Source organism: Acidobacteriota bacterium (genome assembly GCA_009861545.1).
Taxonomy (GTDB): domain Bacteria; phylum Acidobacteriota; class Vicinamibacteria; order Vicinamibacterales; family UBA8438; genus WTFV01.
This window is the reverse complement of the sequence record VXME01000105.1, coordinates 1-57,215: the sequence shown is the minus strand read 5'-3', so window position 1 is coordinate 57,215 and position 57,215 is coordinate 1. Positions and strand designations below refer to the sequence as shown.

53 protein-coding genes and 1 pseudogene (1 of these 54 running past the window's edge) are annotated in these 57,215 nt (G+C 69.3%); 27 read left to right on the top strand and 27 right to left on the bottom strand.

The window, feature by feature from the left end; translation table 11 throughout:
* From F4X11_17355 to F4X11_17340, 4 genes are all read right to left on the bottom strand, one after another.
* On the bottom strand, positions 1–246 hold the start of the coding sequence (locus F4X11_17355; protein MYN66771.1) for a hypothetical protein. Its footprint begins 975 nt before the window's first position; the window shows 246 of its 1,221 coding nt (coding positions 1–246); its start codon is at positions 244–246; its stop codon lies beyond the left edge, outside the window.
* Positions 247–260: 14 nt separating this feature from the next.
* Entirely contained in the window at positions 261–1,418 is a 1,158-nt protein-coding gene (locus tag F4X11_17350) for a hypothetical protein (GenBank protein ID MYN66770.1), read from the bottom strand.
* Between the two features lie 82 nt (positions 1,419–1,500).
* Positions 1,501–3,504, bottom strand: coding sequence for a hypothetical protein (locus tag F4X11_17345; GenBank protein ID MYN66769.1), 2,004 nt, complete (start codon positions 3,502–3,504; stop codon positions 1,501–1,503).
* A gap of 38 nt (positions 3,505–3,542) precedes the next feature.
* Positions 3,543–4,529 (bottom strand): alpha/beta hydrolase, encoded by a 987-nt coding sequence (locus tag F4X11_17340; protein MYN66768.1) that lies wholly within the window; start codon positions 4,527–4,529, stop codon positions 3,543–3,545.
* A gap of 92 nt (positions 4,530–4,621) precedes the next feature.
* On the opposite strand from F4X11_17340, the gene F4X11_17335 reads away from it, so the two are divergent.
* From F4X11_17335 to F4X11_17320, 4 genes are read left to right on the top strand one after another with little or no spacing between them, the layout of a single operon-like run.
* Positions 4,622–5,914, top strand: a complete 1,293-nt coding sequence (locus F4X11_17335) for a molybdopterin-dependent oxidoreductase (GenBank protein ID MYN66767.1) — start codon at positions 4,622–4,624, stop codon at positions 5,912–5,914.
* Entirely contained in the window at positions 5,901–6,482 is a 582-nt protein-coding gene (locus F4X11_17330; GenBank protein ID MYN66766.1) for a cytochrome c, read from the top strand. Before F4X11_17335 ends, F4X11_17330 begins: the two co-directional genes overlap by 14 nt.
* A gap of 34 nt (positions 6,483–6,516) precedes the next feature.
* Positions 6,517–8,379, top strand: a complete 1,863-nt coding sequence (locus F4X11_17325) for a PQQ-dependent dehydrogenase, methanol/ethanol family (protein MYN66765.1) — start codon at positions 6,517–6,519, stop codon at positions 8,377–8,379.
* Complete coding sequence (locus tag F4X11_17320; GenBank protein MYN66764.1) at positions 8,309–9,769, top strand: lactonase family protein; 1,461 nt, start codon at positions 8,309–8,311, stop codon at positions 9,767–9,769. Before F4X11_17325 ends, F4X11_17320 begins: the two co-directional genes overlap by 71 nt.
* 2 nt (positions 9,770–9,771) lie before the next feature.
* On the opposite strand, the gene F4X11_17315 is transcribed toward F4X11_17320, so the two are convergent.
* Positions 9,772–12,033 carry a carbohydrate binding family 9 domain-containing protein gene (locus F4X11_17315; protein ID MYN66763.1) on the bottom strand — a complete coding sequence of 754 codons (2,262 nt, stop codon included), beginning with the start codon at positions 12,031–12,033 and terminating at the stop codon, positions 9,772–9,774.
* Between the two features lie 298 nt (positions 12,034–12,331).
* Between F4X11_17315 and F4X11_17310 the strand changes: the two genes are divergently transcribed.
* The 8 genes from F4X11_17310 (at position 12,332) to hflX (ending at position 20,321) form a co-directional block, all read left to right on the top strand.
* Entirely contained in the window at positions 12,332–14,287 is a 1,956-nt protein-coding gene (locus tag F4X11_17310; GenBank protein ID MYN66762.1) for a ketoacyl-ACP synthase III, read from the top strand.
* A 159-nt stretch (positions 14,288–14,446) separates the two neighbouring features.
* The gene (locus tag F4X11_17305) at positions 14,447–15,187 is read left to right on the top strand and encodes a beta-ketoacyl-ACP reductase (GenBank protein MYN66761.1); all 741 of its coding nucleotides are present in this window, start codon (positions 14,447–14,449) and stop codon (positions 15,185–15,187) included.
* 14 nt (positions 15,188–15,201) lie between these two features.
* Positions 15,202–15,561 carry a helix-turn-helix transcriptional regulator gene (locus F4X11_17300; protein ID MYN66760.1) on the top strand — a complete coding sequence of 120 codons (360 nt, stop codon included), beginning with the start codon at positions 15,202–15,204 and terminating at the stop codon, positions 15,559–15,561.
* Between the two features lie 77 nt (positions 15,562–15,638).
* On the top strand, positions 15,639–16,172 hold the full coding sequence (locus tag F4X11_17295; GenBank protein MYN66759.1) for a hypothetical protein: 534 nt from the start codon (positions 15,639–15,641) through the stop codon (positions 16,170–16,172).
* A 6-nt stretch (positions 16,173–16,178) separates the two neighbouring features.
* Entirely contained in the window at positions 16,179–17,261 is a 1,083-nt protein-coding gene (locus F4X11_17290) for an alpha/beta fold hydrolase (GenBank protein MYN66758.1), read from the top strand.
* A 44-nt stretch (positions 17,262–17,305) separates the two neighbouring features.
* Positions 17,306–17,908, top strand: a complete 603-nt coding sequence (locus F4X11_17285; GenBank protein MYN66757.1) for a hypothetical protein — start codon at positions 17,306–17,308, stop codon at positions 17,906–17,908.
* Between the two features lie 75 nt (positions 17,909–17,983).
* Positions 17,984–18,673, top strand: coding sequence for a MaoC family dehydratase (locus tag F4X11_17280; GenBank protein ID MYN66756.1), 690 nt, complete (start codon positions 17,984–17,986; stop codon positions 18,671–18,673).
* Positions 18,603–20,321 (top strand): GTPase HflX, encoded by a 1,719-nt coding sequence (hflX, locus tag F4X11_17275; GenBank protein MYN66755.1) that lies wholly within the window; start codon positions 18,603–18,605, stop codon positions 20,319–20,321. The genes F4X11_17280 and hflX overlap by 71 nt, the downstream gene beginning before the upstream one ends.
* 44 nt (positions 20,322–20,365) lie before the next feature.
* Here hflX and F4X11_17270 read toward each other — a convergent pair whose 3' ends face one another.
* Both F4X11_17270 and F4X11_17265 read right to left on the bottom strand, forming a co-directional pair.
* Positions 20,366–21,514 (bottom strand): PepSY domain-containing protein, encoded by a 1,149-nt coding sequence (locus F4X11_17270; GenBank protein ID MYN66754.1) that lies wholly within the window; start codon positions 21,512–21,514, stop codon positions 20,366–20,368.
* A 48-nt stretch (positions 21,515–21,562) separates the two neighbouring features.
* Positions 21,563–21,874, bottom strand: a complete 312-nt coding sequence (locus F4X11_17265) for a hypothetical protein (GenBank protein ID MYN66753.1) — start codon at positions 21,872–21,874, stop codon at positions 21,563–21,565.
* A 142-nt stretch (positions 21,875–22,016) separates the two neighbouring features.
* Here F4X11_17265 and F4X11_17260 point away from each other — a divergent pair, with 142 nt between their 5' ends.
* The 9 genes from F4X11_17260 to F4X11_17220 all read left to right on the top strand — a co-directional run bounded on the left by F4X11_17260 (position 22,017) and on the right by F4X11_17220 (position 32,507).
* Positions 22,017–23,231, top strand: coding sequence for a hypothetical protein (locus F4X11_17260; protein MYN66752.1), 1,215 nt, complete (start codon positions 22,017–22,019; stop codon positions 23,229–23,231).
* 133 nt (positions 23,232–23,364) lie between these two features.
* Positions 23,365–25,884 (top strand): DUF1592 domain-containing protein, encoded by a 2,520-nt coding sequence (locus F4X11_17255; protein MYN66751.1) that lies wholly within the window; start codon positions 23,365–23,367, stop codon positions 25,882–25,884.
* Positions 25,885–25,938: 54 nt separating this feature from the next.
* Entirely contained in the window at positions 25,939–27,297 is a 1,359-nt protein-coding gene (locus F4X11_17250; protein MYN66750.1) for a DUF1552 domain-containing protein, read from the top strand.
* An 84-nt stretch (positions 27,298–27,381) separates the two neighbouring features.
* Positions 27,382–28,881, top strand: coding sequence for a hypothetical protein (locus tag F4X11_17245; protein ID MYN66749.1), 1,500 nt, complete (start codon positions 27,382–27,384; stop codon positions 28,879–28,881).
* Positions 28,881–30,659, top strand: coding sequence for a PQQ-binding-like beta-propeller repeat protein (locus tag F4X11_17240; GenBank protein ID MYN66748.1), 1,779 nt, complete (start codon positions 28,881–28,883; stop codon positions 30,657–30,659). The genes F4X11_17245 and F4X11_17240 overlap by 1 nt, the downstream gene beginning before the upstream one ends.
* A 59-nt stretch (positions 30,660–30,718) precedes the next feature.
* Entirely contained in the window at positions 30,719–31,033 is a 315-nt protein-coding gene (locus F4X11_17235) for a hypothetical protein (protein ID MYN66747.1), read from the top strand.
* Positions 31,034–31,042: 9 nt separating this feature from the next.
* Positions 31,043–31,678 (top strand): DUF3667 domain-containing protein, encoded by a 636-nt coding sequence (locus tag F4X11_17230; GenBank protein ID MYN66746.1) that lies wholly within the window; start codon positions 31,043–31,045, stop codon positions 31,676–31,678.
* A gap of 123 nt (positions 31,679–31,801) precedes the next feature.
* Positions 31,802–32,107 (top strand): type II toxin-antitoxin system prevent-host-death family antitoxin, encoded by a 306-nt coding sequence (locus tag F4X11_17225; GenBank protein MYN66745.1) that lies wholly within the window; start codon positions 31,802–31,804, stop codon positions 32,105–32,107.
* 7 nt (positions 32,108–32,114) lie between these two features.
* Complete coding sequence (locus F4X11_17220) at positions 32,115–32,507, top strand: type II toxin-antitoxin system VapC family toxin (GenBank protein ID MYN66744.1); 393 nt, start codon at positions 32,115–32,117, stop codon at positions 32,505–32,507.
* Positions 32,508–32,521: 14 nt separating this feature from the next.
* Here F4X11_17220 and larA read toward each other — a convergent pair whose 3' ends face one another.
* Positions 32,522–33,790 carry a nickel-dependent lactate racemase gene (gene larA / locus F4X11_17215; protein ID MYN66743.1) on the bottom strand — a complete coding sequence of 423 codons (1,269 nt, stop codon included), beginning with the start codon at positions 33,788–33,790 and terminating at the stop codon, positions 32,522–32,524.
* On the opposite strand from larA, the gene F4X11_17210 reads away from it, so the two are divergent.
* On the top strand, positions 33,789–35,018 hold the full coding sequence (locus tag F4X11_17210) for an ATP-binding protein (GenBank protein ID MYN66742.1): 1,230 nt from the start codon (positions 33,789–33,791) through the stop codon (positions 35,016–35,018). The two genes, larA and F4X11_17210, sit on opposite strands and share 2 nt — an antisense overlap.
* 393 nt (positions 35,019–35,411) lie before the next feature.
* Here the strand turns inward: F4X11_17210 and F4X11_17205 are convergent, their stop codons facing one another.
* The 8 genes from F4X11_17205 to F4X11_17170 all read right to left on the bottom strand — a co-directional run bounded on the left by F4X11_17205 (position 35,412) and on the right by F4X11_17170 (position 44,253).
* Complete coding sequence (locus F4X11_17205; GenBank protein ID MYN66741.1) at positions 35,412–35,717, bottom strand: hypothetical protein; 306 nt, start codon at positions 35,715–35,717, stop codon at positions 35,412–35,414.
* A gap of 99 nt (positions 35,718–35,816) precedes the next feature.
* The gene (locus F4X11_17200) at positions 35,817–36,878 is read right to left on the bottom strand and encodes a hypothetical protein (GenBank protein ID MYN66740.1); all 1,062 of its coding nucleotides are present in this window, start codon (positions 36,876–36,878) and stop codon (positions 35,817–35,819) included.
* Between the two features lie 111 nt (positions 36,879–36,989).
* Positions 36,990–39,098: a 3-hydroxyacyl-CoA dehydrogenase gene (locus tag F4X11_17195; protein ID MYN66739.1), complete on the bottom strand. Its 2,109-nt coding sequence runs from the start codon at positions 39,096–39,098 to the stop codon at positions 36,990–36,992.
* 174 nt (positions 39,099–39,272) lie between these two features.
* Positions 39,273–40,832, bottom strand: coding sequence for a hypothetical protein (locus F4X11_17190; GenBank protein MYN66738.1), 1,560 nt, complete (start codon positions 40,830–40,832; stop codon positions 39,273–39,275).
* Between the two features lie 144 nt (positions 40,833–40,976).
* Positions 40,977–41,201, bottom strand: a complete 225-nt coding sequence (locus F4X11_17185; GenBank protein ID MYN66737.1) for a hypothetical protein — start codon at positions 41,199–41,201, stop codon at positions 40,977–40,979.
* Positions 41,202–41,222: 21 nt separating this feature from the next.
* Positions 41,223–41,510: a hypothetical protein gene (locus F4X11_17180; protein MYN66736.1), complete on the bottom strand. Its 288-nt coding sequence runs from the start codon at positions 41,508–41,510 to the stop codon at positions 41,223–41,225.
* Positions 41,511–41,642: 132 nt separating this feature from the next.
* Positions 41,643–42,521 carry a nucleotidyltransferase domain-containing protein gene (locus F4X11_17175; protein ID MYN66735.1) on the bottom strand — a complete coding sequence of 293 codons (879 nt, stop codon included), beginning with the start codon at positions 42,519–42,521 and terminating at the stop codon, positions 41,643–41,645.
* 88 nt (positions 42,522–42,609) lie between these two features.
* On the bottom strand, positions 42,610–44,253 hold the full coding sequence (locus F4X11_17170; protein MYN66734.1) for a TlpA family protein disulfide reductase: 1,644 nt from the start codon (positions 44,251–44,253) through the stop codon (positions 42,610–42,612).
* A gap of 250 nt (positions 44,254–44,503) precedes the next feature.
* On the opposite strand from F4X11_17170, the gene F4X11_17165 reads away from it, so the two are divergent.
* The 4 genes from F4X11_17165 (at position 44,504) to F4X11_17150 (ending at position 48,405) form a co-directional block, all read left to right on the top strand.
* On the top strand, positions 44,504–45,781 hold the full coding sequence (locus tag F4X11_17165; protein ID MYN66733.1) for a hypothetical protein: 1,278 nt from the start codon (positions 44,504–44,506) through the stop codon (positions 45,779–45,781).
* Between the two features lie 307 nt (positions 45,782–46,088).
* Positions 46,089–47,177 (top strand): prolipoprotein diacylglyceryl transferase, encoded by a 1,089-nt coding sequence (locus F4X11_17160; protein ID MYN66732.1) that lies wholly within the window; start codon positions 46,089–46,091, stop codon positions 47,175–47,177.
* On the top strand, positions 47,174–47,908 hold the full coding sequence (locus tag F4X11_17155; GenBank protein MYN66731.1) for a hypothetical protein: 735 nt from the start codon (positions 47,174–47,176) through the stop codon (positions 47,906–47,908). Before F4X11_17160 ends, F4X11_17155 begins: the two co-directional genes overlap by 4 nt.
* Positions 47,909–48,018: 110 nt before the next feature.
* A complete protein-coding gene (locus tag F4X11_17150; protein ID MYN66730.1) occupies positions 48,019–48,405 on the top strand; it encodes a hypothetical protein in 387 nt (128 codons plus the stop codon).
* A 70-nt stretch (positions 48,406–48,475) separates the two neighbouring features.
* On the opposite strand, the gene F4X11_17145 is transcribed toward F4X11_17150, so the two are convergent.
* The 4 genes from F4X11_17145 to F4X11_17130 all read right to left on the bottom strand — a co-directional run bounded on the left by F4X11_17145 (position 48,476) and on the right by F4X11_17130 (position 50,772).
* The gene (locus F4X11_17145; protein MYN66729.1) at positions 48,476–48,676 is read right to left on the bottom strand and encodes a hypothetical protein; all 201 of its coding nucleotides are present in this window, start codon (positions 48,674–48,676) and stop codon (positions 48,476–48,478) included.
* Between the two features lie 21 nt (positions 48,677–48,697).
* Entirely contained in the window at positions 48,698–48,928 is a 231-nt protein-coding gene (locus tag F4X11_17140) for a dihydrofolate reductase family protein (protein ID MYN66728.1), read from the bottom strand.
* 4 nt (positions 48,929–48,932) lie between these two features.
* Entirely contained in the window at positions 48,933–49,499 is a 567-nt protein-coding gene (locus F4X11_17135) for a Uma2 family endonuclease (GenBank protein MYN66727.1), read from the bottom strand.
* A 121-nt stretch (positions 49,500–49,620) separates the two neighbouring features.
* Positions 49,621–50,772 carry a M20/M25/M40 family metallo-hydrolase gene (locus F4X11_17130; GenBank protein ID MYN66726.1) on the bottom strand — a complete coding sequence of 384 codons (1,152 nt, stop codon included), beginning with the start codon at positions 50,770–50,772 and terminating at the stop codon, positions 49,621–49,623.
* A 213-nt stretch (positions 50,773–50,985) separates the two neighbouring features.
* On the opposite strand from F4X11_17130, the gene F4X11_17125 reads away from it, so the two are divergent.
* Positions 50,986–51,516 (top strand): hypothetical protein, encoded by a 531-nt coding sequence (locus F4X11_17125; GenBank protein ID MYN66725.1) that lies wholly within the window; start codon positions 50,986–50,988, stop codon positions 51,514–51,516.
* Between the two features lie 8 nt (positions 51,517–51,524).
* Here F4X11_17125 and nthB (F4X11_17120) read toward each other — a convergent pair whose 3' ends face one another.
* The 7 genes and pseudogenes from nthB (F4X11_17120) to F4X11_17090 all read right to left on the bottom strand — a co-directional run.
* Complete coding sequence (gene nthB / locus F4X11_17120) at positions 51,525–52,193, bottom strand: nitrile hydratase subunit beta (GenBank protein ID MYN66724.1); 669 nt, start codon at positions 52,191–52,193, stop codon at positions 51,525–51,527.
* Between the two features lie 31 nt (positions 52,194–52,224).
* Positions 52,225–52,644 carry a nitrile hydratase accessory protein gene (locus tag F4X11_17115; GenBank protein MYN66723.1) on the bottom strand — a complete coding sequence of 140 codons (420 nt, stop codon included), beginning with the start codon at positions 52,642–52,644 and terminating at the stop codon, positions 52,225–52,227.
* On the bottom strand, positions 52,607–53,260 hold the full coding sequence (gene nthB, locus F4X11_17110; protein MYN66722.1) for a nitrile hydratase subunit beta: 654 nt from the start codon (positions 53,258–53,260) through the stop codon (positions 52,607–52,609). The genes F4X11_17115 and nthB (F4X11_17110) overlap by 38 nt, the downstream gene beginning before the upstream one ends.
* Positions 53,261–53,309: 49 nt before the next feature.
* On the bottom strand, positions 53,310–53,978 hold the full coding sequence (gene nthA / locus F4X11_17105) for a nitrile hydratase subunit alpha (protein MYN66721.1): 669 nt from the start codon (positions 53,976–53,978) through the stop codon (positions 53,310–53,312).
* Positions 53,979–54,519: 541 nt separating this feature from the next.
* Positions 54,520–54,924: pseudogene (locus F4X11_17100) on the bottom strand ((2Fe-2S) ferredoxin domain-containing protein).
* Positions 54,925–54,940: 16 nt separating this feature from the next.
* Positions 54,941–55,984, bottom strand: coding sequence for a PQQ-binding-like beta-propeller repeat protein (locus F4X11_17095; GenBank protein ID MYN66720.1), 1,044 nt, complete (start codon positions 55,982–55,984; stop codon positions 54,941–54,943).
* The coding region (locus F4X11_17090; protein ID MYN66719.1) for a GTP-binding protein at positions 55,972–57,215 on the bottom strand (1,244 nt) is incomplete at its 5' end. The genes F4X11_17095 and F4X11_17090, both read right to left, overlap by 13 nt.

The following is a 57,215-nucleotide window of genomic DNA, read 5'->3' as shown; positions in this document are numbered from 1 at the left end:
CGCGACGTGGACGCGCAGGATCGCCTGCCACGCGTCACGCGACGGCGCCGCGCGTTCCAATTGCTCCAGGTCCGCGGCCGGCAGCCCAGCAACGTCGACGGCCCGCTGGCCGGAGGGCGAGGTGGCCAATCGGATGCGCGGCCCGCCCGGAACGGATTCCGGCGCCGGGCCGCCCGTTTGCAGGCACCCCGGCGCGAGCGCGAGGGCCCCCGCCACCAGGGCGGCGGCCCTCGCCGCATGTCTCATCGGATGCAGGCGCCCTACGGCAGCGCGGCCGCTTCGAGGTTCAGACCGCCTCCCGCGGCGTCGACGAGCAGCATCGCCCGCGAGGCGTCCAGCCGATCGAGCTGCTGCACGCCCTGCAGCGACGCGATGGTCTCGAACGGCACGCCGGCCGTATCCGGAATCAGCTCCGTGATGGCGTCCGCGGCGCCGAACGGCGCCGTCGGCACCTTCATCACGCCGCGCTGGTTGTTCGACAGCAGGATGTAGTCCTGCCCGTCCTTCTCGTAGACGATCATGTCGATCGGCCGGTTGCGGTTCCCGAACTCGGCGATCGTCGTCCCCTGGATCTTGCTGCCCGGCTCGAGCGCCGCGATCGGGAACTTGACGAGGGGCGTGCACAGGTAGCTGGCGACGATCGACGGCTCGCCGTCGATCTCGTACGGGACGAACGTGAACACGGGCGAGAACGTCTCGAGCTGCCCGTGGGACCCGTGGTAGACCTCCACGCTCGTCCCCGCGTCCGCCACCCGGAACGGGTACGGGATGACGCGCATCTTGGACGCGAACTCCTCGTTCGACAGGCCCGAGACGAACAGGTTGCCGTCGATGTAGGCCATGTGGGTGATGGTCTGCACGCCGATCAGCCCGGCGGGATCGACCTGGTCCGGGTAGTTCGCGATCGGGATCGACCGCCCGTCCACGAGCACCAGCGGCGTCTCGGCCGGCGGCGGATTGGGCACCCCGATCCGCGTGTAGCCCACCTCGTCGAACGAAATGACCTCGATCTCGCCCGCGCCATCCACGCGCAGGAGAACCGGCACGGCGTCGGCGCCGAGCCCGCGCATCACCGAGAGCCAGGTATTGCGCGTCCGCGGATCGACCACCATGTCGGTGATCAGCAGGTTGCCGGCGTCAATGCCGAGCAGCCCGGCGACCTTGCGATCGATCGCGGGCACGTCCTGCGTCCCGGGCGCCCCGCCGGCCATCTGCTCGCCAAGCTGCAGGGCCGTGATGGACACCTCCTGGGCGTCGGCCGCGAAGATCACGCCCTCGGGCCCGAACGCCAGCTTGTTGATGTGCCGGAACTCGGGCGTGACGCCGGTCGTTGCCTCGGAGTTGGCCGCCGACCGAACGCCGGCGGCCGCCAGACTCAAGCCGACGACGAGCAGCAGGCCGTAACGGAATGCAGACATGCCGTGGTCTCCTTTCAGCGCATCATGCCGGTTGTTGCCCAGTCCCGGGCACGGCCGGTGAACTGTGCGTACTGCGTCCTCTTCACGGTGCAGCGACGGCCGCCCTCCACGCCGCGGCGGCAGACGCCTTGAGCGTCTCGGCGTCGGCGGCCAGCAGGTACCCCTCGGCGACCAGCGCGTCGGCCGCCTCGCCGTAGCGCTTCACGTACTCCGCCTCGCCGCCGGGATAGCGCTCCTCCAGGGAGAGGCGCGAATCGACCGACCGCGTTCGCTCATCCCGCGTCCGGGGGAATGGAATCGTGGAGCCGTTCACGCCGCACAGGTCGCCCTCGGCGAAGCCCGCGGCGCGAACCGCCTTGCCCATCGTGGAGAGCGGGGCCGCGACCTCCGGCACGATGACCCCCGCCACGACGTTACCGTCGGCGTCGAGGCTCGGCACGAACAGCGGGTACCGCTCGACGCTCTCCTTCGGCGGCCAGACCGAGAAGTCGCGCACGCCGAGCGTGCTGATCGCGTCGTTGTAGGGACGGTCCGGGATGGTCGGATACTGCCCGCCCTGCCGTTCGACCGTCACCGCGGTGCCGTCGGCCACCGAGGGCGCGCGCGTCGCCGGCGGCTCGACGCCGTCCCGCACCCACCGCACCGTCGCGTCGAACGCGGCCCGGTAGTACGGCCACGGCAGCACCGGGTTGGCGGGGTCGCGGCACCCGGCGTCGCCCTGCAGGTGCGCGGTCCCGAGCATCCAGTAGCGCACGTTCGGCGGCAGCTCCAGTGCTCGGCCTCTCGTGTCGGTGACGATGAGCGAGGCATGGGCGCCGTAGTACTCGGAGTCGGCGTCCACCTGGATGATGCGGGGGCAGGTGCCCGAGGCGGTGCAGGCGGCCAGCAGCCCGTCGGTCCGGCCCGTCAGCGGATCGGTCGTCGTCGCGAAGGTGAACGGGAACTCGTCCATCGGGTAGTTGTGGTCTTCGTGCTGGCGCGTGTAGCGGCCCGTCTGCGCGAAACGGGCGTTGACCCACGTGAGGCGGGCGCCCGCCACGTACGGCGTCATGCCGTCGAAGACACGCCGCCCCGCCGGGTCCTCGTTGAAGCCCTGGTAGAGGAAGTCCCTGATCATCCGGCCGCTCTGCGAGGAGCCGACGGCCACCGCGTGGTCGAGCACCGGCATGCCGTCCACGAAGAGCGGGTTGGGCGTGCCCCGATCGTCGGCGGGACGGTGGCGCGCGAACGACACGAGATCGCGCATGGCGCTGAAGCCCAGGCCGTGGACGATCGGATCCCGGGCCTCGTACACGAACTCGTAGATGGTTCCCGCGTCGGTGCCCGCGGGCGGCGTGACCGCGACCGTCGTGTCGTCGACGTAGCGCCACGCGTCGGCGGGAACCGACTGGCGCGGATCGTCCTGGAGCTGGCGGTGCGTGAGGGTCGCGGCGCTCTCGTCGAGCGTCGCCGCTGGGTAGGTCAGCCGCCCGAACGCGGCGCTGTCCGGGTCCTGCCACTCTTCCATCGAGACACCGGTAATCGTCCGGCCGTCGTCGGTGGCGAGCGGGAAGGTCGCCAGCACCGGACGCGGGTCGCCGCCGCCGGGCGCGCCGTGCAGCCAGCCGCTCGAGACGTACGTGTAGCCCTGGTTCATGAGGAACGCGCTGCCGGCGTTCCCGGCCGCGTAGCCCCGCCCCGCCTCGTGGAAGTAGCCGAAGACGATGTTGCGGCCGCGGTTGTTCACCTCGTACACGAGGACGCCGTTGCCCCGGGTGATGTCGACCGGCTTGAGGATGTCGACCTCGAAGGTGTACTCGACCAGCCCCTCCGCGTTGCGCGGGGCGTTCTCGAGATCCACGATCCCGGGCTCGCCGGGGGCGCCCGGGTTGGCGACGGCGGTGGCCGTGCCGAGCAGAATCTCGTACTGGCCGACGGCGCCGAACGACCGGCCGCCGAAGGCCGGCTCGCGGCTCGTGATGTCGAGCCGGGTGACGCGCGAATGCGCGAACTGGGGCGACGCGGATTCCTGCGCCTCGCCGACGCCCTGAAACCCGCTCAGCCCGATCCCGAGTACGACCGTCAACAAATGGTGTGGGAACCGCATCGTTCACCTCCAGCCGCAATGCCGTTCGTGCCCTGCGTTCATCGAACATCCGGTCGATGCGCCCGGAGGAAGGACCGTATCTGGCGCACCGCCAGCGGAATCCGTTCCACGGGCTGTTTCCACGGGAACATGCTCACCTCGGACTGCGGCGCGAGCATCGCGGCCTCGATGGCGACATCGTACGGATGCGCCGGGATGTCGTCCGGCAGGATCAGAATCGGCGTCTGCAGCTCGCGCACGAAGTCTCGCGTCACGGTGAAGACGAAGTCCGCATTGTCGAGGTACATCGTGGTCAGGAACCGGTCGACCATGTCCATCGTGATCTCGGGCCGGCGCTCGACCAGATCCGGGCCCCAACTCCCCATGTTGTTGTCGTAGAACAGCGTGGGGTGCTCCGCGCTCCACGCGCTCGGCTGCGTCAGCACGGCGGCGACGACGCGATCCGGAGCCCGCCGCAGCAGGTTCCAGATGAAGGGGCCGCCGATGCAGAAGCCGAGCACCATGAACTTGTCGATGCCCAGGTGATCCATCACGCCGAGGTGGTCGTCGGTATGCGAATCCCAGGGCCTGTCGATCTCCAGCGGACCGGAAGACCGGCCGCGATTGCTGTTGCGCAGGTCCGCCGCGATGACGCGGTTCTCGGCCCCGAACTCCTCCAGCGGGTTGAAGGGATGCGTGGCCAGACCGGCAATCGACGAGTTGAGTCCCCCGCCGGCGATGACCAGCAGCGGGAAGCCGGAGCCGGCCTCCTCGTAACGAATGCGCACGGGACCGTTCTCGTAGAACGACATGGCCGCTCCGTCCTGGGCGCTCTGCCCGGCGAACGCCCGCGTGGCGGCCAGGACCGTCGCCGCCGCGCCCGTCTTGAGTATCGTGCGTCTGGTCGAATCCACCATTGGTGTCCCCCTCGCAGCCATCCCTCCCTCGTTCACGATGCGGCGGGCCGCCTCGTCGGCCCTGCAGCGACCCAAGCCTATCACCGCACGGGGCATGGCACCATCGCCCGGCTCCGGGTCTTGTTTCATGCAGCGATCCGGCAGGCCTGGATCGGCGACAGCCGGCCCGTCTTCGGCGAGAAGCAGCCGGCATTGGCGTATACTGCCGGCTGCGGCACCCGATGCACGGAGAACCTCAGGCTGCGAAGGAGAGACCCATGGCTGCGAAACGACCTGATCGACGGGAATTCCTGCGAGGCGGCGCCGCGTTGGCGGGTGGCCTGACCGTGGGCGCGGTGAAGCCGGCCTTTGGCCAGGCGCCGGAGCCGGAAAGGTACATCCGGGGCGACGCGGACATGAACATGGTCGCCTATGGCGAGCGCTCCCGCTTCGAGACCTCGGTTCGCATACCGCACCCGCCGGGCGGCAGGCACTCGCCCGATGCGTTCGGGCTCGTGTTCCACGTGGCGGCACCGCTCCAGGATTCGGTGGGCGTGATCACGCCGTCCTCGCTCCACTTCGTGGGGACCACCCGCGGCTCCCTCATGCCCGAGATCGATCCCAAAGAGCATCGCCTGATGATCCACGGCATGGTGGAGCGTCCGCTGATCTTCACCATGGACGACCTGAGGCGCCTCCCGTCGGTGACCCGCCTGCACTTCGTCGAGTGCGCCGGGAACCGGGCGAGAAACACGCACAAGACCGTGCAGGAATCGCACGGGATGACCAGTTGCGCCGAGTGGACCGGCGTGCTCCTGTCCACGCTGCTCAAGGAAGCCGGCGTGAAGGACGGGGCCTCCTGGGTCGTCGCGGAAGGAACGGAGAACGTGAAGGGCGCGTCGAGCTTCCCGCTGGCCAAGGCCATGGACGACTGCATCGTCGCCTACGGCATGAACGGCGAGGCGGTGCGTCCGCAGAACGGATACCCGTTGCGTCTGCTGATCCCCGGCTTCGAGGGCATCTTCAACACGAAGTACCTCCGGCGCATCAAGGTGGTCGACCGCTACTACATGAACTACAACGATTACGGGCACCTGCGCCGCGATTCCGTGCGGGCGGCGCTGGGCTACCAGATCGGACCCAAGTCGGTCATCACGCGTCCTTCCGGGGGACAGCAGCTCGCCGGCCCCGGATTCTACGAAGTCTCCGGCCTGGCCTGGTCCGGCGGGGGCGCCATCAGCCGCGTTGAGGTGTCCACCGACGCCGGCCGGAGCTGGAACGAGGCCGAGATTCAGGGAACGGCGCACCGCATGGCCCACACCCGGTTCCGCCTCAACTGGAACTGGGACGGACAGGAGACCGCGATCATGTCGCGCTGCACGGACGAGGTGGGCCAGATGCAGCCGTCGCCGTCCCAGGTCGCCGAGCACTTCGAAGGGGCCCCGGACCCGACCTACAGCGTGCCGGGCCTCGACAACACGATCCAGCCGTGGCGGGTCGCCGCCGACGGGAGCGTGCACAATGGGCGCGCTTAGCCGGCTCCTGCCATTGGCGATGGTGATGCTCCTGGGCGGCTCCGCGCTGGCGCAGGGACCCACCTACGGCCTGGGACGGACCCCCGCCCCGGAAGAGCTCCGTGCCTGGGACATCTCCGTCGGCCCCACGGGGGATGAGCTCCCGCCGGGCAGCGGCACCGCCGCGGAAGGGGCCCGCATCTATCGGATCCGGTGCGCGGGATGCCACGGCAGGAATCTGGAAGGCGGCCGGGAGCCCCGGCGCGCTCCCCGGCTGGTGAAGACCGAGCCGGGTCGGGACGTCGACCCCTGGGACGCGGGGCGCATACTGCCCTACCGCTCGCCGTACGCGACGACGGTATGGGACTACATCAATCGCGGCATGCCGCTCTACCAGGAGGGGTCGCTGACCGCCGACCAGGTCTACGCGCTGACGGCGTTCCTGCTGTACCGGAACGACGTCATCGAGGAGGACCTGGTCATCGACGCCGAGAGTCTGCCGCAGGTCGAGATGCCGAATCGCGACGGATGGGCGCCGCTGCCGGAGTGGAAGCCCCTGTCGCCGAGGCTGCCGGGTTACCCGTTTTAGCCGGCGGCATGGACTGCCAGCCAAGGAGTGCACGATGAGTCTGTCTACCAACCGGCGCGGCCGGATGCCCATTCGGTTCCTGTCGCTGCTGTGCGTTCTCGCCGTACCCGCGGCTGCGGTGGCCCAGGACGGCTCGGCGGGCGACGGGTCGCAATGGGTCATGCCGAACGCCAACTACGCGGGCTGGAACTACAGCCCGCTGGATCAGATCAACGTCGACAACGTCGAGCAGCTCACCATGGCGTGGACGATGCAGCTCGGCGTCCATGATTCGTACGAAGCCTCGCCGCTCGTCATCGGCGACACGATGTACATCGTCACGCCGGAGCCGAACTACGTCTACGCGCTCGACCTCGCCCGGGACGGCTTCATCAAGTGGGAGTTCCGGCCCGAGATCGACGATCCGGAGCTGACACGGAGAAGCGCCTGCTGCGGCGCGCAGACCCGCGGCCTGGGCTATGCCGACGGCCGGATCTACTTCGTCACCCTCGACGGACAGGTGCACGCGCTCGACGCGGAGACCGGAGAGCAGATCTGGCAGGCCGAGAACGCGAACATCGGGATCGGGGAAACGGTCCCCGGCATGCCGCTGGTGGTCGGCGACAAGGTCATCGTCGGCGTGGCCGGCGGCGAGCGCGGCGTCCGCGGCCACGTCACCGCCTACAACGTCGACGACGGCCGGTTCCGGTGGCGGTACTACAGCATGGGTCCGAACAACGAAGTGGGCATCGGGTCGCGCTTCGCCCCCTTCTATCCGGACGACCGGGTCCCCAACCCGGCGCTCGACACCTGGTCCGGCGACTCGTGGCGGCGCGGCGGCGGCGCCGTCTGGGGCTGGTTCACGTACGACGCGGAGTTGAATCTCTTCTACTACGGCACGAGCAACTGCGGCCCGTGGAATCCGGACTACCGCCGGGAGTGGGGCGTGGTCGAGCTGGACGAGGACGGGGGCCTGACCGGCTACCGGAACAACTACTGCGCGTCGATCCTGGCCCGCGACGTCGACAGCGGAGAGCTCGTCTGGGCCTACAACATGACCCCGCAGGATCAGTGGGACCTGGACGAGCCCAACGTGAACCTGCTCATCGACCTCGAGATCAACGGCGAGACGCGCAAGGCGCTGGTCCGCCCGGCGCGCAACGGCTACTTCTACGTGTTCGATCGCGCGACGGGACAGATGCTGCTCGAGCCCTGGATGTTCGTCTACAACGACATCTTCGACGGCATCAACATGGAGACCGGCCGCCCGCGCTACGACATGACGAAGATGATGTTCACCGACCTCGATGATCGACAGCGGTACGTGCCGGACGCCGAGAACGTCGCCATCGGCTGGTGTCCCGGCATCGCCGCCCGGAACTGGCAGAACGACGCGTACTCCCCGCGCACCGGACTCGTGTACACCCCGACCTCGAACTCCTGCGATCAACTGAGGATGGTCGAAGGCGAGTACGTGCCCGGGAACGACTACACGCTCCGTGAACGCGGCGGCCGCGCCCCGGACCCGCCCAATGCGGAGGTCGTCAACGAGCTGCAGGCCAACGATCCGGTGGCGGGCGAAACCGTCTGGCGGATCCAGTTCACGACCGCCAACAACGCGCCGGTCATGGCCACCGGCGGGGACCTGCTCTTCCAGGGCGGCCCGAACGAAGGCGTGGTGCGCGCGATCGATGCCCGGTCCGGCGACATCGTCTGGTCGTTCCAGACCGGCACCGGCTTCCGGAACTCGCCGATCACCTACCTCGGGCCGGACGGCCGGCAGTACGTCGCCATCATCGGCAGCCAGCGCGCGGGGAGCGTGCAGGTCACCGGCGATACGGAGCCGGATGCGCCCGACCGCTTCCGGCGGGCCGGCAGCGCGCTCTACGTGTTCGCGCTCCCGCCGGCGCGCGACTGAGGCCAGGAGCCCGTGGCGAACGCCGCTCGAATGCAGCGGGGTTCTTGCCACGGGCTTCCATTTCACTGGCGTATCCTCACGGGAGGCGCCTCGCGGGGAGGGCACCTCCCGGGGAGGCGCGGGAGATGCCCACATGCTAGGTCGCCGTCGATTCAACACGCTGCTGGCGGGGACGGCCGGGTGGGTCGTCGCGGGCCCGCTCGGCACGGCCGCCGCGCAGTCGCAACCGCGCGGGGCCGTCTACGCCAGCCTGGGCGCCCGGCTCTACCGGATTCGCCGCGACGGCGATTCCCTGGTCCGGGATCCGCGCCCGCTGGTCCTTCCCGCGCAGGTGCAGGAGGGGTGGCAGCATCCGTCGGGCCGATATTTCTACATCGCCAGCAGCGACCAGCGCACGTCGACCGCCCGGGTGCGGCATCACTACCTGAATGCCTTCCGGGTGGATTCGTCGGGCGATCTCCAACCGTTCGGCGGGTCCGTGGAACTGCCGCACCGGCCCATCTTCATCACCGTCGACCAGCGCGGCGAGTACGTGCTGTCGGCATACAGCTTCCCGAGCTCCCTTTCGGTGCACCGGCTGAACGCCGACGGGTCGATCGGCGACATGGTCGAGCAGCAGGCGAGCCTGGACGCGGGCTTCTACGCGCACGCCGTGTACGTCATGCCCTCGAACCGCGCGGTCCTGCTGCCGGTGCGCGGCAACGAACCAGAGCCCGGCATCCACACCGAGGATCCGGGCGGCCTCTTCCTGTACGGCTTCGACAAGGGCCAGTTGACGAACAAGCAGACGGTGGCGCCCAACGGCGGACTGGCGTACCGCGCGCGGCACGCCGACTTCCATCCGTCGGGCCGCTGGGTATACGTCGATCTGGAGACCCAGAACCTGCTGCACACCTACGCCATCCGCGCGGACGACACGCTGTCGGACGAGCCCCTGTTCGTCAGCACGACGCTGGCCGCGCCGGAGGCGTACCGCGGCGGGCAGACCACGTCGTCCATCCGCATGCATCCGACCAACGGCCGCACGCTGTACGTGGCGAACCGGGGCCGCGGAACGGAGACCTTCCGGGGCGAGGTGGTGGCGAACGGCACGGAGAACACGATTTCGGTGTTCGATGTCGATGCCGATACCGGCGAGCCCGCCCTGGTGCAGACCATCGACACGCACAGCATCGCCGTCAGGACGATGGCGTTTCAGCCGGACGGCCGGTCGATGGTCGCCGCGAGCCCGGAGCCGGGACAGGTCCGCGCCGAGGGACGCCTGGAGACCGTGCCGGCCATGCTGACGCTGTACGACATCGACGCCGACGGCCGGCTGGCGTTCCGGTCCATCCTGCCGGTCGACACGCGGGGCGAGTCGATGTTCTGGTCCGGAATCGTCCGCTATTGAGCTCAGAAGCGGAACGTGTACTGGAGCTTCGTGGCCAGCCGCGAGTCCTGTCTCCTGAACCGTCTCCTGAAGTCGTAGCCTCGCTCGAGGTCCTGCACCCAGCCCTGACCGAATACGAAGAAGACTTCGTTGCCCGGCTCTATGGTCCAGTGCACGCGGCTCTGAAGGCCGAGATTCCCGGATCGGTTGTCGAACTGGATCAGGTTGGAGAACGAGAGAAAGGGCGAGACCGCGTAGTTCACCTGCGAGCTGTAGATGCGGGCGACGAAGTCGCCTTCCGGCAGGCTGGCGAACGTCTGGTTGGTATTGAAGCTGATCAGGAAGTTGGGAGGAAGCTTGTAGCTGAGGCCCGTCTGAACCTCCTGCGCGCTACCCGACCAGTAGCTGCCGAACCGCAGGCCGATGCTGCCCTGCACCCGCCGCTTCTGCGCCGAGGTGAAGAAGATCCGCATGGGCATGAAGCGGTACTCGCCCACCGGAAGCACGACGCCCGGGGAAATCTCGAACGGCTCGAACAGGCGCTCGTAGGTCGGATTCAGGTCGAACAGGCTGTGCAGGGAGTCGCCCGAGTTGAAATGCCAGTCGACCAGGGTGGCGTAGATGTCCCAGCTCTCGACCAGTCCGGTGTCGAGCCGGGTGAAGCGCGTGTAGAAGACGTCGTGGAACATCTGCTGGATGCCGGTCGCCGGGCTCGGGCGCGGGTTGAAGCTGCCGGCGGCCCGCAGCATCCGCACGTTGCTGCGCTGCACGAAGCCGATCGCCGGATCGAAGTTCTCCTGGATCTCCCGCCAGAGAATCTGGGCCTCGAATCGGTCGTTGGGATAGTGCGCCCCGAAGCCGTAGGACGCGTTGTCGTCGGTGACGCCCTCGTTGTTGCTCGCGAGGCCGTAGGCGTTGAACAGCATGTTCTGGCTTCTGCCCAGGAAATCGGAAGTGGCCAGGCGCATGTCCACTCCCACGGTGCTGCTCGAGAGCGCGGAGGCGGGATTGCCGCTCGTGAGAATGGCGCCCACGTACGACTGCTCCAAGAAGTTCTGCTTGACGCGCCCGACCGACAAGTTGTTGGCGTTCACGTTTGGCACGCCGCGGGTGCGCACGTCGAGCATGCCGATCTCGGTGCGGCCGACTCTGCCGGTCAACTTGGCGCCGTAGTCGATCGGCACCTCCCGGCCGCCGAGCAGGCCGATCTTGCGGCTGAAGAACGGGAACACCTCGGCCCCGGTGCCGGGAATGCCGCCCGGCGGATCGATGCCGGTCGTGGCGAAGTTGAAGACGCCGGCGTCCTGGAGGAAGAACGTCCGTTTCTCGGGAAAAAAGATGGAGAAACGCGTGAGATTGATCTGCCGCGCATCCACTTCCGTCTCACCGAAGTCGGTGTTCGCGGTGACGGACAGCTTGAGACTCGGCGTGATGTTGTAGAAAACGTCCAGCCCCGGCTTGCCGGCGACCGTGTCGCCGCCGGTGCCCGGACGCGGCCAGAGCCGCGCGATGAAGGGACGGACGTCGAGGCCGACACCCTGGGCCAGGCCTTCGAGATTCGTGATCTCGCCCGCTTCGGAGATCTGGAAGAACTCCGTCTGAAAGCGCGCCCCCGTCCAGCGGTTTTCCTCGAGCTTGCGTTGAATGGTGCGGCTGATGTTGAAGCCCCAGACCGTCTCGCCCGACGGGAAGCTCAGCGTCTTGAACGGGATGGCGAATTCCGCGCTCCACCCTGCGTCCGTGCGCGCGGTGCGGACGATCCAGATGCCGTTCCAGTCGTTGTTGGTCTCACCGTTCGCAAACACCAGGCCGTCGACCATGGCGCCGGCCGGATTGGTCTCGAAGTGGAAGGCGTTGCTCTGATCGCGGAACGTGTCGAGGACGATGCCCAGCCGGTCGTCGGCATTCAGGCGCGCGTCCCGCGCCATCTGCGACGCGAGCACCTGGCCGGGCTCCGAGTCGTGGCACATGACGCCGATGTAGAGGTTGTCCTCGTCGTAGAGCAGCGTGACCTCGGTCCGCTCCGTGGGCGCCGCGCCCGCCACCGGGATTCTCTGGACCAGATCGCCGATCTTCGGCGCCTGCCGCCACGGCGCCTCGTCGAGCGACCCGTCGATGACGATCTCCGAGGTGACGCGCGTCACGACGGCCGATCTGACCGCGTTCGTCAAGCCTGCCTGTCGGGAAGCGGCGAGGCCCGGAGCCGGCTCGACGACGCAATGCCAGGCGCAGATCAACGCCAGGGAACCGAGCCGGAGCACGGGCAAACGGGGCATCTCGGGCATCGGCGCATTGTAGTAGGGGTATCCGCCGGACGGGACGAGCCGACCCGCGGAGCGAAGCGCGCCGAGACGCCGCCCCCTTCGCCGTGTTACGGAGATTTAACGCCGCCCGTACACCAGCGAAACCGAAGCGAGCCTATATTTGATGCGACAGGAATGCCGGCTCCCATGCCGGCAGCCGCCACCCTGGCGGCTCGCTATCACCCGCCCGACGACGCTGGCGTCGGGCCTGCCTGAACCCGCCCCGTGGAGCCGCGGCGTCGCTGCGGAAACCGGGCGCGGGGGCCGGAGATGGAACCAGATGAAGCCATTCGTCGTGAACTCGCACCACCGCCTCGTCTTCCCATCCAACTTCTTTCCCGAGCCGGACTTCTCGTCCATCGACACCGTCGATGACCTCGCCGCCATCGTGCGGCGCGACTTCGAGGCCAAGGCGCCGACCGGTTCGGAGATCGCCGCGCGGGCGGAATCGGGCGGCTACGCCAATCGCTACGAGCTGCTGCGCGACCTGGGACTGCATCTGTTCTGGATGAACCGGTACGTGATCACGATGTACGAGAAGCGGCCGACCCGCTGGCGGGACGTGCCCCGGCGGCGCGACGACATCTTCATTCCGGCGCTGACCCCGTGGGAGGACGGCGAACGCAAGGTGGCGGCCGTCGAGTCGTGCTACCGGCAACTTCCCGCGGCGTGGTCGGCCGAGGTCGAGGACGACCTGTACCGCATGCTCTTCGACGTCTTTCGCCACAAGCGGCACCATGCGACCGATCTGCCGGCGATCAAGCCGACGGTCGCCGAGGCGGGCGCCACCGGCTCGCAGCTCGTGTACCGTGTCGGATCGTACGAGCCGGACCATCCCCGCTTCAGCCTGGAGGACATCCTCGACTGCCACGAGAGCGTGCCCGAGCTCGAGGCCCTCCGCCGCTGGGCGATGACGCTGCACAACCAGTATCCGTGGGACCGCTCGGACACCGGACTGGTCCCGATCGGCGCCCTGCAGGACGATGACGTCGTGGTCGTCTACCACCCCCGCACCCCGGACGTGATGGACTTCATCCGACGCGTGAAGAACGGCGCGCCGCGCCGTCCCTGCATCCCCCCGGCCCGGCCGCCGCGGCAGCCGACCGCACCGTTGGCGCCGGTACGGGTACGGTCCCAGTTCCGCGTGCAGCCGCACATCGAGGCCCTCGCGGTGCGCCGCGGCGAGATTCCGTGCACGAACGACGACATCATCCGCAACTCGGCCTCCAGTTGGTCGCCGATGAGCGCCGCGCAGATCGCCGCCAGGACCGGTATCGAGAGCCGCTGCTATACCGCGGGCGGCCTCGAGAACCTCGCCCTCGACGCGGCGGCGAGCGCGCTGGAGCGGGCCGGACGGACGCCGGAGGAGATGGGGGCGGTCCTCTTCTGCACCTGCACCAACAGCCGGCTCCTGCCCTCGGCGGCCACGTGGCTCTCCGGACAACTCGGCATGTTCCAGACCCACACGTCGGTCGACCTCGTCGCGGCCTGCGCCGGCTTCCCCTACGGTCTGGCGGACGCGGTTCGCATCCTGCAGGAGGTCCGGCGTCCGATCCTGCTCGTCTGCGCCGAGAAGTTCTCCGACAAGGTGGGCAGCGTGCGAACCTCGCGCATGATCTTCGGCGACGGCGCCGCCGCCCTGGTCGTCGCCCCGGTCGCCGCCGGCGCGCCCGGCGACGTGGACGTGCTGCAGACCTACGCGAGCGGCCCCGCGAGCCAGGTGAACTCGATCATCTGGCCCAACGTGGAGTTCGGCTGCGACATCACCGTCTACGGCCCTGAGGTCAAGGCGCTCGTGAAGCGCTACCTGGAGCAGATGATCGGAGAGCTGCAGACCCTGCCCCATCCCGACGGCGGCCCGGGAACCCTCATCGACGCCATCGACCTGATCGTCCCGCACCAGGCGAACAAGCGGATGGTGATCGACCTCGCCGAGCAGGCGGGCATCGGCCGCGACCGGATGTACTTCAACATCGCCCGGGTCGGCAACACGTCGGCCGCGAGCATACCGCTGGCGATCCACGATGCCGTGCGCGACGGCGTGATCTCGACCCCGACCCGCGTGTTCACGCCCGGTTTCGGTGCCGGGGCGGTCGCCGGCTATGCAGTGCTGCGTATCGATCCGGCGGTCGTCGCCCAGGAGCGGGCCACGCCGCTCGCCACGGACGACGGGCTGTCGCCGGCATTTCCCCACGTGGCCGCCGCGACCGACGCAGAGGCGGCCCTGGCGGGCTGACCGGTCGCCGGCCGGCGTCGCATGCCGGTCGTATCGACGTCCCGGGAGTCCATGTGCGGGCTGCCGGAGGCCCGCGGCGACCGTGTTACGCTTTGCTCGGTTCGCGGGGAACCGGTGGCACAGCAGCGGGTGTAGCAAAAGCGGCGTAGAGGAATCAGCATGTTCACAGGAAGGGTCGCCGTCGTCACCGGCGGGTGCCGGGGCATCGGCGCAGCCATCACGAAATCGCTGGCCGAGGCCGGGGCTCACGTCGCGGCCGGCTACAACCGGGGGTCGGAGGCGGCCGAAGCGCTCGCGGCCGGCCTGCGGGCCGAGGGCCGCTCCATCTCGCTGCACCAGGGCAACGTCGCCGAGCCCGAGGCCTGCAGGCGGGTGGTCCGGGAGGTGCTCGACACCCACGGGCGCATCGACTTCCTGGTCAACAACGCAGGCATCAACGTCGACAAGACGGTGCGCAAGATGTCCGTCGACGACTGGCACGCCGTGCTCCGGGTGAACCTCTCCGGCGCGTTCTACATGATCAAGGCGGTCCTCGACCACATGATCGAGCGCCAGAGCGGCCGCATCGTCAACATCAGCTCGGTCATCGGCCAGAGCGGCAACATCGGACAGGCGAACTACGCCGCTTCGAAGTCCGGTCAGTTCGGCTTCACGAAGAGCCTCGCACTCGAGGTGGCCCGCAAGGGGATCACCGTCAACTGCGTCGCCCCCGGATTCATCGAGACCGAGATGGTCGCCTCGGTTCCCAAGCCGGTCCTCGAGACGGTGATCGGCCGCATCCCGGTGGGCCGCCTGGGACAGGCTTCGGAGGTGGCCCGCTGCGTGCGGTTCCTGCTCGAAGACGAGGCGGGGTACATCACCGGCGCCGTCCTGGCCGTCAACGGCGGCCTGGAAATGTGACGGGCGAGAACGGAATGGCTGTCAAGCGGACCGGTCCCGACGCCGGTCTCGGGGAGTTCATCCGGCGCCAGCGCGAGCTGGGACACCTGTCGGTCCGCCAGCTCGCCGACGCATGCGGCATCTCCAACGCCTATCTCAGCCAGATCGAGCGCGGCTTCCGGAACCCCAGCAGCTTCGTCCTCAAGGCGCTCGCCGACGGTCTCGAGCTGTCCGCCGAGACGCTGTACGCCCAGGCCGGCATCCTCGATCCGGCGCAGGGCGAGGCGAACGACGTCGTCGAGGCGGTGCGCCGCGATCCCTACCTGTCGGCCCGCCAGCGCGAGATGCTCGTCGAGATGTACGAGTCGTTCCGCAAGGTGAACGATTCCCACTGATTCCATCGCGCGCGCGGATGCTTGCAAAAGTAAGCACTCTTTGTTACCATCCGTCTCGTTCGATGGAAGGAGACTCGATGATCAACTGGACCAGGCAGACCGACGACATGGTGCAGGCGCTGACGGACACGCAGAAGAGATTCTGGAGCATCTGGACCGAGGCCGCGGAGCAACAGGCGGGCCAGGCGCAGTTGGCCGAAACCTGGCGGAAGGCCGTGGACGCCTGGGAGGCCGCCGTCAACAACAGCCTCGAGACGCAGAAGGCGGTGGCCCGAAGCGTCGGCGACAGCGCATCGGCCGTCCCCGCCATGCCCCAGGACTTGCTGGACTGGGCCGCGCAGACCCAGGCCCTGAGCAGCCGCTGGACCGAGGCCCAGAGCGCGCTGTGGGAAAGCTGGTTCGGCATGGTTCGCAAGGCGGTGCCGGTGAAGATGCTGGGCACGATCGACGACGAGAACCAGAAGCTGTTCGCCGTATGGCAGGAATCGGTGGAGAAGATCGGCGCCGCCCAGTTGGCGTGGGCGCAAAAGTGGACCGAGCGGGCCGGTGCGGCGGCGAAGGGCGCCGGAACCACCGCGAAGGCGAAGCCGGCCGCCAAGGCCGCCGCCTAGACCGTCATGGCGGAGCAGTCCACGCCCGGCGACCGAACCGCCCGGTCGGGCTGGGAGACCGAGATCGAGCGCACCATCCGACGCGTGCGCAACATCGGCGAGCTGGTCGCCGAGTCCAACGAGCCGGTCGTCGCGCAGAGCCCCCGCCAGGAGGTCTACCGCAAGCACAAGGCGCGCCTGTACCGCTACGACGGCCCCGTCCGGTACGGCACCCCGGTTCTGTTCGTGCCCAATCTGGGCATCAGCCGTCCCACCGTCTTCGACCTGCTGCCCCGGGCCAGCTTCATCGAGTACATGGTGGAGCAGGGGTTCCCCTTCTATCTGCTCGACTGGGGCGTCTTCGGTCCCGAGGACGACCATCTGACGTTCGCCGACTGCGCCACGCGCATCCTGCCGCGCATGGGGCGGAAGCTGCTGGCCCACGCGGAGGCCGACTCGTGCTCGGTCGTCGGCTATTGCATGGGCGCACCCCTCGCGGTCAGCTTTCTCGGCACCCATCCGGACTTCCCGGTCAGAAACCTCGTCAACCTGGCCGGCCCCATCGATTTCGCGAACGCCGGCCTGTTCGGCCGCTGGCTCGACGCCCGCTACTTCGACGTCGACAAGCTGGTCGACACCCTCGGACAGATGCCGGCCGAGATGGTGCAGCTCGGCTTCAAGCTGCTCCGCCCCACCATGGACGTGAGCACCGGCCTGAACCTCTGGTGGAATGCCTGGAACGACCGCTATCTGGAGAGCTACAAGGCGCTCCGGAAGTGGAGCTCCGAGTACGTGCCGTTTCCCGGCGAGTTCTTCCGCCAATGGGTCAGGGACTTCTACCAGGAGAATCGTCTGGCGCGGGGCACGCTGCGCCTCAACGGACGGCCCGTCGACCTCAACGGCATCACCTGTCCCCTGCTGGTCGTCGGAGCCCGCGAGGACAACATCGCCCCGCCGGCGGCGGTGCAGGCGCTCGTCGATCTGGTCGGAAGCCGGGACAAGGAGTACAGGGAGCTTCCCGGCGGCCACATCTCCCTCATCGCCGGGCGGAGCGCGTCCCGCGACTGCTGGCCGCACGTGGCGAGCTGGCTCGCGGCGCGATCGCACTAGTCCGCGTCGCACGAAGGCGCGGGACTCCTGGAGGATCGATACAGATGGCAGACCCCACTTCGGCGCCCGACGATCTGTTCGCGATGTGGCGGAAGCAGGTGGAGGCCGGCACCGAGGCATGGATCACGGCGGCCCAGCAGATGGCGAGCCAGGGCCACGTTCCCAACCCGCCGGATCCGACGCAGTTCTGGCGTCAGTTCTCCAACTTCGGCCCGCCGGGCGCGTCCCCGTTCCCCGGGACCGGGCCGATCGATCCCGAGGTGCTCGCCCAGTGGAAGCGGTTCCTGGACGACTGGCTCGCGGCGTGGAGCCGGGCCCTCGAGCAGGTGATGGGCACCGAGGCGTTCGCGGAAGCCCTCGGCAAGACCCTCGACCAGTTCCTGAGCGTCCAGGCCAAGGCCCGGCAGGCGACCGAGCACGCCGCCAAGGCCGGGATCGAGTCGCTCGGACTACCGACCCGCGAGCAGGTGGTCGGCCTCTCGCGGCAGATGATGGATCTGGAAGACCGCATCGAGTCGCTGGCGGACCAGCTCGAGGCCCTCGGAACCCGCCCGGCGGCGGCGACGGCGACCGAGCCGCCCCGGCCACGCCGGCAGACCCGCCGGAAGTCCGCGGCGGGCGCCAAGACGCCGAAGGACCCGAACTAGGAAATTGCCGCCGCGGGAGCTTCGCGCCGGCGAACGCCAACGCGACCGCAGGATCGCGCTCGCCCTGCATGTATAATGCGCGCCGCGTCCTGGCTCCGCGTCGGCGGCCGGCGACGAACGGAGGCGCGGATGCGAGGACGCCCGATACAGGAAATAGCCGTCGGCGATGCCGCGGAGCTGACGCGGGTCGCCACTCCCGGGGACGTGGCCCAGTTCATCGACTCCGTCGGCGACCACAACCCCATCCACCACGACCACGCCTACGCCGCTTCGACCCGGTTCGAGAAACCCATCGTACCCGGCATGTGGACGGCCAGCCTGCTCTCCACCGTGCTCGGCACGCAGCTTCCGGGTCCCGGCTGCGTCTACGTCAGCCTGCAGATCGCATTCACCCGGCCGGTCTACTTCGGCGACCGCATCACCGCGCGGGTGGAGGTGGTCGAGCGGCTGCCGGATCGGAACCGCGTGCGGCTGAAGGCCGTGTGCGCCAACCAGGATCGGCAGCAGGTCCTGATCGGCGAAACCGTACTGTCGCCCTCGAAGAAGCCGGTCGTGTACAACCGGCGGGAGACAGGCTCGGCCCAGGTCGTCCACTGGGCCCTGCAGCCGACCCTGTGGGCGGCACAGGCCACCAGCGCCTGGGCACGGCTGGGCGCCGCCTGGGTGTCGGCATGGCGCCGCGAGCCCAGCCGGGATCGAACCACACGCGCGAACGACCGCCCGACACCCGCGACTGGAGGCAGCTCCCATAGAGGTCTTCGGTGACACGCACGGCCTCAAGGCCGGTCAGACGCGCCAGCTCGAGCGCCTCTTTCGGCGCCGGGTCCCGTCCGATCGGCTGATAACCCAGGAGCTCGCCCGGCACCTGACCGCAATCAGCCACGAGATTCGCCGCCAGGTCGGCGTGCTGCTCGATCGCCGCGGGCTCGTGCAGCACGTGATGGTGGGCGACGCCCACTCGATCGCCCTGCCCGACTGGGGCCGCCTGCGGGCCGGCCGCGGGCGTCTGCGCGGCCTGCGCTGCCTCCACACCCATCTGGGGAACGAGGGGCTCACGCGCGACGACCGGACGGACCTCCTGCTGCTGCGCCTCGACGCGATGGTCACGGTGGGCATGGACGACGACGGCCTGCCCGCGCTTGCCCATATCGCGGCGCTCGCGCCCGCCGGCGACCGTACCCCCGACGACCGCGACGCCGGCATCGAATGCCTCGACCCGCAGCCCCCGGCGCGGATCGCCTTCGACTTTCAGGACTGGATCCGCGAGCGCGAGGCGGTGCTCGCGCGCCGCACCGACACGCAGCGCATCGGCGACCGCGAGCACGCGGTCCTGGTCTCCGTGACCGCCGGCCGCAGCGCGCGGGATCTCGAGGTCCACATCGCCGAGCTGCGCGAGCTGGCCCACTCGGCGGGAGTCGACATCGTCGACGTCGTGACGCAGAACCGACGCCGGGTCGACCCCAAGACCGTGCTCGGCTCCGGCAAGCTGGAGGAGCTGGTCATCCGCGCCTTCCAGAACGACATCGACCTGGTAATCGTCGACCAGGATCTGACGGCGACGCAGGCGCGCAACCTGGGCGAGCGCATGGAGCTGCGGGTGATAGACCGCACGCAGCTCATCCTCGACATCTTCGCGCAGCACGCGACCACGCGCGACGGCAAGCTGCAGGTGGAGCTGGCGCAGCTCAAGTACCTGCTGCCGCGGCTCGCGCAGCGCGCCGAGGTCTCGCTGTCGCGGCTCGCCGGCGGCATCGGCGGACGGGGACCGGGCGAGACGCAGCTCGAGGTCGACCGCCGGCGCACCCGGGATCGGGTCACGCGGCTCGAACGCGAGTTGAAGAAACTGGCCGCGCAACGCGAGAACCGGCGGCAGCGACGGGGGCGCCGGGCGGTGCCGGTGCTGTCCATCGTCGGCTATACGAACGCGGGCAAGAGTACGCTGCTGCGCGCGCTGACGCGCACCGAGGTGCACGTCGCCGACCAGATGTTCGCGACCCTCGACCCCACCTCGCGGCGCCTGCGGTTCCCGCGCGAGCGCGAGGTCATCGTCACCGACACCGTGGGGTTCATCCGCGACCTGCCCGCGGACCTCGTCACCGCCTTTCGCGCCACCCTCGAGGAGCTTGCCGACGCGTCGCTGCTCCTCCACGTGGTCGACGCCGCGACGCCCGACTGCGAGCGCCGCATCGAGGCCGTCCGACGCGTGCTGCACGACATCGGCATCGAGGCGCCGGAGCTCCTGGTCTTCAACCAGATCGACAGAATGGCGGACGGCGAGGGCGACGCGACGGCGCGCCGGCACGGCGGCGTCGCGGTGTCCGCGCTCCGCCGCACCGGCCTGCGCGAGCTGCTGGCGCGGGCCGAAGGGATGCTCTGGACAGACGGCGAGGGCGTTCCGAATCACTGGCGCTGAGGCTCGCGGGCTCGTCCGGGCGCCCGCGCCGCGCGCATCGGCGTTTACGTCCGGCCCGGGGAGCCGAAGAAACGGCGCCAGCTCATCGCGAGGCCGGTCCATACCATCACGGCGACGCCCAGGGATGTGATGCCGGCGATCGACTGCCCGATCACGCCGTACACCTCGCCGGTGTGCGCGAACCGCAACCAGCGGCGGATCTTGAAGCCGCGGCTGAAGGTCGGATAGCCGGCCCGTGCGACCAGCTCGCCGGTTGCCCGGTCGAACAGAAGGTCCTCGCTCTTCGACGGCTGGCGGCCCGTCCCGCGGTCGACGGCGACCACGACCGGGTCGTGAACCGAGGCGGGAAGGTCGATCGTGAGCGTTCGCCAGTCGGGCGTCTCGGCGCCGGCCTTCGCGGCCAGCGCCTGCAGCGCGAGCAGCGGGGGCGCCTGGTCCGGAGCAACGGGCGGGTCGTCCTGCGCGGCCGACTCCCACGGTCGCGGCGACGCCTGAAACGGCGGCGTGTCGCCCGCGAGCCGGTGGACGACGTCGGCGGCCCATTGATACGAGATCGTGGCGCCGCTGAAGACGATGACGGCGAGCGGCACGGCCGACCAGAAACCGATCACGTTGTGCCAGTTGAAATCGCGCGCGCGCCCGCCGAGGCCGCCGCGAAACCACAGTGCGTTCCTCCAGGCCGCCCGACTTGCGGCCGACGGCCACCAGAGGTAGATCCCGCTGACGAGCAGAAACAGGAACCCGACGTTGACGGTCGCCACGATGGTCCGACCGACAATCCGCTGCTCCCCCTCCAGGGCGAACCACCGGTGCCAGTACAGGACGCTCCGGAGAAAGCGTCGCGTTCGCGTGTCGCCGTCGCCCAGCGACTCGCCCTCGAAGCGGTCGACATGCAAGGTGGTCCCGTCGTCGAGCTCGACGACCGCCGGCTCGCGGGGATCCCGTTGCAGGGCCACGGACGCGACGAGACCGGCGGGCTGCTCGCGGGTGACGACGCGCGCGATCAACTCGTCGACCCCGAGCGGCGCGACGTCGGGACTTGGGGGATCGGCGCGATACCCGCGCAGCGCCCACCGGTCGAGCTGCGCCTCGTAGGTGAGGATCACGCCGGTCACCGCCAGCATGAGGATCACGACGGAGGCGGCGACGCCCACCGCCAGATGCACCCAGAATATCGCCCTGCGCAGGGACATGTCCGGCCGGTCCTGGGGCGCGGCCCCGTACGGCGTCGAGGGCGCTCTCTACTGCTGCGAGCCGTCGGAATCGGTGGCCTGATCGGAATCGGCGGCCTGATCGGAATCGGCGGCCTGATCCGAATCGGTGGCCTGATCCGAGTCGGTGGCCTGCGCGTCGGCGTCGCCACCCCCGTCCGAGTCGGTTCCGCCCGGGCAGGCCGCGCTCAACGCGGCAGCCGCCACGATCGAGCCGGCCGCGACCGCGCGCGAGAAGAACGAGCGGCGATCGACAGCGACGGTGGTGATGTCATCGTCCGTCAGCGGCGTCGGGGATCCCGGGCGATTGTCGGCGGGCTTCGGGTTGTCCAGACTGCTCATGATCCTCTCCTGAGGCTAAGATAATGATAACGAGTCTCAGTAGCCTAGTGGCACGCACCCTGGTTGTCAATCTGCAACGCGACCCCCCGGAACCAGCGCGCGAGAGCGAAGCACCAGCGGTCGCATTCGCCGGAGCAATCACATGACGACGGACCACTCCAAACCGGGACCGGCGGTCGACCGCGACTGGTACGCCTGGCTCATCGATCCGCTGCCGACCGCGGAGTTCGAACGCGACTACTACGAGCAACGGCTCCTTCACGTCCAGCGTCAGGCGCCCGCGTACTACGCCGAGCTGCTCTCGGTAACCGACCTCGACATCGTGCTGGGCACCCATGCCGCCGGTCACCGCGACATCAAGCTGGTCCGGGGCGACGGCAACGTCGCTTCGCGCGAGTACGCGAACGACGCCGGCCGGGTTCAGCCGCTGGAGGTCGCGAGGCACTTCGACGACGGCGCGACCATCGTCTTCAACCAGCTCCATACGCGTGTGCCGGCGCTGGCGCGGCTGTGCGTCGCGCTCGGGCGGCACTTCTCGTCGCGGGTCCAGACCAACGTGTATCTCACGCCGCCCGACGCGCAGGGATTCGCTCCGCACTGGGACACCCACGACGTCTTCGTACTGCAGATCAGCGGCACGAAGCGCTGGTCGATCTACGACACGAAGGTACGCTTGCCGCTCAAGGGCCAGCGCTTCGAACCCGGCACGTCTCCCGGCGACGTCAGCGACGAGTTCGAGCTCCGCCCGGGCAGCGCCGTCTACTTGCCGCGCGGCCTGATGCACTCGGCCCGGTCGACGGATCGGACGTCGCTCCACGTCACGCTCGGGCTTACCGCGTTCACATGGACCGAGTTCCTCGTCGAGAGCGTCACCGCGGCGGCGCTCGGGGAGGAATCGCTGCGCCGGAACCTCCCTCGCGACTTCGCTCGTGAGGGATTCCCCGCCGCGGAGCGGGAACGTCTGTTCGGCGAGAAGCTGGCGCTCGTGCAGTCGCGGTTCGACCCGGAGGTCGTATGGCGCCGCTTCACGGACGAGGTCCTGGCCACCGACGTACCGCTGTTCACCGACCTGCTCGGCCAGCGGCTGTGCGGGGACCCGCTGGCGCCCGGCTCGCGGGTGGGACGCCGCGTCGGACTGCTGACCGAAGCCGTGCAGGAGGGGGAGACGTGCCTCCTCCGGTACTGCGGCCGCGAGCTCAGGCTTCCGGCGGGCGCGTGGCCGGCGCTGCAGTTCGCGACGACGGCCGACGAGTTCGCCGTCGAGGACCTGCCCGACTGCCTGGACGCCGAGGGGAAGCTGACCCTGGTGACGCGACTGCTCAGAGAGGGGGTTCTCCAGCGGCGGCCTCGCCGCTGACCCAGCCGGCGCCCGCGACGTGCGTGTGGCGTTCCGGGTGGCGTTTCGAGAACGGGAATCGCGATAGGATCAACATCCTGCTGGCCGAACGCGGCCGGAAGTCCCAGTAGAATAGAAGCCTGCGAGGGCGACGATGAAGATACCGCGGCCCGGATCCGTGTCGATCGCGGTCGCAGCAGCAGCGCTTGCCGCGGCCATGGCGGCCGGTTGGCCCCCCGGCTCTTCGCATCGCCTTCTGGCCGCCTCGGCCGCACAGCCTCCGCCGGCGTCCGCCGAATCGGTGCGCCGCCTCCTGGATCGATACTGCGTCGCCTGCCACAACGAGCGCCGCGTCACCGCGGCGGGCGGGGTCGCGTCCGTGCTGGATTCGCAGCTCCGCGAAACGGGTCTCGCACTGGACGTGGCCGACACGGAGCGGCCTGGCGCCGACGCGGCGCTGTGGGAGCGCGTGATCGCGAGACTCGAGGCGGGCTCGATGCCGCCGGCGGGACGCCCGCGTCCCGGCGCGGAGGAGATGCGCGCCGTCGCGAGCTGGCTCGTGACGCGCATCGACCAGGCGGCCGCGGCGAACCCGAATCCGGGCAGGACCGCTTCGATGCACCGCCTGAACCGCACCGAGTACGGCAACGCGATTCGCGACCTCCTCGCCCTGGAGATCGACGCGGCGGCGCTGCTGCCCGGCGACGAGACCTCGGATACCGGGTTCGACAACAACGCGGAGGTCCTCTCCATATCGACCGCGCAACTGGAGCGGTATCTCTCCGCGGCACGGAAGATCTCGCGACTGGCCACCGGTGTCACGACGGCGCCCGATTTCGCGCGCTTCGAGAACTCCGTGCTGCTGACCCAGGCGGACCGGCGGAACGAGGATCTGCCGCTCGGATCCCGCGGCGGCCTCTCCGCCACGCACCACTTCCCGGCCGACGGCAACTACATCTTCCGCATCGCGCTGACGACCAACTGGCAGGACTACGTCCGCGGCATGGGCAGAAGGAACCTGCTGGACCTCCGCATCGACGGCCGGCTCGTCCGGCGCTTCACGGTGGGGGGCGAGGCGCCGGGCACGCCGGCTCCGACGACCTGGTCGCCGGCCGAAGCGGGCGACCCCGAGTGGGAGCGGTACGTCCGCGAGTCGGCCGCCCACCTGGAAGTCCGCGCCCCGGTCGATGCGGGACCGCACGTCGTCGGGGTCTCTTTCGTCCGCAACCGCTGGGAGCCCGAGGGTCCGCTGCAGCCCGTGATGAAGGGAGCGGTCCTGTCGAACGACGAGAAGTACCACGGGAACGCGGAGGTCCAGGCCCTGACCATCGAGGGCCCCTACGAGGGCGCCGTTCCCGAGGACACACCGAGCCGGCGGCGAATCTTCGTGTGCGATCCCGCCGCCGTGACGGAGGAGGAGGCCTGCGCCGAACGGATCCTGTCCAGGCTGGCCCGCCGCGCCTATCGCAGGCCCCCGGCGGACCCGGACGTCGATACGCTGCTGGAGTTCTTCCGGGACGGGCGGGCGAAAGCGGGGGGCCGCTTCGACAGCGGTATCCAGCTCGCGCTCGAACGGCTGCTCGTCGATCCCGACTTCCTGCTGCGCGTGCACGAGGAGCCGCCGGGCGCGGCGCCGGGACAGGCGTACCCGCTGGGCGGCCTGGAACTCGCGTCGCGCCTGTCGTTCTTCATGTGGAGCAGCATTCCCGACGACGAGCTGCTCGACGTCGCCGAGCGCGGCGAGCTGACGGATCCCGCGGTGCTGCGCCGGCAGGTGCGGCGCATGCTGGCCGATCCGCGCAGCGAGGCGCTGGTGAGCAACTTCGCGGTGCAGTGGCTGCACCTGCGGAACCTCGACGACGTGAAGGCCGATCCCGCCGTCTATCCCGAGTTCGACCAGGATCTGGTGGAGGCGTTCCGGCAGGAGACGGCGTTGTTCATCGGCAGCACCATCGAGGAAGACCGGAGCGTCCTGGACCTGCTCGGCGCCAACTACACCTACGTGAACGAGCGGCTGGCCCGGCACTACGGCATCCCCGGCGTCTACGGGAGCCGCTTCCGGCGCGTGACGCTTCCGGACTTGGAGCAGCGGGGCGGATTGCTGGGCCACGGTTCGCTGCTGTCGCTGACCTCCTACCCGCACCGCACCTCGCCCGTCCTGCGGGGACGGTGGCTTCTGGAAGCGATCTTCGGGACGCCCCCGCCGGGTCCTCCGCCCGACGTGCCCGCGTTGCCGGAGCGGGGGGCGAACGACGCGCCGGCGTCGATGCGCGAGCGGCTGGAGATGCATCGGCGCAATCCCGCGTGCGCGAGCTGCCACCGGACCATCGATCCGCCGGGCTTCATGCTCGAGCACTACGACGCCATCGGGCGGTGGCGCTCCGTCACCGACGACGGACGCGCGGTCGACGCCGCCGGCACCCTGCCGAACGGGGTGACGGCGGAGGGCCTCGCCGGACTGCGAGCCCTGCTCCTCGAAGCGCCGGAGCAGTTCGCGGGCACGCTCACCAGGCGGCTGCTGGCCTACGCCCTCGGGCGCGAGCCGCAGTACTACGACCAGCCGACGGTACGCCGCATCGTCCGCAACGCGGCGGCGGACGGGCACCGCTGGTCATCCATCATTCTCGGGATCGTCGAGAGCCCGGCGTTCCTGACCCGGCGGGCGGCGGAGTGACGGGAAACGGATTCACCTCGCGTGATTGGAGCACGAGCCGACGAGAGGACCGACATGAGAGGCATCAACATCTTCACCGCGAAGCCCTTGTCCCGCCGGACGGTCCTGCGCGGCGTGGGCGCAACCGTGGCGTTGCCGTTCCTGGATGCCATGGCGCCCGGCGTGTCCGCGTCGACGCGTGCCGCGGCCAAGCGGATTCATCGCTTTCAGGCGATATTCGTGCCGAACGGGATGGCCATGGAGTACTGGTCGCCGGCGACGGCGGGAAGCGGCTTCGAGCTCACCCCGATTCTCCAGCCCTTCGCGCCGTTCCGGGACCGGATGCTCGTCTTCTCGGGTCTCAACTCGTCATGGACCTACGTCCATGCCGGCGCTTCCGGTTCGTTCCTGACCGGCACGAGCCGCGGGGGGACGTCCGAAACGGACGTGGTGGCGGACACGTCGATCGACCAGATTCTCGCGCGCGAGTTCGGCCCGTCGACGCCGCTCGCCTCCCTCGAGCTGTCCATAGACAAGGAGGCCAACGCGGGACAGTGCACGTCCGGCCTGAGCTGCGCGTACACGCAGACGATCTCGTGGCGCACGCCCACCATGCCGCTGCCGATGGAGAACAACCCGCGGGCCGTGTTCGAACGGCTGTTCGGCGACAGCGGCTCGACCGACCCCGCCGTGCGGCTCGCCCGCATGCGGGAGAAGCGCAGCATCCTGGACTCGGTGATGGACAAGCTGGCGGACGTCGAGCGGCGGGTCGGGACGGACGACCGACGCAAGGTCGACGAGTACGCCGCCGCCATCCGCGACGTCGAGAGACGGATCGAGGTGGCGGAATCCCGCAGCGACGTGCATCCGGTCTTCGCCGACGAGCCGCGGGGCGTGCCCTCCACGTTCGAGGAGCACGTCGAGTTGATGTTCGACCTCCAGTTCCTGGCGCTGCAGAGCGATACCACCCGCGTGGCCACGTTCATGCTGGGCCGGGAGCAGAGCACGCGGACCTATCCCGAGGTGGGCGTAGACGAACCGCACCATCCGCTGTCGCACCACGGCAACGACCCGGCGCAGATCGCCAAGATGTCCAAGGTCAACACGCATCACGCGGCGCTGACGGCGAAGTACCTGGAACGGCTCCGAGCGACGCCGGACCAGGACGGGTCGCTCCTCGACAACATGACGATCATGTACGGCACGTGCATGTCCAACAGCACGCGCCACGCGGGCAACAACGTCCCGATCCTGGTGCTCGGCGGGGGTGCGGGGCGGCTGAAGGGCGGCCGGCATCTCCAGTACGGCGCGGGGACCACGCACGCCAATCTCCTGCTCACGCTGCTCGACAAGTTCGACGTCCCCCTGGATCGTGTCGGCGGCAGCACCGGGCCCTTGCCGATCGACGGGATCGACACGCTGACGGAGCTGTAAGGGGCGGGGTGGCGGTACGCCGCCGTTCCGGTAGTCTTGCGCGGCAGAAGCGATGCAGACCGCGCCGGACGTCAAGTCAGGAGGATGCCGAAGATGCCGGGCGTGAAGAGAAGCGCCGTCAGGAGGCCTGTGGCGCGCGTCTGTCGTTCCGCGTTGCTGCTGGCCCTGGTCGGGGTCGGTGTCGCGGCCGCGGCGCCGCCGGAGACGGTGCTCGCCGACGCGGCGAAGCGCGCCGATTGGGCCGCGGTCCGGACGCTGCTTCAGGCGGGGGCCGACGTCGACGCCCGCCAGGGCGACGGCTCCACCGCGCTGCACTGGGCGAGCTACCGGGACAATCGGGAGATCGCGGCGCTGCTGATTCGTGCGGGGGCGGATGTGGACGCCGCCAACGACCTCGGGGTGACGGCGCTCTGGACCGCCTGCGAGAACGGCAGCTCGGCCATGGTCGAGGCCCTGCTCGAGGCCGGCGCCGACCCGAACACGCCGCTGCCCTTCGGGGAGACGCCGCTCATGACGGCGGCCCGAGCGGGCAATGCGGACGTCGTCGGCCGGCTGCTGGCCGCGGGCGCCGAGGTCGACGCCGCCACCGAGCCGGGAGCGTACGGCGCGCAGACGGCCCTGATGTGGGCGGTCGCGCAGAAGCATCCCGCGGTCGTCGAGGTGCTCCTGGCCCATGGCGCCGACGTTCACGCGCGCTCGACCACGTTCACCGAGACCGTCAAGACCGTCTCGACGTACGCGAACTACGGCCTCCAGTGCGTGCCCCGGGACGAGTGCTACATCACCGAGGTGCAGAGCGGCGGCTTCACCCCGCTGCTGTTCGCGGCCCGGGTGGGCGACCTCGCCTCGGCGCGGCTGCTCGCGGCGGCGGGCGCCGACGTGAACGGGACGACGCCCGACGGGGCCAGCGCCCTGGCGGTGGCCGCGCTCAGCGGCAACGGAGCCGTCGGCGCGTTGCTGCTCGAACACGGCGCGGATCCGAATGCGGCCGGCGGCGGCTACGCGCCGCTGCACGCGGCGATTCTGCAGCGCGATCCGGACCTGGCCCAGGCGCTTCTCGCGGCCGGAGCGGACCCGAATGCCCGGGTGTCGGCCTCGACGCGCTACACCCGTGACAGCGCGGATTTCTTCTTCCCGCCCTGGTACGTCGGGGCGCCGGCGCTCTGGCTGGCGGCGCGCCACCGGGAGGCCGGGATCATGCGCCTGCTGGCCCGCCACGGCGCCGATCCCCACGCCACGCACGACCCGCAGTACTGGACCCGCGACCGGGGCACGGCCGCCGGCCGGATGTGGGTCGAGGAAGGCGAGACGACCGCCCTGATGGCGGCGGTCGGACTCGGCGGACGCGACCCGCTCTGGGCCGTGGAACACCGTGCGCGAGTCGGGGAGGCGACCGAGCTCGGCGGGGGACCGGATCGCACCGCGGCCGAGGCGGCCGCGCTGGAAGCCGTCCGGGTGGCGGTCGCGCTGGGCGTCGACGTCGACGCGGCGAACGCGCGCGGGCGGACGGCGGTCAGCGCCGCCCGGGTCAACGGGTTCGACGAAGTGGCCGCCTTCCTCGTCGAGCACGGGGCGAAACGTTGATGCCTGCGCAGCCTCGTCCACGACGCGTCTTCCTGCCCGCGGCGATGATCCTCGCCGCCTGCGCGGTTGCGCGACCGGCACTGCTCGCCCAGTCCCCGGCCGAGTCGGAGTTCGTCCCCGTCACCGACGCGATGCTGCAGGCGCCGGCGCCCGGCGACTGGCCGATGTGGCGCCGCACCCTGGACGGCTGGGGCTACAGCCCCCTCGACCAGGTGGACCGGGACAACGTCGGCGACCTGCGCCTGGTCTGGTCCCGCGCCCTGCGCGCCGGCGGGCGGCAGCAGGGCACGCCGCTGGTCTACGACGGCATTCTCTACATGCCGAATCCGAGCGACGTCATCCAGGCCATCGACGCGGCGACCGGGGATCTGATCTGGGAGTACCAGCGTCCGCTGCCCGACGACGCCTGCGAGCGCATCATGCCCGGGGTGTGCACGACGAACCGCAACCTCGCCATCTACGACGACCTGATCATCGACACCAGCGTCGACGAGTTCGTGTTCGCCCTCGACGCCAAGACCGGCGAGCTCGTGTGGGAGACGCCGGTCCTCGACTACCGGACGCACCCGGCGAACCAGAGCACCGGACCGATCATCGCCAACGGGAAGGTCATCTCCGGGCGGAGCTGCATGCCCGCGGCCGGACCGGACGCCTGCGTTATCACCGCGCACGACCCGCACACCGGCGAGGAGCTGTGGCGCCGGCGCACCATCCCGCGGCCCGGCGAGCCCGGCGACGAGACGTGGGGCGGGCTGCCCGACGCGGAGCGGCGCCACGTCGGCACGTGGATGGCCCCGAGCTACGACCCGGAGCTGAACCTCCTCTTCATCGGCACGTCGGTGACCTCGCCAGCCCCGAAGTTCATGGTGGGGGGCGCCGACAACCGGCACCTGTACCACAACTCGACACTCGCCCTCGACGCCGACACCGGTGAGATTGTCTGGTACTACCAGCACCTCAACGACCACTGGGACCTCGACCATCCGTTCGAGCGGCTGCTCGTCGACACGGTGGTTCGCCCGGATCCGGCCGCGGTGAGCTGGATCAATCCTCGCCTGCAACAGGGCGAGGAGCGCCGCGTGATGACGGGCATCCCCGGCAAGACCGGCGTGGTCTACACCCTCGACCGCGCCACCGGCGAGTTCCTGTGGGCGACGCCCACCGTGGCGCAGAACGTCATCAGCAGCATCGACGGCGCGACCGGCGCGGTCTCCGAGAATCCGGAGCTCATCTTCGGCGGCTTCGGACAGGAAGTCCTCACCTGCCCCACCGCGATGGGCGGCAAGGATTGGGAGGCCGGGGCCTACAGCCCGCGCACCAACATGATGTACATGCCGCTGCGCAACGCCTGCGCGCGAATGGCGGCGCTCGACGACGGCGGCCGGTCGCTCTACAGCCTGAGCATGCGCAACGAGCTCGCCCCCGGCACCGACCAGCTCGGCGCCGTGTGGGCCATCTCGGCCGAGACCGGCGTCACCGCCTGGACCTGGGAGCAGCGAGCCGCGACGATGTCGCTCGCTGCCACGGCCGGGGGCCTCGTCTTCGTGGGCGATGTCAACGGCCGCTTCCGCGCCCTCGACGACGAGACCGGCGAGGTGCTCTGGGAGGTAAACCTCGGCTCGCCGGTCAGCGGGTTCCCCGTGATCTACGCGGTCGACGGCCGGCAATACGTGGTGGCCGGTACCGGCACCGGCGGCAACGCTTCCCGCTGGAGCGCGATGACCCCGGAGTTGCGGCCGAGCAGCGGCAACAACATCTTCGTCTTCGCGTTGCCTTGATCACGGCGATAGCCTTCTGCCCTCGCCTGCGCGTTCACCCCTACTGCCGGGAGGTCGCCGTGCTCCGAAACGTCGGCGCCGTGATCGCGGGACTCGTCGCCGGGATGATCGTCAATCTCGCGCTCGTCCAGCTCAACACCGTCCTCTTTCCTCTTCCCGACGGCGTCGACCTCACCGATACGGCGCAGATGCGGGATGCGATACAGGACCTGCCGGGGGTCGCCTGGATTCTGGTGTTCGCGGCCCATCTGGGTCAGTCGTTCGTCGGCGCCTGGGTCGCCGCACGGCTGGGCGCCTCTCACTGGATGACGCTGGCGATGATCGTCGGCGTCGTGTCGCTCGGAGCGGGCATCGCGGCCCTTCCCATGCCATAGTCGCCTGCCGTGAAGACGGTCGGCGAGGATGCCGTCGTACGTAGTGTCGAGTCGGCATTGGAGGGCGGGCCAACGGAGATTGTGGCTTGTCCCAGTTGCGGCTCCGACGGAGTCGAGAGCTCCTGTCCGTCATGCGGCCAGAGAGCCAGCAGCCTTCACACCCCCATCACGGAGTTCGTCCGGGAGACGCTCGACGGCCTCTTCTCGTTCGACTCGCGCGTCTGGCGGACGCTCATCACGCTGTTCCTCCATCCCGGATTGCTGACCGTCGACTACTGGGAAGGCCGCGGCGCACGTTCCGTGGCGCCACTACGGCTCTACGCGCTCACCTATCTCGGCGACGACACGCCCGGCGAGACCGATAACCTGCACTTCCCTGGGATCGGCGAGGAAGCGACTCGCCTGCTCGTCGCCGAGCGCCGCGCCGGGCTGCTCGGCATCGACACTGCCAGCATCGACCACGGCCAGTCGACGGACTTCATTGCACACCAGATGGGCGCCGCGGCCGGCGTGCCCAACCTGGAGAACGTCGCAGACCTGTCCGGCTTGCCGCCAACCGGATTCCTGCTCGCCGCGCTGCCGATGAAGATAGCGGGCGGTACCGGCGCGCCTGTGCGGATCGTCGCGCTGATCCCGCCGTCCTGATTCACCTCCCGGTTCGGCGTCATGTCCGAATCGATCCGGGTTGATTGTGGCTGCCGGTGACCGGAAGGATCGCCCCGGAAAACCGTGCGCCGACCCCTTCGAGCAGCCACCCAATGTGCTACAATGTGCTTCATTGTGCCTGAAGCCAATGCGGCTACGTCCAGAGTCGGCATTCGCGCACTGCGACAGAACCTGAGCGTCTATCTGCGACGCATCCACCGCGGCGAGCGGTTCGAAGTCACCGACCGCGGCCGGCCCGTTGCCCTGCTCGTGCCTCTCGCAGGCAACGAGTCTCCTCTTGAAAAGCTAATCGCGCAAGGACGAGCGACCGCGCCGAAGGGCGACCTGCTGGATCTGGAACCACCTGCGGGCAAGGCTTCGAACGCCGTGAGCGAGGCGTTGATCGCCGACCGCGACGACCGAATCTGAGCGTGTGGTGGTCTATCTGGATTCCTGCGCTATCGTCAAACTCGTCGTCCCCGAGCTCGAGTCGCAGGCCCTCCGGCGGTACCTGGCGGTCCGCTACGATCGCGTCGCCAGCGGACTCGTTCGCGTCGAAGTGTTCCGTGCGTTGCGTCGGGCACACGCCTCGGAACCGGCTACGTGGCACCGGGCGGAACAGGTTCTGGAGGGCATCGCGCTGCTGGCCATCGACGAGCCGGTCCTGCGTGCCGCCGCACACCTGCAGCCGGAACGGCTGCGAAGCCTCGACGCGGTTCATCTCGCGACAGCTCTCTCGTTGGAGGGACTCGAAGCCGTGGTCACCTACGACCAGCGGCTCCTTGACGCCGCCGCGGGGGCAGGTCTCGCGGTTGCGGCGCCGCAATGAACGCGCCTCGGAACTCACCCGGCCAGATAAGGAATCGTCTGCGGCCCCTCGGGCAGGACGCAGACCCGCGCCGCCGGACCGGCCCGGTCGAGCTGCTCGCGCGTCGTCTCCGCGACGTCGTCGATGGGCGTCAGGTGCGCCGCGCGGACCTCGTCGTGCGCGAGGCCGTCGGTCTTCAGGAACACCTCGGCGCGCTGCTGGATCTGCGCCTGGACCTGCACTTCCCACTGGTCGTGCCGGTTGTGGCCCGGCGCGCAAATCATCTCGAGCAGCGCCTCCGGCGTCTCGCGGGCCCGCAAGATGTCGCCGTACTCGCCGTGTGACGGCAGCCCGTCGGCGCACTCCGCGGCGCAGACGATGGCCCCGCCCTGCCTGACCACCTGCGCCGCCGCCGACATGCCTTTCACACTCTGGTAGAGGTTCTGGTCGAGCGGGTAGCCGCTGTTGGTCGTGACGACGACATCGAACGGCGCGTCGAACGCCTGCATGGCGCTCTGCTTGACGCGCGCCGCTATCGTCCGGTGCACGGCGAAGATCTCCCCCGCCGCGACGCTGGTGATCCGCCGGTCGCGGTTGATCGCGACGTCGACGCTGAAGTGGACGCCGACGTGGGAGGCGATGCGGCGTATGGCTTCCTGAATGGGGTTCCCTTCGATGACGCCCCACCGCGCGTTCGGGCTGCCGATCATCTCGGCGTCGTGCAGCCGCATCGTTGTCCTGAACCCGGCCAGCCCCGGCGCCACCAGCTTCGGCCCGCCGCTGAACCCGGCGAAGAAGTGCGGCTCGACGAACCCGGTCGTGATGCGAAAGTCGGCCTCGACCCAGTGCCGGTTCAGCCAGACCGGCACCCGCGGCTCCACCTCGCCCAGGTGCACCAGACCGTCCTCGTCGAACGCGCTGTGGTTGACGATGGGATAGCGGTCGACGATCGGCTGCCCGAGCATCTCGATCAGCTCGCCGCGATCGTTGGGCCGGTGCGTGCCGGTGGCGATCAGGATGGCGATCCGCTCGTCGGGCACATGGGCCAGCTCGTCGAGCAGCACCGGCAGCAGCGTGTCGCTGGGCATCGGCCGGGTGATGTCGCAGACCGAGATGGCGACACTCTGCTCGGCCTTCACGAGCGACGCGAGCGGCGGCGTCCCCAGCGGCATCCGCAAGGCATGGCGAATGGCCGACTGCTCGTCCGGCAGGCCGCCGACGTAGGACGGCTCCAGGACCGTGGTGCGGTCATCCGGAAACTCGACCGACAGGCGGCCGCGGCCGTAGGCCAGATCGACGTTCATGGCAGAATCATATCGTGCCCGCTCGGCCGCACTGCGGGGGGCGAGTACGGGTGCGTGGAGCGTGACGCCGATGGTGACGCGGAGCCGGCAGGGGCCGTTTCGACCGGGCGCGGGTGGACTGCCGCCGTACCTGGCAGGACGAGCGTCCGTGCAGGCGCTCTGCCGGGCGCTCCTCGGCGATCTGCGCGACGGCCTGGCTCCGTCGCGCGATCTCGTGCTGCACGGACCGCGCGGCAACGGCAAGACCGCCCTGCTCGTCTGGCTGCAGCAGGAAGCCGCCGCCTACGCCGGCGTCGACGTTCTGTCGCTCACGCCGGCCGGCATGCCTGACGAGACGAAGCTCGTCGAGCGTCTCCTGCCCGCATCCTGGTGGCGGCGTTTCGCGCCGGGGCAGGTGTCCGTGCAGGGGATCACGTGGCGGCCGGGGCGGCGCGACCCACCGCCGCTGGACGAAGCCTTGGCGGCACGTGTGCGGAAAGCGCCGCTGCTTCTGCTGATCGACGAGGCGCACACGCTGGACGTCGCCGTCGGCCGCGCGCTGCTGAATGCCGGCCAGCAGGTGGGCAGAAGGTTGCCGTTCCTGCTCGTGCTGGCCGGCACCCCGAACCTGCGCGCCCACCTGAATGCGATGGACGCGACGTTCTGGAACCGGGCCGACCGGCGTCCCATCGGCCGGCTGGACGGACCGGCGACCGCGGCGGCGGTGCGGAATCCGTTGCGAAGCGACGACATCGACATCGACGACGACGCCCTTGCGCACATCGTCCGCGACAGCCACGGCTACCCGTATTTCGTGCAACTCTGGGGGCAGGCGGTGTGGCGCCGGGCGGCGGGTGCCACTCCACCGCGTGCCGCTCCACCGGGCGTGGCCGAAGAAAGGCGCATCACGCTGGCGGCGGCCACCGCCGTGCAGACCGCCGTGAACCGGGAGAAGGACGACTACTACCTCGATCGCTACGAAGAGCTCGAGACGTTGCGCCTGCTGCCCGTGGCGCGGTCCGTGGCGGAGGCCTTCGACACACGTCCTCTGCTGGACGACGTGCAACTCGAGACGGCAATTCGCCGCGGCTTGGCAGCCGTGCCGGAGGCCGACTCGACGACGGCGAAGGACCTGTTGCGCAACGTGGGGTACGTGTGGCGGCCGGAGGCGAAACCGGTCTGGGAACCGGGAATCCCGAGCCTGATGGACTACGTGCGGGAGCACGCTCCCGTCACACGGTCGGCGTAACGAGGAAGACGTCGAAACCGCTGCCCCCCCACGCGCGGCGGATCACCCGGCGCCCGCATCCGGCGACACGAAGGCACACATGGACGCTGGCGAGGACTCTCTTGACAGCCGCGATTCGGCCGCAGGTCCAGCGCCGGGGATCGCCCGGCGGCCTCACGCGACGAGGGTCCGCCTGACGCCGGCCGCCGCCTCGGCGGCGCGCCCGGCGATCTCCTCGTCGGTCAGCGTGCTGAGCGGATGGGTGATGACTACCGGATCGAGGCGCTCCGCGCCGAGCGCCGTTCGCTGCACGTCGGCTTCATGGAGGAACGCGTCGGTCACGATGACCGCCGTCGGAACGCCCCGCTCCTCAAGGCCGACCGCGTCGTGCAGACTGCACGACGTGCACGACCCTCAATCGCCTATCGCGGTGATCACCGCATCGTTCTCCGCCGCGATCACGTCGAGTAGGTCCGGCTGCGCCGGCCGGGAGAAGCTCTCCTTGTCGTAGAAGTTCACCTGAGCGAACGTCAGTCCAGTCTCCAGGCCGGCGACGACGCGGCGCAACAGCTTCGACGCGTTCCACTTGGTGTTGTCCAGCACGCCTAGCCGAACGCCGTCGAGCATCTCCAGGCGGGCCGCCAGCTCGCGCGGCTCCGCGGTCACCGTCCCGCGCGGGTCGTAGACGATGCGTCCGTCCGGCAGGCGTTCTCTAGCCATCTGTCACTCCCGAGTCGAATCCATGCCGTCAGTGGTCTTGAAGCGCTTCCTCACCTGCCTGCCTCACCTGCATGACGTGAGCGGCCAAGACGTCCTCCCTCAGAGCGCACACGTCCCGTCGACGCACTCCCCCGTCCCCGGCGGCCGACCGTCGATCGCCCGCAGCACGGGCGACGTCATGTGCCCCCATCCCGGCAAGAACGCCGAGAAGCGGCCGGCGTCGCCGCCGGCCACGAACAGGTGGATGTCGTCCGCGGACGGCACGATGGGAATGCGCGCCCCCGGCTCCCGCCTGTACCAGCGGGGCAGGTTGCGGTTGTAAATCTTCCCGTAGCGCCCCCCGAAGCTGATGTCGTCGAACGTATTGGTTGTCGCCGACCAAAGGTAGCGCCGCACGTCCTGGCGCGTCCACTGCTTCGCGGCAATCGTCGCGGCATGCTCCGGCCCGATGACGACGGCGCACGAGCCGCTGCTGACGGCGTTGTTGTGGGCGATGGTGCTCATCGCCGACGCGATGCTGTCGAGGATGCCTTCCGGGTCGTTCGCCACGTGGTTGGTGACGCTATGCGGCCCCTCGGCGGCGATGCAGAAGACCGTGCTGTCCTCGGGCCGGTAACCGTGCTCGACGTGGTACGGCGCCCAGGGACTCGCCTCCTCGTTCTCGGCGATGCAGAAGGTGTACTTGCCGGGATGTCCCAGCGTGCTCTTGTCGAGGTCGCCCGGCCAGCCGCCGCCCACATTGAGCAGCACGAGACGGATGGCGCGACCGATGGTGGCGTTGGCCCGGAAGCCGGATCCGAACACGTTGGGGCCCGCGTTCAGTCCGATCTCCTGTCGGATCGGCCCGTTCACCACGACCAGCGGGGCGGCCATGTGGGTGGTCGCCTGCACGCCGTGGAGGTTGAAGGGGCTGCTCGTGAGTGCCAACAGCGCGGCCCGCACCACCGGCGCGTAGTCGGGCCGGCAGCCGGCAAGCACCAGATTGATGGCGAGCACCTCGCGGGTGAGGTTGCCCCAGCGCGGCGGGACGCGGGTTTCGAGATGGGCCGCGTCGCCCCCCAAGGCATCCACCATGGCCGCCACCGACTCGGGCGTCGGCGGCACCACCGGCAGGCCGTCCGTCCAGCCCTGCTCGAAGTAGTACTCGATCAGATCCGCGATCCCGCCGGCCGCGGCGGCGCGTTCCGCGCGCTCGGCAACGGTTCCGGAATCAGACATCGCCATGTCCCTGCGCGCAGGCCGCCGTCCGTCCGGACCCCGCGGCCCTGGCCGTCACTTCCCGACGTCCTTGAACCCCTTGCCCTGCTCCGCGAGGCGTTTCAGCAACGGCGCCGGCTCGAGCCACTCGCCGTGCTCGTCGTGGAGCCGGCTCATCGCGTCGTAGACGGTCCGCAGCCCCACCAGGTCGGCCCAGAACATCGGACCGCCGCGGTAGCGCGGGAAGCCGTAGCCATGCATCCAGATGATGTCTATGTCACTGGCGCGCAGCGCGAGTCCCTCGTCCAGGATCTTCGCGCCCTCGTTGACGAGCGGATAGAGGCACCGCGGGACGATCTCGTCGTCGCCGATCGCGCGGCGCTCGATGCCGAACTCCGCGGACACCCCGGCAATGAGATCGTGGATGGCCGGGTCGGGAATGGGGACGCGGCTCCCCGCTTCGTACCGGTACCAGCCGGCGCCGGTCTTCTGCCCGTAGCGACCCTGCTCGCAGATGCGGTCGGCGATCGGCGAGTAGCGCAGGTGCGCCGGCCGGGTCGGCGCCTGCGCCTTGCGCACCCGCCAGCTCACGTCCAGACCGGCGAGATCCGCCATCTGGTAGGGCCCCATCGGCAGGCCGAAGTCATAGATGACCCGATCGATCTGCTCCGGCAGCGCGCCTTCCTCCAGCAGGAAGTCCGCTTGCCGGCGGTAGGCGTAGAGCATCCGGTTGCCGACGAAGCCGTCGCAGACACCGACCAGCACGCCCACCTTGCCCAGCTTCTTCGACAGCTTCATGACGGTGGCGATGGTCTCGGGCGACGTCCGGGCGCCGCGCACGTTCTCCATCAGCTTCATGACGTTCGCCGGGCTGAAGAAGTGGGTGCCGACGACCTGCGCCGGCCGCGACGTGGCGGCGGCGATGGCGTCGACGTCGAGGGTCGAGGTGTTGGTGGCCAGGATCGCCTCCGGCTTGCACACGCGGTCGAGCCGGGCGAAGACCTCCTTCTTCAGCGGCAGCTCCTCGAACACCGCCTCGATCACGACGTCCGCGGCGCCCAGGGCGGCGTCGTCCAGCGTCGGGGTGATGCGCGCCAGCCGCGCGTCCATCTGCGTCTGCGACAGCCGCCCCTTCGAAACGGTCGCCGCGTAGTTCTTCCGGATGATGGCCATGCCGCGGTCGAGCGCCTCGGGCGACGATTCGAGAACCGTCACCGGCAGGCCCGCGTTGGCGATGCTCATCGCGATCCCGCCGCCCATCGTGCCGCAGCCGACGACTCCCGCCGACGCAATCGGCCGGGCCGGGGTGTCTTTCGGCACATCCGGGATCTTGGCCACTTCGCGCTCGGCGAAGAAGGCGTGCCGCTGCGCCGCCGACTGGTCCGATTCGCGTAGCCGGTGGAACACGACCCGCTCGTTCTTCAGCGCCTCGGCGTAGGGCATCGTCAGCGTCGTCTCGACGCAGTCGACGCAGGCGTACGGCGCGTCGAAGCCGCGAGCGCGCTTCGCCATCTTCTTGCGGAAGTCGTCGAAGATCCCGGGGCGGCCGCGCGCCGCCTCCAGATGCTCCGTGAGCTTCGACGCCCGCCGTAGCGGCGTGCCGTCGGCTGCGAGCTGACGAGCCCGGGCGATCGCCGTCGCCACCAGGTCGCCCTCGACGCACTCGTCGACGAAGCCCAGGGCCGCTGCCTTCTCCACCGGATGGAGCTTGCCGCCGACGATCACCTCCAGCGCCTTCTCCACACCGATGAGCCGCGGCATGCGCTGCGTGCCTCCCGCGCCGGGCAGGATGCCGAGCGTCACCTCCGGAAGCCCGAGCCGCGTGCCGGGCGCGGCGAGCCGCACGTGGCACGCCAGCGCCACCTCCATGCCGCCTCCGGCCGCCACGCCGTGGATGGCGGCGACGACGGGTTTCGGCGAGGCCTCGATCTCGTCCAGGATCGCGGGCAGGTGTGCCGCTCCGGGCGGCGGCGGCGCGCTGAACTCCCGGATGTCGGCCCCGCCGCAGAACATGCGGTCGGCCCCGGCGATGACAATCGCCTTGACGGCTTCGTCGGCCAGCGCCTGGGCCACGCGCTCACCCAGCGCGGCGCGCATGGCGAAGCTCAGGCCGTTGACGGGGGGATTCGTCAGCCGCAGCAGCGCGACGTCGTCGTGGCGTTCGAACGTGACCGAACCGGGCATGCGTGACCTCTCCTGGAACGAAACCGGGTGCGACGCGAGCGATTATAAGTCTCCGCTCATGCCGCGTCTGCGGACGACGCGGCTGGCCGCGGAGAGGAGAGCGAAGTGTTCCTCATCGACTCCAACCACTGAGGCCGCCACGCCGGCTACCGCATGTCCAACAGGGGCAGCGGTCTATACCCTTCCCCGGTCGACCGGCCGCGAGCCGTCCAGCATCGCGTAGAACTTCTCGCGATCCCCCGAGGTGTCGATCGTCAGGCGCGAGACCAGCGGTATCGCCACCAGCGGAACGAAGGTCGTGACGTACGACGGATCGATTCCCTCTCCGTCCACCGTGAGGCAGTAGACGAGCAGCCGGTGCAGGGCCGAAGCGTCCTCCGGCGCGCTGAACCCGACCGTCAGAGCCAGCTTGATGAGCGCGAACCAGACCAGACCCGCGCCGTAGCCGACCGCCATGCCCCAGTACGCGCCCCGCTCGGTGGTGCGCGGCCAGTAGATGACGTAGCCGACGGCAATCGCCGGCGGCACCACCATCGCGAAGCCGAACAGCAGCAGATCGAGGATGGAGATGGTGGTCCGGGTGGCCACCACCCACGCGGCCAGGGCGGCGACGATGGCGTAGACGACAGTGGTCACCTGGTAGGCCCGGAGCCTGCGCGCCGAGTCGTAGCGGCGGGTGAACGGCAGCCAGTCGCGGACGAACATCGTGGCGCTCGACAACAGGATCGGACCGCCGGAGGAGATGACCGCGGCGAGCACCGCGGCCAGAGCGACGCCGCCGACCACCGGACTGATCTCCGAGGCGAGCGTGGTCAGGTTGCGGTAGCCGGAGAGCCCGGTGTCGATCCCGTAGCGCGCCGTGGTGAGGATGGCGATGAGCCCGGCGAGCATCGGCATCCCCGCGGCGATGATTCCAGCCGCGACGAAAGCCGGAGCGATGTGCCGCTCGTTCCGCGCCGCCGCCGCGTAGTTGGTGTAGACCGAGGCGGCGGGTGTGTGTATCGCCGCCGAGAAGATCATCGCGAACACCGGCAGCCACCCGGCGCCCGTAAATCCCCACCAGGCCGCCGTGTCGCGCGACGCCGCCGACAGGTGCCCCCCGATGGCTGCCGTGACTTCGCTCCAGCCGCCGAGCTGGTCGATGCCCAGCAGACCGACCGCTCCCAGCCCGACGAGCACCACCACGCAATGGATCAGGTTGGTGATCGCCGTCCCCCACAACCCCCCGAGCGAGACGTAGGTGGCGAAGATGGCGGCCGACACCATGACGCCCGAGAACATCGACAGCGGGGTCAGGGTGCTGACGATGACGCCGATCACGTAGGCCTCGATCAGGTTGACGATGACGTACTCGGTCTGGACGCAGAGGCTGGTCAGCCACTGGCAACGCCGGTTCCCCCACCGGAGCGTGAAGATCTCGCCGACGGTCTGCAACCGCAACCGGCGGTAGTAGACGGCGAAGAAGAGGCCGACGAGCGACAGCGCCAGGAACGTGCTGATGCCGTACCACCAGAAGTTCCAGACCCCGCCGCTGATGACGTCGCCGGCCACGCCGTAGGTACCGGCGCCGCCGATGCGCGTGCCGGCGATGCCCACCGCCACCAGCACCGTCGACATCCCGCCCCCGGCCACCGCCCAGCCGGTGGACGTGGTGGTCCGCCGCGCCATCAGGCTGCCGATGGCGGTGGCGGCGATCAGGTAGAGGACGATGACCGCGACGGCGACGGTGTCCATGGAATTCGACCGTCGGGGCTCGGAAAGCGGACGGCGGACCGCTCACGGCACCCACGAACTCCGGCTCCCGCGTCCAAGATGCCGCGGCGCGCTCCACGGGCCGGACGCCCGACACCACGCGACGAAGGTCCGGAACTGCGTCGGTTAGTGCGTGATCGCCTCGACGATGGCGTCGTACGCCGCGCGCGCCTTGGCGCGCATCTCGTCGTCCGTCGCGTCCTGGATGGGATGCGGCACATAGACCGCACGGTCCGCCACATCCGGCATGCCGAGCGCAACCGACTGCCGCTCGGCGGCCTCGACGAACTCGGTGGACGCCACCATCACCGTGGGGATGCCCTGCGCCTCGTAGTCGACCAGGTCGTGCACACTGCACGACGTGCAGGACCCTCAATCGGCGAGGGCCTGAATCACCGCCTTGCAGCGCTCGGCCACCTCCTCGCGCAGATCGGTCGGGGCCGGCCGCGTGAAGGTCGGCTTCCGCAGGCGGATGACGTCGAGGCCGGGTTGCCGGTCCCGCAGCAACGCCTCGAGCTCGTCGCAGAAGACGTCGCCGCGCGGCTTCGAGATGTCGACGATTCCGACAGTGCCGGACAGGCCGCCGGCGCGCGCCGCGAGCTGCCGGCCGATCGGTTCGCGTTCGTCGGTCGGATCGAGAATGACGGAAGCGTCGTGCATGCGGCCTCCCGGCTGGATGCGCTTCACTCTAGCACACGGCGCGTTCACTGATCGGCGCCGCCTTGCTGTGGGCAGGTTGGTCCACCGACATGAAGTTGTCGAGCAGGTCCGGAGCGAAGAGGCAGGGTGAATTCACTCTCTTCTGCCTGAAGGACCCGGAGCTTCGCTCGATCTCTGCATTCGGTCGCCCACGAGGTCCGCTATCCGACTTGCACAGCGCTCGTACACGATGTCGACGATGGCCTGCGCCCGCTCGCGGGGCACGTGGCCTTCGTGTTCCCAGTTGCCGTATCGCCCCTGGTTCCCCGCTTCGGAGATCAGCTTGAGCTCGCGGTGATCGATCCCGTCGGTTATCCGTTCGCCGAGTCTCTCAGTCCTCTCGGCGTATTCCTGCAGATGGTGTCCGGGCCGCACCCGTTGGCCGCTGGCGTGCAGAACGGCCTTGATGGCCTGTTCCAGCGACTGGGCCATGAGCATCATGTACCCGGTCTCGCTTGCCGTGCCCGGCATCGCCCGTGCGTTGCTTCGCTGCTCGTCGGCCTTTTCGATCGCGCGCCGCGCTTCTTCCGCCGCCGTCAGTTTCTGCCATCCCATTTCGGTCGTCTTGTCGAATCGGTTCACCTGCAGCCTGTCGCGCAGGCGCGGCGGCGGGCTCTCGATGCCGCGTTCCCGGCTGTACAGGATCAACCCGTCGTTCCATACACTGCGGTGCAGTCCGCGCGTGCTGGCGAAGCAGTCCGTGAAGTCCCGGGAAGCAAGATGGCCGCTGTCGATCGGAGGCTCGTCCGCCCCGGCGCCGGCCAGCACCCGGCATCCGCTCTCGCTGTCCGCTTTGCGCGCGTCGATGATGGCGATGTCCACGTCGCTGTCGTGGCGCGCGGTTCCCGTGGCGCGCGAGCCGAACAGCACGACCATCCCGGCGTCCATCGCCGCGCCGATCCGTTCGGCCAGCTTGCACAGTCGGGCGCTGTCCGTGAGGCTGTTATCTCTTGCCATGTCGGCGCCGTGCATTCCCGGTTCCGCCTGCGGCTCCGGCGTGGAACTGAAAGCGCTGATCAAGACCAGCCTACAACGATCACGGTCCAGTCTCTCTGCGTCACTACCGCCGGATCGGCCGCGTGACCGCCTTCGACCCCAGTCCGCCGCTGGCCCACCCGCCGACCGCCGCCGAGAACTTCCCCGCCGTGCCGCCGGCCACCATGATGAGGATGTTGTCCGCCTGCGAGAACTTCGGGAAGGGGCGGTCCAGCGCCTCGGGTGTCGGCCGGCCGCCGGGACCGAGCCAGTCCTTCGGCAGCGCGCGCGCCACGGTCCCCTTCTGGCACTCGTCGTTCGGCAGCACGTCGCGCAGCGGCCGGGCGGTCACCTCCTGAATCCGGGCGCGGAGGTCGTCCCGCGTGTACCCGTCGCGCTCGAAGGTGCGGGCGTGCTCGGGCGAGACCACCAGCAGCGCCTGATCCATGCCGTGCAGCTTGACGTGGGCGATGGCTTCGAGCGAGAACCCCATGCTGGCCGCCAGCGACCGCGAGTTGCGGGAGAGCTGGTCGCGAATGGCGCGCGGCGCCTCGGCCGCGAAGACGGTGACGGTGCTCTGCTCGCGGTCGAAGCCGCGCTCGACGTGCAGCGGCTCCCAGCAGCTCAGCTCCTCGAGCTCGCCGATGCAGGCGCCGAACTTGCCCGGCTGGCCGAGCGTGGACATGTCCACCTCGCCGGGACGGCCGCCGCCCACGTTGCGAACCACGAGCTGCAGGGCGCGCCCGATGGTGGCGTTGGCGCGGGTGCCCTGGCCGAAGACGTTCCTGCCGCAGTTGAGCCCTATCTCGTGGCGGATCGGCCCGTTGACAATGACGAGCGGCCCGACGAAGTAGGTCGTCGCCAGCACCCCGTGCAGGTTGAACGCATCCGTGCAGGCGGCCTCCACGGCGGCGATGACCACCGGCAGGTACACCGGCTTGCAGCCGGCCATGACGGCGTTGATGGCGACCTTCTCCACCGTGGCCGGAGCCAGGTTGGGCGGCACGTCGGCCACCACGTCACCGGGCGGCCGCGAGGTGCCGGCCAGCATCCGCGCCACACGTTCCTCGGTGGGCGGCACCACGGGCAGGCCGTCGGTCAGACCCTGCTGGTCGAGGAACTCGAACGGATCGAGGTCGGCCGGCATGCGGACCCGGCGCGCGGCCAGCCTCGAGGCATCGCGTCTGGCCGCCAGCCGGCGGGCCACGTCGGGATCGTGCACCTTCGAGCCGCACCCGGGCCGCGAGTCGGGTAGCGACTCGCCCTCTCTCTCTACCGCCGGCGCGGCGCCACCGCACCGCTCGGCCGCGAGGTCGGCCAGCGTCTGCAGGTCGGTCTTGCCGAAACCCTCGAAGCTGGCCAGGACGTTGGCATCCCCGTCGACCAGCACCAACGCGGGGACGGCGTCGAAGCCGTACTCTTCGGAAACGAGCAGTTCGGCGTCGAGAGCACGCGGAAGCGTGAGCCCGTGCCGCTCGGCGAAACCGGCGGTGAGCGCCGCGTCGTCCTGCGAGACGCCCAGCACGCGCAGGCCGGAGCCCGACAGCGCCTGGTGCACCCGTTCGACCAGGGGCGCCGTCAGGTCGCACGTCGCGCAGTCGTGCTTGAAGAAGAAGAGCAGCGTCGCCGGCGCGGCAGGGCCGTCGGGACCGAACGCGCAGGGGTCGCCGGCGGCGTCGCGCAACGCGAACGAGGCCGCCTTCGTGCCGGGAGCAGGAAGCGTGGACATGGCGCCGCCCAGTATAAGATAGAGGCTGGTCGGCTCACCGGTAGCGCAGCCTGCCCGAACCCCTTGGCGACCCGCGGTGGAACCCCACGCAGCACCTCGAACAGCGCAGCCCGCCTCGCCGGAGGCCGGTTGCGGCTCCCTGGACGAGCCGGCAGAGCGCCGGCCGCAGGCCGGGCAAGCGGCGACGCGCCTGTCGGTCCCCCGCCGAGGGAACGACGGGACCCGGCCGCTGAAGGCCTTGCTCCTCGGCGTGCTCGCGATCGTGTGGGGCGCGGGGACTGCCGGCGCGGCGCAGCAGCCGCGGGAACCGAACGGGGCCGATCTTCTCCGCGTGTTCCTCGACTGCGGTCCCTGCGACGACGAGTACCTGCGCCGAGAGATCGCTTTCGTCAATTACGTCCGCGACCGGCGCGACGCGCAGGTCCACGTGCTGGTCACCCGCGAGAACACCGGCGGCGGCGGCGACGCGTGGACGCTCGACTTCTACGGCATCGACGAGTTCACGGGGATGGACGACCAGCTCGTCTTCTACACCACGCAGGATGACACCGACGACAGCGAGCGAAGGGCGCTGGCCCAGATGCTGCGCCTCGGCCTGGTGCGCTACGCGGCCCAGACGCCGCTCGGCCAGCAGTTGCGCGTCTCTACCAGCCCAACGGGTGGTGCGCTGGGTGCGCGCCGCGTGGCGAACGCCCAGCCGCAGGACGATCCCTGGAACTTCTGGGTCTTCCGCACCCGGCTGAACATGTTCTTCGACGCCGAGGAACGGGAATCGACGCAGTCGCTCAGCGGATCGATCTCGGCCAACCGCGACACGGAGATGTGGAAGATGCGGGTCGGCTTCTTCACCAACTTCCGCGAGGACACGTTCGAGCTCACCGATTCGACCTTCTCCAACGTCCGGCGCAGCTCGTCGCTCGACGCCCGCTTCGTCAAGAGCGTGGGCGAGCACGTCGGCATCGGCTTCGGGGGCTCGGCGATCAGCTCCAACTTCCGGAACCAGGATCTGACGCTGCGCGGCGCGCCGGCCATCGAGTACAACTTCTTTCCCTACTCCGAATCGACGCGGCGGCAGTTCACGATGACCTACACCGCCGGCTACAACGCCTTCCGCTACATCGAGCCGACGATATTCGACCGCATGGAGGAACACCGCGCGAACCACGCCGTGCAGAGCTCGTTCCTCGCCAACGAGCCCTGGGGCGAGAGCGAGCTCACGCTGGAGTTCTCGCAGTTTCTCGACCAGCCCGACCAGCGTCGGCTCGTGCTCTACGGCGAGATCGACATCCGCCTGTTCCGCGGGTTCTTTCTTCGCATCGACGCCGACAGCTCGCTGATCCGCGATCAGATCTACCTGCCCCGCCGGGACGCCACCGACGCTGAAATCCTCGTGCGCCAGCGGCAGCTCGCCACCGACTACGAGTGGCAGTTCCGTATCGGGTTCACCTACTCGTTCGGGTCGATCTTCAACAACGTCGTGAACTCGCGCTTCGCGGGATCGAGCGGCGGCTTCACGCGCGCCTTCTGAGCCATCCTGCGGTCGGGTCTCCGCCTGCACGCTTCCGTGGCGAAAGCCCCGCCGCATTCGAGCGGCGCTGGTACACCACGCGGACGGCGTTGCTCCTCGGTCGAATACGCCCACTCCCTCGTCACCGAATGCACACCCACCGTCATTCAGTGTTCAATCCTGCGCCGCTGGCCGGACTCCCGGTCAGGGTTCCTTTCCCGCGCAACTCACTGCCCCATAACGAATTGCGTGAATCGCCGGCGAACTGGCACCGGCCGTGCTGCTGGATCTGTCGGCCGCGCAATCGCGCGGCAGGCAGGAGACAGACATGCTCGGACCGTACACGCATCGCATCGACCCCATCCTGTTCGACGTCGGCGGCGTCCATCTCTGGTGGTACGGCCTGGGCTTCGCCCTCGGCTTCCTCGAGTTGCATCTGTTCCTGCGACGAGGTCATGGAGAGCTTCGCCTCTCGCCGCGCGAGGTATGGAGCCTGAGCCTGTTCGTCGCCGTCGGCGTGCTGGTCGGCGGACGCGCCATCGAGATCGCTTTCGACGAATGGCCCTTCTACCGCGAGCACCTCCACATGATTCCCGCGTGGTGGCTCGGGGGCATGGCCACCCACGGCCTGCTGCTCGGCGGCGGGCTCGGCGCCGCGGTGTTCGCGCACCGCTCCGGAAAGCCGTTCCTTCTCGTCGCGGACGTCCTCGTCATTCCGGCGGCGTTCCTGCTGGGCATGGGACGCATCGGCAACTTCATCGACGGCCACATCGTCGGCGCGGCGACCGACGTCTGGTGGGCGGTGAAGTTCCCCGACGCGGAAGGATTCCGCCATCCCGTCGTGCTCTACGACGGCGCCAAGAACCTGCTGCTGATGGCGTACTTGCTCCACGTGCGGCGGGTGAGCCGAACGCCGGGCGCGGTGGCCGCGCGCTTCGTGTTCTGGTACGCATTCCCGCGCTTCTTCATCGACCTGTTCCGCGACTACCCCACCCACCGGCTCGCTCTCGGCACCGGGCAGACGCTGAACATCGTCATGGCGGCGGTCGGCGCGGGGGCCCTGTACCGGTCGCGGATGCGGCGGCTGGGCCGTCTGCAGGGCACTGCCGGCTGGGGGCTGGCCGGCCGAACCTCTTCCGAGCGGTTCAAGGAAGCGCCGCCGCTCGCCGCGCAACGCCTCGCGTTCGCCGGACTGCTGGCGTTCTGCCTGACGATTCCGAGCAACTGGACACAGGACGTACCGGCCCGCTACGGCGCGCGCCACCCCGGCCTGGAGCACTCCTGGCTGTATCCCGAGATCGATAGCGCGCCGCCGCAGGCCCACCCCCGCCGGCTCACGGTTGCGCCGGAACACGGGCGCGGAGGACACGCCTTCGACACGACGACGCCTCATTCGACAGCGGAGCGCAGGAAATGACCCTGGAGAGACTCGTCGGTTCGATAGTGCTCCTCGCCCTGCTTGCCGCGCCGGCTCCCACGGCCGCCAGCTCGGCCCCACCAAACGCGGTCCGGGAACCCGAGAACGGCACGTCGTTCCCAATCGTCCTCGTCCCGCCCGGAGGGACGAAGCCGCACCGGCTGGTGGGTACCGGGATCCGACAGCGGACCATCTTTCGCGTCAACGTCTACGCTTTCGGCCTCTACGTCGATCCGGCCGGCGCCGAAGCCGCGCTGGCGGCGTTCGCGGGCAGACCGGCCGCGGCACTCGGGAGGGACATGCGTTTCTCCCGTCGGGTGCTCGCCCTCGACTTCGGGATGACGCTGCGACTCGTCATGACGCGAACGGTCGCGGGCGGCGATGTGGCGGGCGCGTTCGACGACGCGCTGCGGCCGCGGATGGCACCACGCAGGCAGGAATCCGGGGACGCCGACGCTGCGGCGGCACTGGCGCGATTGCGGAGCCATCTCCACATCGACGAGGTCGCACGGGGCACCGAAATCGTCTTGTCCTGCGGTCCGGCGGGACGACTGACCACCTCGGTGGGACAGGCGCAGCGTCCGCCCATAGCGTCGCGGGCTCTCTGCCGCGCGCTGTTCGACATCTACCTGGGAGAGGACCCTATCGAACGCGACGCGCGGCGGAACATCATCGGCGGACTCGTCCGCCTGCTCGCGCCGGCGCATGGCGCAGAGGGCAGGCGGCCATGAGAAGGATCGGAATCCTCCTTTGTGCCGCCGCGTTGGCCGCGGGCTGTGCGACGAAGCGACCCGCGTTTCCTTCGAACACTCCGAGGGGGCTGTGCAGTTGGGAACGGGTCGTGTCCATTCCGGCCGGAACCAGTGTGGAGGTGATGACTGGCCCATCGACACCGGGTACTCGTGGCGGTTTCGTGTCTGCCAACGAGACGCGGATCACGTTGGAAGTGAACGGAATGGCCGATGAAACACTCCGTCGTTCAGTGATGAGAGTGGCGAGGAATTCCAGCAAGCCTTACGTACGGTTCGTCAGATTTGGCGCACTGTACGGCGCGATGTTCGGGTCCGGCCTGTTGATTGAGGCCGGCGGCGCCCCGCCGGGTGGCGCCGCGTTGTTTGCTGCCGCGTGGGCCGCAATAGGACTCACCGGCGGTGCGGTTGCTGCATGGAAGGTTGCGGACAGGAAAGTCGTGTACGACGTGCAATCATGGACCGGCGGCTACCCCTGACCCGGACGGCTGACCGAGTAGACGAGGCCGACCGTGCCGGTCTGCTCGTATACACGGTGCTCCTGCAGCGTCAGTCCCATTCGCGAGGCCGGTTGGGCGACGAGCGGAACACCTGCGCCGAGCAGGTCGGAATGATCCCGACTTCGACGGTATCCACGAGTCCTTCCTCGGCGAGACTCCGAAAGAGCGACCCGCCGCCGAACAGCCAGATGTCCCTTCCGGATTCCTCGCGGAGCGACTTCACCAGCTCCTTCCAGTTCTCGCTCACGATCGTGACGTTCTTGTAGTCGTTCTACCGCAGGGTTCGCGAGAACACGAAAGCCCGCACGCCCGGCGAAGACTGGTCGCGCCCGCCGGTGGCCTCGAACGTCTTCCGCCCCAGCAGGTGGGTGTCGAACTGGTCGGACAGGCCGGCGAAGTCCATCTCGGGGTCCATGACAATCCAGTCGAACTCGCCGCCGGGCCCGGCGATGTATCCATCCAGACTCACGGCGCAGCAGTAGCGAATTCGCCTCATCGTCATTCCCTTACTCGAAGACCTCGTCCACCGGCAGCACGAATCCCGGAAGGACGTCGTCGCCCGCGATGATCTCACCGGCGCCAACCGACCGAACGCCACCGTTGGGTCGGTGCACGCGGACGGTACGGGTGGCGGGGTCGATGACCCATGCCAGGCGAACGCCGGCGGCGAAGTACTCGTCGAGCTTGCGCCGCACCGCGTCCGGCCGATCCGTCGGGGACAGGATCTCGACCACGAGGTCCGACGCCACCTCCAGGAATCCGTCCCGGCGCGTGCGGAGGGCGTCGCGTTCGTGCGACAGGAACAGGACGTCGGGCGCGCGGACGGTGTCGGGGTCCCGAGTGGTAAAGACTCCCACCTCGCCGGCCATCACCACGCCGAGATTCTGCGTACGGACGAACGCTCGGAGCGCGGCGGCCACGTTCACCTCGATCCGGCCGTGGGTTGGATTGGTAGGCGTCATGCGCACGATACGGCCGCCGACGAGCTCGCACGGACTGAGCCACGGCATGCGCAGCAACTGTGCGCCCGTCACGGGGCCGGTCGATTCGTACGCCGGAAGTGCATCTTCCATACCGGATCTCTCGCGACTCGATGTTACCAAGCGAGTTGAACGATACGATCGACTTTCGTCGCTCTGGACGTCGACCGCTGGCAGGTAGCGGAGGAAGGCCGCAGCGCCTGGCTTCGGCGAGTCAGCAGAACGCGCGGATCAACTCGACCAGCGCGTCGCGGCAGGTGCTCACCGAGTCGGTTTCGACGTACTCGTCCGGGCCATGGAGACCGGCGCCAGTCGGACCGAACAGCAACGCCGGCGTCCCCGCGCCGCCGAGAATCGCGGCGTCCGTCCAGAAGGACATGCCGGTCGGCGTGTCGTCGAGGCCGCGACCGCGGAGAATCCGCCGCAACTCCCCGCAGAGCGGATGATCGTCGGCAATCTCGTGGGGCGCACGCGTCAACAGTTGCCGCGCGGAGGCATCGAAGTCGTCGTCCTCCCGAGCAAGCCCTGACAGCGCCGCCCGGACCTCCGTCAACCCCGCATCCGGTGGTTCGCCGACCAGCGTGCGGCGCTCGACGCCGAGCACACAGCGGTCGGGATAGACGCTGAGGGCCTGGCCGCCGTGAATCGTGGAAGCGTGCAGCGACGCCCTCCCGAGCCGCGGGTGGGTCCGGCCTGCCTTGAGCCTCGCCTCCACGGCTTCCAATCGGCCGAGCACGCGGCCGATGTGCAGGATGGCGTCTCGTCCTTCGGCCGGGCGGCTGCCGTGGGCGGCGCGCCCGCGCGTCTCCACCTCCACCCATTCGAATCCCTTGTGCGCCGTGGCCACGCGCAGGTCCGTCGGCTCGGTCACCACCGCCCCGTCGGCGGCGTGCACCGCGACCAGCGCGTCCGCGCCGGCGCTGGCATGCTCCTCGTCGGCTACCGCCGCCACTACCAGCCGGCCGCGCGACAGCCCGCCGTGCCGGGCGACCTGAACCGCGGCGTCGACCATTGCAGCCACGCCACTCTTCATGTCCTGGCTGCCCCGCCCGTAGAGCCGACCGTCACGCACGACCGGATCGAACGGCGCGGCCATCCCCTCCACACCCACGGTATCCGTATGGCCACAGAGGATCAGCGAGCGCCCGGGCGCCTTCCCTTCGACCACCCCCACCACGTTCGGACGCCCGGGAGCAACATCGGTCACCTCGACATCGATACCGCCCGGCCGCAGAGCCGCCGCGACTCGCTCGGCGACCGCCGCCTCCCCGGCGCCGCCGGAGACCAGGGACGGGTTGACGGAATCGATGGCGACCAGATCGCGCAGCAGGCTGATGGCAGGCTCCACGGTGTGAGGATATGTCATGAATCTGCAGGTGCGGCCGAACCCCGTTCGTGAGTCCCTCGCCCGGCCGCACGCTTCCGGCAAACGCTTCCAAGCGGCGCCTCACTGCCCACTGAGCCGGTTTGCGGCCACCTGACGCATTCCCGGACAGATGCGGCGGCAACAAGCGGATGACCGCGCTCCGAAGAACAGATTCCCGGCGCTCCCGGCATCCACAGCATGGAGGGACAGAAGATGACCCGAACCGCTCTCGTGCTCGTAGCGGCAACGATGACGACAACGGCCTCGCTTGCCGAAGCCCAGACCGCCGAGTCGTTCGACCGGCTCGCGCTCCTGGTCAATCAGAGAGACCACATCACGGTGACCGACCGTGCCGGGAGGGAGTTGCAGGGACGGCTCATCGATCTGTCACCTGCGTCGCTCTCGTTGCTGACCGACGACGGCCTGCGCAACCTGGAGGAAACCGAGGTCGCCGTCGTTCGCCGGCAACAGCCCGACTCGCTGAAGAACGGCGCCCTCGTGGGAGCCATTTCCGGCGCGGTGGTGGCCGGAGTTCTGATGTCGGACGACGGCGCAGACCCCGGTATCTACGCGCTCTTCATGTCCCTGTTCGGAGCGGCCGGCGCCGGCATCGGGATCGGACTCGATGCGGGGTACGTCCGCTCGCAGGTCATCTACACGGCACGGCGTCCCACTGCGCGCGTTGCCGTCTCCCCCCTGCTGTCGCGCCACCGCCGCGGCCTCGCGTTGTCGTTCGGATTCTGAACCGTCGGTCAGCCCCCCGGCTCGAGATAGTCCTCCCACAGTTCGACGTAGATCGCGTCACGCTCGGCTCCGCGGTCGCCCCACAGCTCCCGAGACGTGAAGCGGACGGTGTAGACGTGCTGTGGAGAGTCCCCGAGCTGCTGGCCGCGCCCGTCGGTGTCCTGGAGCGCATAGACGCCGTTGTCGCGGACGACCGTGCCCCGCCTTCCGCTCGCGTAACGCGGCAGGCGGGTGTGCCCCGCCGGATGCACTTTGCGCGCGCGGACCCCGTCGCCCACGCGGAACCGCGCCGGCACGTCGAGATCGAGGAGGCCGAACCCGAGCGGGGCCTGCGGCGGCCTCTCCCGCCGCTCCTGCCGCGGCACCTGCGGATCGGCGGCGCCGCTCGCCAGCTCCGCCTCGCTGACCACGCCGTTGGCGCGCAGCAGCTCGACCAGGGCCGTGAACCAGCGCTCGTAGTAGGACAAGCGCAGGTACTCCGCCGCCGGGACACGCTCCTGTCCGAACCGGAAGCTGCCCCAGTTGCCGCCCAGCCCCCAGGGGACCAGTAGACGCCGCAGCGCGAAGACGCGCGCCTCCCACGGCGCATGGAAGACAGGCTCGTTCGGCTCGGGATCGATCGGCCCCATGCCGCCCATGCCGCCCATGTCGTGGATGCCGTCGGGGAGGTCGTTCATCGCCGGCATTCCGTTGCGACTCGACATGCCACTACTGCGACTTGTGAAGCACGACCGGTTGGCCGTGGGGCGTGTGCCGGTAGGCGTCGGCCCACGCCTCCTTCCGATTTGCCAGCGCCGGTGAATCGGTGAGGCCCTTCCCGGTCACCAACTCTTCGAGCGCGGCCACCCAGTGATGGTAGTACCGGGACCCGTCGTCGGGCTCCCCCCGTTCGGCGGCCGCCCGCAGCTCGTCGGTCAGCGCTGCCGCCCACTCCTTCCAGGTGAAGTGCCCCTGTTCGGAGAGCTTCACCGCGAGGGCGAACGCCTGCGCCTGCCAAGGCGCTTCGAACACCGGCCCCTCCTCGTCCCGCGGCAGCGGCGGCAGCGCGGCGAGACGATCTCCGTCGACCCTCGCTGGCGGCGGCGCGTCCTCATGCGGGCTCAAGATAGCCCTCCCACAGGTCGACATGGACCGAATCACGGACGGAGGCCCGATCTCCCCACAGCTCCGTCGCCGCGAAGCGGACGGTGTAGACGTGCTGCGGAGAGTCGCCGAGTCGCTGCCCGGTCTCGTCGGTGTCCTGCAGCGCATAGACGCCGTTGTCGCGAATGACCGTCCCGCGGCGGCCCCGGGTATAGCGCGGCAGGCGGGTATGTCCGCGGGGGTGGAGGTTTCGCGCCCGCACCTCGTCATCGGGACCGAAGCGCGCGGCGACCTCGACGTCCAGCAGACCGGAACCGAGTCCGCCCGTCGTGGAAGGCGGCAGCAGCGCCGGCCGCGGCCGGCGCGCGTCCGCGTAGCCGCTGTCGAGCTCCTCCTGCGTGACCAGATCGCTGCCCAGGAGTCGGTCGACGTGCACGGTGAACCAGCGCTCGTAGTAGGACATCCGCAGGTAGTCGGCCGGGGACAGGCTTTCGAGCGTGAACCGGAAGCTGCCCCAGTTGCGGCCCCGCCCCCAGCGGGCTATGGACCGTCCCAGGGCGAAGACGCGCCCCTCCCACGTGTCGTGAAAGACGGGCTCGTTCTCCTCCGGCTCGACGAGGCCCATGCCGTCCATCCCGCCCATGTCGTGGATGCCGTTCATCTGCGGCCTCCCTTCACCGCCGGTGACGCCTGTGCGAACCTGGGCCATTCTACGGCGCAGACTCCTCGGGCGCCGCAACGCGGGCGACGCCGATCATCGAATCGCGGGAGACCAGCTCGGCGAGCTGCTCTTCCGTGAGCCCCTCCGTGCCAGCCGGGCGCTCCGGCAGCACGAGGTAGCGGATCTCGGCCGTGCTGTCCCAGACGCGCACCTCGACGTCGTCCGGCAGGTCGACGCCGAACTCGCGCAGCACCGCGCGCGGCTCGATCACCGCACGGGCGCGGTACGGGGCCGACTTGTACCAGACCGGCGGGAGGCCGAGCGTCGGCCACGGATAGCAGGAACAGAGCGTGCATACGACCAGGTTGTGCACCTCCGGCGTATTCTCGACGACCACCATGTGCTCGCCCTGCGCGCCGAGGAAACCGAACTCTCCGATCGCCGCGGTGCCGTCCGCGAGCAGCCGGGCCTTGTACTCGGGATCCGTCCAGGCGCGGGCCACGACCTGCGCCCCGTTGCGCGGACCGATGCGGTTTTCGTACGCGTCGACCACCGCGTCCAGCTCGGCCGGGTCGATCATCTCCTTCTCTACGAGGATCGACTCCAGCGCGCGCACCCGCAACGCGATGTCGTCGGGCACCACCTGGTGGTCGTGATCGTGGTCGTGCTGCGCGGGGGCGCCGCCCGCTACGCCGGCCGCCGTGGCGCCGTCCGCCATGCCGGCGGCGCCCGCCGCGCCCGCCGCGGCTTCCTTGAGGAACTTCCTCCGGCCGACGCCCTTGGGCTCGGAACCCGCCATCGCTTCCTCCCGCCTGCCACTCGGGGAGCGCGAGCTGCTGAATCTTCGCCGTTCACGGCCGTCGCCCAACAGCCGGCGCCAGCAACGCCCAAGCGACCCGCCCGGGCGGATTCAGCCAGCAGTCACTCGGTTCCGCGAGACACTGAGCTTCCCGAGGCTTCAGCCACTATAGCGCAGGCGTGGGACCGGATAACGCGAGCGGGCTCTAACCGGAACCGCTACGCGCGAACAGCCGTTCGGAAGGAACTTGACGGGACATCGGGGGAACGCAGCACGCCCCGCGCTCCGATCACCGGTCGGGCCGCCGGCCCAGGAGACGCGGGCGGGGAGGCCGGCTGAACGCTGTCCAGAACGCGGTCCGGACGCTGCCCCCGTTCACAGCGCACCGAAGACGGAGTATCCGTTCCGACAGACCTTTGTGAATGCGTGAGACGGCTCTCCTTGCAAGAGAGCCATACCCGGCAGCGAACCGTTCAAATCGGTGGCGATTCAGTTCAGCCGGCAATTCGAGCAGGACACCCGCGGCACGCGAGGCATTGGCCCAATTCAGGAGCAACTCGTATTGCCACCGTTCCTGGAGACCTCCGAACCACTGCATTCCCCTGGGCGAGATGACACAGACGACATTGGCAAGATCACACGGGCCAACGCATCCGGAGATCGTCAGTTGCACCGACTTGTTGAGCTTCTCGCGTTTCCACTGCTGCTTGATCCAGTCGCGGGGGAACGGCTCGAACCCCTTGTCCGTCCGACCGCAGCAACAGCCCTCGCAGCACACGATCTGCCCGAGAACGCGCCCCCGGGCGGTCACCAGTGGTTCGCGTCTGTCGAGCGTTTCGCGGACGCGTTGAGTCTGAGCATTCATGGACTTGCGCAGACTCCTAGCCGCCCACTCGCCAAACCGTCGCGCAACCCTGAGCGTCGAGCGCCGCCAGCGCGCGCCCATCCGGTCGCCAGTACAAGGCGCCGACCACATCCGCCACAGGCGCAACTCCTATGGCATCGCCTTGCCCGTCGCGCCCCAGCGACCACACAACGACGCGGCCGTCCCGAGCTCCCGAGGCCAGGCGCATCCCGCGGCGAGCGAAGGCGAGCGTTGTAACCGTTTGAACATGAAGTTCCAGAACGCCGGGCCGTGTGCCTTCGGGACCACTTCCCTGGAAGCTCCAGACCGTCACCGCCTCACCTCCGCCGGTGGCCAGAAGGTTGCCGGTTTCATCGAAGGCCAAGGCCGACGGCTTGGCACGATATCCCGCCATCATCGAATCCTGCTCCGTGGAGCGACGCCAGAAATGCACCGAGTTGTCCTGGCTGCCGCAGGCCACGATATCCCCGTCCGGGCTCAGTACCATCGACACCAGGGAACCTGCCCACTCCAGCTTCTGGCGAAGCGCTCCAGTGGACGCGCGGAAGAACGTCACCCGACCGTAACAGGCCGTCGCCAACTCTTCCGTGCCGGACCACGCGATCGCGCTGACGGTACTGGGATGATCCTCGGACCGCCAGATTCTCACTCCATCCGCACCATACGCGTGAACCTGCCGGGCGCAGGAGGCTGCCAGCCACGTTCCGTCCGGCGACCACGCCACGTTCTCCACCCAATCGCTCCCGACGTCGATGGCCAGGTTGACCCGACCTTCGGCAGCACTCCAGACCAGGACACGGCCGTCCTGGCCGGCCGTAGCGAACGCGGGTCTGCTTGGGTGGATCGCCACGGCGAGCAGCCCGCCTTCATGGACTCCGCGCTGCGCCCAGATGGTCGCGCCGGACTTGCCGTCGAACGCGTAGACGCCACCCGCTGAATCACCGACCACGAGCACTTCGCCGCGTGGGGTCCAGCCCCCGGCGATGGCGTAGTCACCGACCCTCGCGGACCAGCCCGGGCGAAGAACACCCCGCGGGCTGCCGACACTCAAACCAGACATGCCTCGAATCCCCGCCGCATGGACTGCTCGTGGAGATTGCGACCGATGAATATGAGTTGATTGCGGCGGGCCGCGTCCCCCCATGGACGATCCGGCTGTCCGTCGAAGAGCATGTGAACGCCCTGGAAGACGAAGCGGCGCGACTCACCCGCCAGGCTGATGAAGCCCTTCATCCGGAAGATGTCCACCCCGCGTTCGCGGAGCAGCTCGCTGAGCCACGCGTTGAGCCTGTCGGAGTCGACGTCGCCCTCCGTCTCGATGGCGATCGAGCCCACTTCGTCGTCGTGCTCGTGCTGCGCGACCCAGGTTCGCTCGACCTCGACGGGAACCGCTCCGTTGACGCGCGGGGCGCCGTTCCCCGCGGCGATCGCCGGCCTGGCGCGCGGACCGTCTTCCGGCCTGCCCGTCGCTCCATTCGCACTCCTCAGTTGCAGATCGAACTCCTCCGCGGTGTGCTGGGCGTAGAGGCCGACCCTTCGCCGCGTATCGACCTCCAGGAAGAACGACTTGCGCCCCGGGGAGTCGAGCTGGAGATTCAGGTGCCTTCCGACAGGCATCTCGTCCCCCGGGCGAATGAGATCCGCGGGTTCGGCGTACCGGCGTACGCACCACTCCGCACTCTCGCGAAGCGCGGAGTCATCCGTGCCCTGGTCGGGTACGACGACAAGAGACATCGCCGGATCGGGTCCGTCGGCCAGACTGAGTTCGTAGCGGCCGTTATCGAGCGAATAGACGCCAGTCCATTCGAACGGGTATTCCGGCTCGAGGAAGGTGGGACGACGCTCGAGCACCTGGTCCAGGTCGAAGGCGCCGAGATTGAGCACCGTATCGACGGAGACGTCCGCCCGCTCGCTGCGGATGACTCGCGCCATTCGGTTCATGTCCCGGAGCCGGGCCTCGAGCCGGTCGAGCGCGTCGTCGTCGACGAGGTCCGTCTTGTTGAGAACCAGGACGTCCGCGAACGCGATCTGTTCCGTGCTCTCGTCGCTGCGGCCGAGCTGCTGCTCGATGTGGGCTGCGTCGACGAGCGTGACGATCCCGTCCAGCGCGAACTCCGCGCGAATCTCGTCGTCCATGAAGAAGGTCTGAGCGACCGGACCGGGATCGGCGAGCCCGGTGGTCTCCACCAACACGTAGTCGAACTTGTCCCGGCGCTTCATGAGGTTGCCGAGCACGCGAATCAGGTCTCCGCGCACCGTGCAGCAGATGCAGCCGTTCGACATCTCGAAGA

What these genes read in the sequence shown, in the direction of transcription:
- F4X11_17190 (MYN66738.1), bottom strand. Translation starts at nt 40,832, where the DNA reads ATGGACACCGTCGCCGTCGCGGTCATCGTCCTCTACCTGATCGCCGCC.
- F4X11_17310 (MYN66762.1), top strand. Translation starts at nt 12,332, where the DNA reads ATGAAGCCATTCGTCGTGAACTCGCACCACCGCCTCGTCTTCCCATCC.
- F4X11_17225 (MYN66745.1), top strand. Translation starts at nt 31,802, where the DNA reads ATGTGCTTCATTGTGCCTGAAGCCAATGCGGCTACGTCCAGAGTCGGC.
- F4X11_17280 (MYN66756.1), top strand. Translation starts at nt 17,984, where the DNA reads ATGCGCGCCGCGTCCTGGCTCCGCGTCGGCGGCCGGCGACGAACGGAG.
- F4X11_17160 (MYN66732.1), top strand. Translation starts at nt 46,089, where the DNA reads ATGCTCGGACCGTACACGCATCGCATCGACCCCATCCTGTTCGACGTC.
- F4X11_17175 (MYN66735.1), bottom strand. Translation starts at nt 42,521, where the DNA reads ATGCACGGCGCCGACATGGCAAGAGATAACAGCCTCACGGACAGCGCC.
- F4X11_17330 (MYN66766.1), top strand. Translation starts at nt 5,901, where the DNA reads ATGGGCGCGCTTAGCCGGCTCCTGCCATTGGCGATGGTGATGCTCCTG.
- larA (MYN66743.1), bottom strand. Translation starts at nt 33,790, where the DNA reads ATGAACGTCGATCTGGCCTACGGCCGCGGCCGCCTGTCGGTCGAGTTT.
- F4X11_17265 (MYN66753.1), bottom strand. Translation starts at nt 21,874, where the DNA reads ATGAGCAGTCTGGACAACCCGAAGCCCGCCGACAATCGCCCGGGATCC.
- nthA (MYN66721.1), bottom strand. Translation starts at nt 53,978, where the DNA reads ATGGCGGACGGCGCCACGGCGGCCGGCGTAGCGGGCGGCGCCCCCGCG.
- F4X11_17345 (MYN66769.1), bottom strand. Translation starts at nt 3,504, where the DNA reads ATGCGGTTCCCACACCATTTGTTGACGGTCGTACTCGGGATCGGGCTG.
- F4X11_17255 (MYN66751.1), top strand. Translation starts at nt 23,365, where the DNA reads ATGAAGATACCGCGGCCCGGATCCGTGTCGATCGCGGTCGCAGCAGCA.
- F4X11_17315 (MYN66763.1), bottom strand. Translation starts at nt 12,033, where the DNA reads ATGCCCGAGATGCCCCGTTTGCCCGTGCTCCGGCTCGGTTCCCTGGCG.
- F4X11_17250 (MYN66750.1), top strand. Translation starts at nt 25,939, where the DNA reads ATGAGAGGCATCAACATCTTCACCGCGAAGCCCTTGTCCCGCCGGACG.
- F4X11_17335 (MYN66767.1), top strand. Translation starts at nt 4,622, where the DNA reads ATGCACGGAGAACCTCAGGCTGCGAAGGAGAGACCCATGGCTGCGAAA.
- F4X11_17260 (MYN66752.1), top strand. Translation starts at nt 22,017, where the DNA reads ATGACGACGGACCACTCCAAACCGGGACCGGCGGTCGACCGCGACTGG.
- F4X11_17125 (MYN66725.1), top strand. Translation starts at nt 50,986, where the DNA reads ATGACCCGAACCGCTCTCGTGCTCGTAGCGGCAACGATGACGACAACG.
- F4X11_17340 (MYN66768.1), bottom strand. Translation starts at nt 4,529, where the DNA reads ATGAAACAAGACCCGGAGCCGGGCGATGGTGCCATGCCCCGTGCGGTG.
- nthB (MYN66722.1), bottom strand. Translation starts at nt 53,260, where the DNA reads ATGAACGGCATCCACGACATGGGCGGGATGGACGGCATGGGCCTCGTC.
- F4X11_17270 (MYN66754.1), bottom strand. Translation starts at nt 21,514, where the DNA reads ATGTCCCTGCGCAGGGCGATATTCTGGGTGCATCTGGCGGTGGGCGTC.
- F4X11_17320 (MYN66764.1), top strand. Translation starts at nt 8,309, where the DNA reads ATGCGCCCGACCGCTTCCGGCGGGCCGGCAGCGCGCTCTACGTGTTCG.
- nthB (MYN66724.1), bottom strand. Translation starts at nt 52,193, where the DNA reads ATGAACGACCTCCCCGACGGCATCCACGACATGGGCGGCATGGGCGGC.
- F4X11_17205 (MYN66741.1), bottom strand. Translation starts at nt 35,717, where the DNA reads ATGGCTAGAGAACGCCTGCCGGACGGACGCATCGTCTACGACCCGCGC.
- F4X11_17140 (MYN66728.1), bottom strand. Translation starts at nt 48,928, where the DNA reads ATGACGATGAGGCGAATTCGCTACTGCTGCGCCGTGAGTCTGGATGGA.
- F4X11_17180 (MYN66736.1), bottom strand. Translation starts at nt 41,510, where the DNA reads ATGCACGACGCTTCCGTCATTCTCGATCCGACCGACGAACGCGAACCG.
- F4X11_17170 (MYN66734.1), bottom strand. Translation starts at nt 44,253, where the DNA reads ATGTCCACGCTTCCTGCTCCCGGCACGAAGGCGGCCTCGTTCGCGTTG.
- F4X11_17130 (MYN66726.1), bottom strand. Translation starts at nt 50,772, where the DNA reads ATGACATATCCTCACACCGTGGAGCCTGCCATCAGCCTGCTGCGCGAT.
- F4X11_17325 (MYN66765.1), top strand. Translation starts at nt 6,517, where the DNA reads ATGAGTCTGTCTACCAACCGGCGCGGCCGGATGCCCATTCGGTTCCTG.
- F4X11_17245 (MYN66749.1), top strand. Translation starts at nt 27,382, where the DNA reads ATGCCGAAGATGCCGGGCGTGAAGAGAAGCGCCGTCAGGAGGCCTGTG.
- F4X11_17155 (MYN66731.1), top strand. Translation starts at nt 47,174, where the DNA reads ATGACCCTGGAGAGACTCGTCGGTTCGATAGTGCTCCTCGCCCTGCTT.
- F4X11_17350 (MYN66770.1), bottom strand. Translation starts at nt 1,418, where the DNA reads ATGTCTGCATTCCGTTACGGCCTGCTGCTCGTCGTCGGCTTGAGTCTG.
- F4X11_17135 (MYN66727.1), bottom strand. Translation starts at nt 49,499, where the DNA reads ATGGAAGATGCACTTCCGGCGTACGAATCGACCGGCCCCGTGACGGGC.
- F4X11_17305 (MYN66761.1), top strand. Translation starts at nt 14,447, where the DNA reads ATGTTCACAGGAAGGGTCGCCGTCGTCACCGGCGGGTGCCGGGGCATC.
- F4X11_17295 (MYN66759.1), top strand. Translation starts at nt 15,639, where the DNA reads ATGATCAACTGGACCAGGCAGACCGACGACATGGTGCAGGCGCTGACG.
- F4X11_17290 (MYN66758.1), top strand. Translation starts at nt 16,179, where the DNA reads ATGGCGGAGCAGTCCACGCCCGGCGACCGAACCGCCCGGTCGGGCTGG.
- F4X11_17095 (MYN66720.1), bottom strand. Translation starts at nt 55,984, where the DNA reads ATGTCTGGTTTGAGTGTCGGCAGCCCGCGGGGTGTTCTTCGCCCGGGC.
- F4X11_17240 (MYN66748.1), top strand. Translation starts at nt 28,881, where the DNA reads ATGCCTGCGCAGCCTCGTCCACGACGCGTCTTCCTGCCCGCGGCGATG.
- F4X11_17210 (MYN66742.1), top strand. Translation starts at nt 33,789, where the DNA reads ATGGCAGAATCATATCGTGCCCGCTCGGCCGCACTGCGGGGGGCGAGT.
- F4X11_17195 (MYN66739.1), bottom strand. Translation starts at nt 39,098, where the DNA reads ATGCCCGGTTCGGTCACGTTCGAACGCCACGACGACGTCGCGCTGCTG.
- F4X11_17285 (MYN66757.1), top strand. Translation starts at nt 17,306, where the DNA reads ATGGCAGACCCCACTTCGGCGCCCGACGATCTGTTCGCGATGTGGCGG.
- F4X11_17115 (MYN66723.1), bottom strand. Translation starts at nt 52,644, where the DNA reads ATGTCGACCTGTGGGAGGGCTATCTTGAGCCCGCATGAGGACGCGCCG.
- F4X11_17300 (MYN66760.1), top strand. Translation starts at nt 15,202, where the DNA reads ATGGCTGTCAAGCGGACCGGTCCCGACGCCGGTCTCGGGGAGTTCATC.